At 53.6% G+C, this 57,671-nt stretch carries 42 protein-coding genes, 1 tRNA gene and 1 pseudogene (1 of these 44 running past the window's edge); 23 read left to right on the forward strand and 21 right to left on the reverse strand.

Features of this window, described 5'->3' with window-relative positions; all coding sequences use genetic code 11:
- Positions 1–11,164: Ig-like domain-containing protein (locus ACS603_RS21090; RefSeq protein WP_474944889.1), on the forward strand; the 11,164-nt coding region annotated here is incomplete at its 5' end.
- Between the two features lie 49 nt (positions 11,165–11,213).
- Positions 11,214–13,340 (forward strand): peptidase domain-containing ABC transporter, encoded by a 2,127-nt coding sequence (locus tag ACS603_RS21095; RefSeq protein WP_474944890.1) that lies wholly within the window; start codon positions 11,214–11,216, stop codon positions 13,338–13,340.
- Between the two features lie 40 nt (positions 13,341–13,380).
- Here the strand turns inward: ACS603_RS21095 and yjgA are convergent, their stop codons facing one another.
- Positions 13,381–13,932: a ribosome biogenesis factor YjgA gene (yjgA, locus tag ACS603_RS21100; protein WP_023334300.1), complete on the reverse strand. Its 552-nt coding sequence runs from the start codon at positions 13,930–13,932 to the stop codon at positions 13,381–13,383.
- Between the two features lie 95 nt (positions 13,933–14,027).
- On the opposite strand from yjgA, the gene pmbA reads away from it, so the two are divergent.
- From pmbA to ACS603_RS21160, 12 genes are all read left to right on the forward strand, one after another.
- Positions 14,028–15,380, forward strand: coding sequence for a metalloprotease PmbA (gene pmbA / locus ACS603_RS21105; RefSeq protein ID WP_182059376.1), 1,353 nt, complete (start codon positions 14,028–14,030; stop codon positions 15,378–15,380).
- Between the two features lie 41 nt (positions 15,381–15,421).
- The gene (cybC, locus tag ACS603_RS21110) at positions 15,422–15,808 is read left to right on the forward strand and encodes a cytochrome b562 (RefSeq protein ID WP_182059377.1); all 387 of its coding nucleotides are present in this window, start codon (positions 15,422–15,424) and stop codon (positions 15,806–15,808) included.
- A gap of 320 nt (positions 15,809–16,128) precedes the next feature.
- Positions 16,129–16,467: a glycine dehydrogenase gene (locus ACS603_RS21115; protein ID WP_182059378.1), complete on the forward strand. Its 339-nt coding sequence runs from the start codon at positions 16,129–16,131 to the stop codon at positions 16,465–16,467.
- Between the two features lie 10 nt (positions 16,468–16,477).
- Entirely contained in the window at positions 16,478–16,840 is a 363-nt protein-coding gene (locus tag ACS603_RS21120) for an SFCGS family glycine-rich protein (RefSeq protein WP_014068671.1), read from the forward strand.
- A gap of 2 nt (positions 16,841–16,842) precedes the next feature.
- A complete protein-coding gene (locus ACS603_RS21125; protein ID WP_006810338.1) occupies positions 16,843–17,142 on the forward strand; it encodes a DUF4312 family protein in 300 nt (99 codons plus the stop codon).
- 22 nt (positions 17,143–17,164) lie between these two features.
- Positions 17,165–17,941 (forward strand): DUF4311 domain-containing protein, encoded by a 777-nt coding sequence (locus ACS603_RS21130; protein ID WP_182059379.1) that lies wholly within the window; start codon positions 17,165–17,167, stop codon positions 17,939–17,941.
- 13 nt (positions 17,942–17,954) lie between these two features.
- Positions 17,955–18,596 carry a DUF4310 family protein gene (locus ACS603_RS21135; RefSeq protein ID WP_182273539.1) on the forward strand — a complete coding sequence of 214 codons (642 nt, stop codon included), beginning with the start codon at positions 17,955–17,957 and terminating at the stop codon, positions 18,594–18,596.
- Positions 18,597–18,638: 42 nt separating this feature from the next.
- On the forward strand, positions 18,639–19,772 hold the full coding sequence (locus ACS603_RS21140; protein ID WP_315687698.1) for an amidohydrolase/deacetylase family metallohydrolase: 1,134 nt from the start codon (positions 18,639–18,641) through the stop codon (positions 19,770–19,772).
- On the forward strand, positions 19,756–20,874 hold the full coding sequence (locus tag ACS603_RS21145) for a DgaE family pyridoxal phosphate-dependent ammonia lyase (protein ID WP_446492018.1): 1,119 nt from the start codon (positions 19,756–19,758) through the stop codon (positions 20,872–20,874). Before ACS603_RS21140 ends, ACS603_RS21145 begins: the two co-directional genes overlap by 17 nt.
- Positions 20,871–21,611, forward strand: coding sequence for a 2-dehydro-3-deoxy-phosphogluconate aldolase (gene dagF, locus ACS603_RS21150; protein ID WP_166717730.1), 741 nt, complete (start codon positions 20,871–20,873; stop codon positions 21,609–21,611). The genes ACS603_RS21145 and dagF overlap by 4 nt, the downstream gene beginning before the upstream one ends.
- Before the next feature lie 92 nt (positions 21,612–21,703).
- The gene (locus ACS603_RS21155; RefSeq protein ID WP_474944891.1) at positions 21,704–22,846 is read left to right on the forward strand and encodes a lactonase family protein; all 1,143 of its coding nucleotides are present in this window, start codon (positions 21,704–21,706) and stop codon (positions 22,844–22,846) included.
- 19 nt (positions 22,847–22,865) lie between these two features.
- Positions 22,866–24,776, forward strand: a complete 1,911-nt coding sequence (locus ACS603_RS21160; protein ID WP_182059383.1) for a BglG family transcription antiterminator — start codon at positions 22,866–22,868, stop codon at positions 24,774–24,776.
- Between the two features lie 32 nt (positions 24,777–24,808).
- Here ACS603_RS21160 and nrdG read toward each other — a convergent pair whose 3' ends face one another.
- The 5 genes from nrdG to treR all read right to left on the reverse strand — a co-directional run bounded on the left by nrdG (position 24,809) and on the right by treR (position 32,124).
- Positions 24,809–25,273, reverse strand: a complete 465-nt coding sequence (nrdG, locus tag ACS603_RS21165; protein ID WP_014068679.1) for an anaerobic ribonucleoside-triphosphate reductase-activating protein — start codon at positions 25,271–25,273, stop codon at positions 24,809–24,811.
- 134 nt (positions 25,274–25,407) lie between these two features.
- Complete coding sequence (gene nrdD / locus ACS603_RS21170; protein WP_474944892.1) at positions 25,408–27,546, reverse strand: anaerobic ribonucleoside-triphosphate reductase; 2,139 nt, start codon at positions 27,544–27,546, stop codon at positions 25,408–25,410.
- Positions 27,547–27,920: 374 nt separating this feature from the next.
- On the reverse strand, positions 27,921–29,579 hold the full coding sequence (treC, locus tag ACS603_RS21175; protein WP_315687704.1) for an alpha,alpha-phosphotrehalase: 1,659 nt from the start codon (positions 29,577–29,579) through the stop codon (positions 27,921–27,923).
- Positions 29,580–29,630: 51 nt separating this feature from the next.
- Complete coding sequence (gene treB / locus ACS603_RS21180) at positions 29,631–31,049, reverse strand: PTS trehalose transporter subunit IIBC (protein ID WP_182063517.1); 1,419 nt, start codon at positions 31,047–31,049, stop codon at positions 29,631–29,633.
- 127 nt (positions 31,050–31,176) lie between these two features.
- Entirely contained in the window at positions 31,177–32,124 is a 948-nt protein-coding gene (gene treR, locus ACS603_RS21185) for a trehalose operon repressor TreR (protein ID WP_474944893.1), read from the reverse strand.
- A gap of 390 nt (positions 32,125–32,514) precedes the next feature.
- Between treR and mgtA the strand changes: the two genes are divergently transcribed.
- Both mgtA and ACS603_RS21195 read left to right on the forward strand, forming a co-directional pair.
- Positions 32,515–35,223 (forward strand): magnesium-translocating P-type ATPase, encoded by a 2,709-nt coding sequence (gene mgtA / locus ACS603_RS21190; protein ID WP_315687705.1) that lies wholly within the window; start codon positions 32,515–32,517, stop codon positions 35,221–35,223.
- Between the two features lie 199 nt (positions 35,224–35,422).
- Positions 35,423–37,807 (forward strand): beta-N-acetylhexosaminidase, encoded by a 2,385-nt coding sequence (locus ACS603_RS21195; RefSeq protein WP_474944894.1) that lies wholly within the window; start codon positions 35,423–35,425, stop codon positions 37,805–37,807.
- Between the two features lie 94 nt (positions 37,808–37,901).
- Here ACS603_RS21195 and gbpA read toward each other — a convergent pair whose 3' ends face one another.
- From gbpA to ACS603_RS21220, 5 genes are all read right to left on the reverse strand, one after another.
- Entirely contained in the window at positions 37,902–39,353 is a 1,452-nt protein-coding gene (gene gbpA, locus ACS603_RS21200) for an N-acetylglucosamine-binding protein GbpA (RefSeq protein WP_182059391.1), read from the reverse strand.
- A gap of 130 nt (positions 39,354–39,483) precedes the next feature.
- Positions 39,484–39,870 carry a 2-iminobutanoate/2-iminopropanoate deaminase gene (gene ridA, locus ACS603_RS21205; protein WP_014068687.1) on the reverse strand — a complete coding sequence of 129 codons (387 nt, stop codon included), beginning with the start codon at positions 39,868–39,870 and terminating at the stop codon, positions 39,484–39,486.
- 73 nt (positions 39,871–39,943) lie between these two features.
- Positions 39,944–40,405: an aspartate carbamoyltransferase regulatory subunit gene (gene pyrI / locus ACS603_RS21210; protein ID WP_221551556.1), complete on the reverse strand. Its 462-nt coding sequence runs from the start codon at positions 40,403–40,405 to the stop codon at positions 39,944–39,946.
- 12 nt (positions 40,406–40,417) lie between these two features.
- Positions 40,418–41,350 (reverse strand): aspartate carbamoyltransferase, encoded by a 933-nt coding sequence (pyrB, locus tag ACS603_RS21215; protein ID WP_315687709.1) that lies wholly within the window; start codon positions 41,348–41,350, stop codon positions 40,418–40,420.
- Between the two features lie 34 nt (positions 41,351–41,384).
- A complete protein-coding gene (locus ACS603_RS21220) occupies positions 41,385–41,489 on the reverse strand; it encodes a pyrBI operon leader peptide (protein ID WP_022646880.1) in 105 nt (34 codons plus the stop codon).
- On the opposite strand from ACS603_RS21220, the pseudogene ACS603_RS21225 reads away from it, so the two are divergent.
- Positions 41,469–41,586: pseudogene (locus ACS603_RS21225) on the forward strand (hypothetical protein). The gene ACS603_RS21220 and the pseudogene ACS603_RS21225 sit on opposite strands and share 21 nt — an antisense overlap.
- A 3-nt stretch (positions 41,587–41,589) precedes the next feature.
- Here the strand turns inward: ACS603_RS21225 and ACS603_RS21230 are convergent.
- The 5 genes from ACS603_RS21230 to arcA form a co-directional block, all read right to left on the reverse strand.
- On the reverse strand, positions 41,590–42,069 hold the full coding sequence (locus ACS603_RS21230) for an arginine repressor (protein ID WP_474944895.1): 480 nt from the start codon (positions 42,067–42,069) through the stop codon (positions 41,590–41,592).
- A 75-nt stretch (positions 42,070–42,144) separates the two neighbouring features.
- Entirely contained in the window at positions 42,145–43,548 is a 1,404-nt protein-coding gene (locus ACS603_RS21235) for a YfcC family protein (protein WP_474944896.1), read from the reverse strand.
- A gap of 47 nt (positions 43,549–43,595) precedes the next feature.
- The gene (argF, locus tag ACS603_RS21240) at positions 43,596–44,600 is read right to left on the reverse strand and encodes an ornithine carbamoyltransferase (protein ID WP_474944897.1); all 1,005 of its coding nucleotides are present in this window, start codon (positions 44,598–44,600) and stop codon (positions 43,596–43,598) included.
- 123 nt (positions 44,601–44,723) lie between these two features.
- A complete protein-coding gene (locus ACS603_RS21245; protein ID WP_474944898.1) occupies positions 44,724–45,635 on the reverse strand; it encodes a carbamate kinase in 912 nt (303 codons plus the stop codon).
- A gap of 10 nt (positions 45,636–45,645) precedes the next feature.
- Positions 45,646–46,866 carry an arginine deiminase gene (gene arcA, locus ACS603_RS21250; protein WP_315687711.1) on the reverse strand — a complete coding sequence of 407 codons (1,221 nt, stop codon included), beginning with the start codon at positions 46,864–46,866 and terminating at the stop codon, positions 45,646–45,648.
- Positions 46,867–47,535: 669 nt separating this feature from the next.
- On the opposite strand from arcA, the gene ACS603_RS21255 reads away from it, so the two are divergent.
- Positions 47,536–47,988, forward strand: a complete 453-nt coding sequence (locus ACS603_RS21255) for a YhcH/YjgK/YiaL family protein (RefSeq protein WP_474944899.1) — start codon at positions 47,536–47,538, stop codon at positions 47,986–47,988.
- Positions 47,989–48,176: 188 nt separating this feature from the next.
- Here the strand turns inward: ACS603_RS21255 and argF (ACS603_RS21260) are convergent, their stop codons facing one another.
- Together argF (ACS603_RS21260) and argL are read right to left on the reverse strand one after the other, a co-directional pair.
- Positions 48,177–49,181 (reverse strand): ornithine carbamoyltransferase, encoded by a 1,005-nt coding sequence (gene argF, locus ACS603_RS21260; RefSeq protein ID WP_315687716.1) that lies wholly within the window; start codon positions 49,179–49,181, stop codon positions 48,177–48,179.
- Positions 49,151–49,246, reverse strand: a complete 96-nt coding sequence (gene argL / locus ACS603_RS21265; RefSeq protein ID WP_217188093.1) for a putative translational regulatory protein ArgL — start codon at positions 49,244–49,246, stop codon at positions 49,151–49,153. The genes argF (ACS603_RS21260) and argL overlap by 31 nt, the downstream gene beginning before the upstream one ends.
- A gap of 99 nt (positions 49,247–49,345) precedes the next feature.
- Here argL and rraB point away from each other — a divergent pair, with 99 nt between their 5' ends.
- The 5 genes from rraB to ACS603_RS21290 all read left to right on the forward strand — a co-directional run bounded on the left by rraB (position 49,346) and on the right by ACS603_RS21290 (position 53,006).
- Complete coding sequence (rraB, locus tag ACS603_RS21270; protein ID WP_182059399.1) at positions 49,346–49,768, forward strand: ribonuclease E inhibitor RraB; 423 nt, start codon at positions 49,346–49,348, stop codon at positions 49,766–49,768.
- Positions 49,769–49,810: 42 nt separating this feature from the next.
- Positions 49,811–50,569 (forward strand): tRNA isopentenyl-2-thiomethyl-A-37 hydroxylase MiaE, encoded by a 759-nt coding sequence (gene miaE, locus ACS603_RS21275; RefSeq protein WP_182059400.1) that lies wholly within the window; start codon positions 49,811–49,813, stop codon positions 50,567–50,569.
- A gap of 30 nt (positions 50,570–50,599) precedes the next feature.
- Positions 50,600–51,331, forward strand: coding sequence for a topoisomerase II (locus tag ACS603_RS21280; RefSeq protein ID WP_474944900.1), 732 nt, complete (start codon positions 50,600–50,602; stop codon positions 51,329–51,331).
- Positions 51,332–51,436: 105 nt separating this feature from the next.
- Positions 51,437–51,521: transfer RNA gene (locus tag ACS603_RS21285), tRNA-Leu, on the forward strand.
- A 198-nt stretch (positions 51,522–51,719) separates the two neighbouring features.
- Positions 51,720–53,006 (forward strand): tyrosine-type recombinase/integrase, encoded by a 1,287-nt coding sequence (locus ACS603_RS21290; RefSeq protein ID WP_474944901.1) that lies wholly within the window; start codon positions 51,720–51,722, stop codon positions 53,004–53,006.
- A 389-nt stretch (positions 53,007–53,395) separates the two neighbouring features.
- Here ACS603_RS21290 and ACS603_RS21295 read toward each other — a convergent pair whose 3' ends face one another.
- From ACS603_RS21295 to ACS603_RS21305, 3 genes are all read right to left on the reverse strand, one after another.
- On the reverse strand, positions 53,396–55,414 hold the full coding sequence (locus tag ACS603_RS21295; protein WP_474944902.1) for an ATP-binding protein: 2,019 nt from the start codon (positions 55,412–55,414) through the stop codon (positions 53,396–53,398).
- A 16-nt stretch (positions 55,415–55,430) separates the two neighbouring features.
- Positions 55,431–56,576 (reverse strand): restriction endonuclease subunit S, encoded by a 1,146-nt coding sequence (locus tag ACS603_RS21300; RefSeq protein ID WP_474944903.1) that lies wholly within the window; start codon positions 56,574–56,576, stop codon positions 55,431–55,433.
- A 2-nt stretch (positions 56,577–56,578) separates the two neighbouring features.
- Positions 56,579–57,671: part of a class I SAM-dependent DNA methyltransferase coding region (locus ACS603_RS21305; RefSeq protein ID WP_474944904.1), annotated on the reverse strand (this coding region is incomplete at its 5' end). Its footprint extends 337 nt past the window's final position; the window shows 1,093 of its 1,430 annotated nt.

The following is a 57,671-nucleotide window of genomic DNA, read 5'->3' on the forward strand; positions in this document are numbered from 1 at the left end:
CAGCAGCAGTACGGATAACATCACCAACGACAGTACGCCGACCTTTACGCTGGGCAATATCGACGCCGACGTGACCGACGTGCAGGTGCTGATCAACGGTACCGCTTGTACCGTTCAGCAGGTTGGCGGGGTTTGGCAATTCACTGCCCCGGTGCTGACGGACGGTGACTATAGCGTGATTGTTAAAGTGACTGATGACGCGGGTAATACCCGGCAGTCGCCACCGTTATCCATTACGGTGGATACGGTCGTTGTCGCCCCGGTGATCACGCTCAGTGATGATACTGGCGTTTTAGGTGATAACCAGACTAACGTCGATACCCCGACCTTTGCGATCCGTACCGATGTGGACGTCGTGAGCGTTATGGTCAGTATTGACGGTGGCGCAGCGGTGCCTGCAACCTTGGACAGCGCCGGTCAATGGCGTATTACCTCGAGTAAACTGGTTGAAGGTAATCACAGTATCAGCGTGATGGTGACCGACAATGCGGGCAATACCTCATCCTCTTCGTTGACGTTTAATATCGATACCACCCTGTCGACGCCGACGGTTGATCTGGCTGACACGTCGGACAGCGGGATCAGCAACACTGACAACATTACCAATGACAATACGCCGGCCTTTAAGCTGGGGAATATCGATCCTGATGTCACTGACGTTCAGGTTATCCTCAACGGCACAGTCTACGATGCTCAACTGATGGACGGGGTGTGGATCTTTAATGCCCCAGTGCTGGCAGATGGTGATTACACGGTAGTGGTGAAAGCGATTGATGATGCCGGGAATGAGAGAAGTTCTTCTCCTATGACCGTCACTATCGATACCGACGTACAACCTGTCACGATTGCGCTTGATAAAAACTCTGATACGGGCTCCAGCGCAACGGACAATTACACGTCTGATACCACACCAACCTTTAATTTCAGCAACATCCCCGCAGATGTGGCGGGCATTACGCTGACGATTAACGGTAAACAGTACGCTATCGATCTAAGCAACGGCACCTCATTTACCCTTCCGGATGCCCTGCCGGATGGCAAATGGACGGCGACGGTCACCGTCGTGGATATTGCTGGTAACCAGGCGAGCAGCCAGCTCAACTTTACGATTGATACGGAGGTGGCTAAACCCACCATCGATCTGGTGGCCGGATCTGATTCTGGAGACAGCCAGACGGACGATTTGACCAATACCGCTAAACCTCAGTTCCGGTTAGGTGGTGTGGATGTTGATGACTGTGATTTCGTGACGATAGTTATCAGCAGCACCGACGGTAAATATCGGGAGAGCTGGACTGTTTCGGCGAAAGACTATGGAGAAGGGCTCTGGAACTGTCCGGTAAGCCTGAGTGATAGTAGCTATCAAATCACGGTGACCACCTCGGACCTTGCAGGTAATAAGCAGAGCTCCGATGCGCTGAATTTTGAGATCGACACCGTAACGTCAATTAACAGCGTTGTGCTGCTGGATGATACTGGCTCAAGCACAACGGATAACCTGACCAACGTTAACACGCCAGAATTCGCCATTTCCGCGCCGGATGATGTCACTCATGTGTCCATTCTGATTGACGGTAAAGTGGCAGGTTCTGCCATTAAACAGGCCGACGGTAAATGGCACTTTACGGCGGGCGAGCTGGCCGATGGGGCACACACGCTCTCGGTGACGGTCACCGACAAGGCGGGTAACATCAGCCAGCAGGAACTTGCGTTTACGGTTGATACAACGCTTTCTACTCCAACGTTGACGCTCACCGGGGAGAGTGATTCCGGCTACAGTAATTCCGATCACATCACTAACGATGTGCGTCCGACGTTCATTATTGGCAATGTTGACAGCGACGTAGTGAGTGTCACTCTGAATATCAACGGTCAGTCCTGGCCCGTCACGATTAAGGATGGCATTGGCGAATTTACCGTACCGGTGGATTTAGCCGATGGCGTCTGGCAGGCGGAGCTGATCGTCGTTGATAACGCGGGTAACACTCGTTCGAGCACCATGTCGATCACCATCGACACCGTCACCAGCGTGGATGCGATTGTTCTGCAGAGCGATACCGGCGTGCAGAATGACTGGATGACAAATGAGACGAAGCCGACCTTTGCGATAACGGCGCCTTCAGATGCCCAGACCGTTGTAGTGACCGTTGGAACCATGACGCAAAATGCGGTCTATCAGGATGGAAAATGGGTCATAACCTTACCTTCTGCGCTAAGCGATGGTGAGTATACTCTGCATGTAACGGTGACTGACAAAGCAGGCAACACCGCCGATCGCACGCAGAACTTCACCATTGATACGACGCTTGAACCGCTGACTGTGCAACTGACGGATGAAGACGATAGCGGAATTGTTGACGACAATATTACTAACGTCACAACGCCATCTTTCATCATGGGGAATATCCCAGAGGATGTGTATAGCATTGAGGTGATCCTGAATGGCGTCAAAACCACGTTAACGCCTCAGTCCGATGGTCGCTGGCTTTATACGCCGGATAGCGCGCTGGCGGAAGGGAATTACACCCTGCAGGCGGTGGTGATGGATAATGCCGGTAACCAAAGAACCACCTCATATGCCTTTACTGTTGATACCACCGTTGAGATCAGCAGTATCACCCTGACGACAGATACGGGGGATTCCTCGACAGACGATGTGACCAATGCCAGCCAGCCGGTATTCCGCGTCACGACCTCAGACGATGTGATAAGCGTCGTGGCGACCCTCAATGGCGTGCCGTGCACTGTTGTGAAAAATAGCGACGGTGAATGGACGGTGACCTCGTCGGTGCTGAGAACATCCGGTGAGTACACGCTAAATGTCACCGTACAGGACGTTGCCGGAAACGAAACCAGCAGCACCAAAACCATTACCTTTGATAATTCGCTCTCAATGCCCGTTGTGGCGTTTGCCGCAGGGGACGATACCGGATATGACGATGGCGATCATCTGACGGCAGACAATAAGCCCTCGTTTGTCATCACCAATGTCGATAGCGATGTCACGTATATCAGCGTTACGCTGAACGGCCGCACCACGCCATTAACCCAGGATGCAAAAGGTAACTGGATCTTTACGCCATCATCGACGCTGAGCGATGGGGACTACACCCTGACGGTTGATGTGCAGGATCTGGCGGGCAACACCCGACAGCAGAACTTTAGCTTTACGATCGATACCACGTTATCGACGCCGACCATTGATATGAATACGGCGTCTGATACCGGGGATCTGACGGATGATAATCTGACCTCCAATACCCGTCCGCAGTTTACGATTGGCAACGTGGATAGCGATATCTATTCGGTCGTGGTCACGCTGAATAATGTGGATTACACATTAACCAAAAACACGCAGGGGCAGTGGGCATTCCAGGCACCGACGCTCACTGATGGTATCTATACCCTGGAGGTGACGGTAACGGACAAAGCCGGAAACGTACGCTCGTCCAGCCTGGATTTTGAGGTTGATACGATCACCGCGATTGACAGCATCATTATGTCTGAAGATACCGGTTATTCCAGCGTCGACCATCTGACGAAAGATACGCAGCCATCTTTCGAAATCAATGTACCGGACGATGTTTCTCACGTTACGGTCACGCTGGATAACGGTACGGCGGTTGAGCTTGTTAAGAGCAACGGTAAATGGGTTTATTTCGTTGAGGGTGTCTTAGAGGATGGTTCGCACCAGCTGGTCGTTGAGGTGGTGGATAAAGCCGGTAACAAGGCGTCCGATACCTTTACCTTCGAGGTGGATACCACGCTTCATCCGGTGACGATCGATTTAGCCACAGCGGATGACTCCGGCTCCAGCCCGATGGACAACTACACCAATGTGACTCAGCCAACTTTTACCTTTGGCTCCATTGATAGCGACGCTTACAGCCTGGTTGTGACCCTTAACGGTAAGACTTACAACGTTGATTTGAGCAGCAAGCCAGTCAGCTTCACGCCGCCTGATGTGCTGGCTGACGGCACCTACACGATGTCAGCCGTCATTACAGATAAAGCGGGTAACGCGCAAGAGACGACGCTGTCGTTTACGATTGATACCCATACCTCAGTGGATGTGGACTTTGTGGTGGGTGACGATACGGGTTACTCCGATAGCGACAACATCACCAACAACAATGCGCCGAATTTTGAGGTGATCGTGCCTTCAGACGTTGAGTCGGTGACGGTTGTGCTGAATGGCGTCACGACTATCCTGACCCAGAATGAAACCGGGCGCTGGTTATACCAAACACCGTCACTGGTGGATGGTCACTATGACTTGCAAATCAACGTGGTGGATAAGGCCGGGAATACGGCATCAAAAACGCTCTCCTTTGAGGTCGATACCACGCTTAACACGCCGACTATCGATCTGGCGGACGTGAGCGATACTGGTACGTCGTCAAACGATAGCCTCACCAAAGACAACACACCGTATTTTGTCATTGGCAATATCGACAGCGACGCGCATAGCGTCACCGTCAGTATCAACAATAAAACCTATAACGCGAGCCTTAAAGACGGCGTCTGGGGGCTCCAGATCCCTGAGGCGGATGCCCTCGTTGACGGTGTATACACCGCGACTGTCCGGGTCGAGGACAACGCGGGTAACGTTAAAACCGCCTCCACAACCATCACCGTTGATACCTTCTGTCCGGCTCCGATCGTCGAGCTGGATGATGCGACCAACAGCGGCAGCACCGACGATAACATCACCAATATTACCCAGCCGGTGATCAACATCAGCGGTGAGCCGGCCGATATTGCCAGCGTTACGGTATCGATTGGTTCTCAGAGCTGGACCCTGGCGCCGGGAACCACGCAATGGATGGTCCCGGACGCGCTGCCAGATGGCTCTTACAATATCGTGGTTGCCTTTACGGATAATGCCGGTAACAAAGGAACAACGACCTATAACGTGGTTGTTGATACCGTTATTACGTCGCCGACCGTCGTGTTGCTTGATGACACGGGTAGCGATGCCCACGACAATCTGACCAATGTTGCAGCGCCGCGCTTCCAGATTTACGCGGCGGAAGATCTGGCGGCGGTCAGCGTCACCCTGAATGGACGCACAACGTCACTGGTGCAAAACGATAAAGGCCAATGGATTTATACGGCGGATACGCTGGCTGACGGCACCTGGACGTTAACCGTTGATATGTACGATCTGGCGGGGAACTACCACTCCGATACGCTGACGTTTACGATTGATACGCAGATCCCACAGCCGACGATAGATCTGGACAGCGCCAGCGATTCAGGCTCCAGCGATAGCGACAACCTGACGAACATCACCCAGCCGAAATTCATCATTTCTGGCATACCGGACGATGTGGATAGCGTGTCTGTCCAGATTGGCGGAGTGAAATATGCCGCAATCCAGGATGGAAACGGTGAATGGTCCGTGACCCCAGCGAAGCTGGCGGACGGGGATTATACGGCGACGGTAACGGTGACCGATAAAGCGGGGAATGCATCCTCAAATGCGATTGATTTCACTATCGATACCAAAATTGCGCTGTCGGTTGATATGCGAGCCACCTCCGATACCGGTGATTCGCAAACCGACAGGCTGACACACGATACCTCTCCGACCTTTGGCGGCGTGACCGATAAAGATGCGAAGCTCACTATTTCTGTGACCAATGACAAAGGCGAGGTGATTCAGACGCTGGACGTCATGCCAGTGGCAGATGGCACCTGGTCCGTGACGCTGGGCGATCTGGTGGACGGCAGCTATACCATTACGGTAACAGCAGTGGATCGCGCCGGAAACCAGGCGACCGCCAGCCAGAACTTTGAAATTGATACTATCGTCAGTGCGCCGGTTGTCGCACTCAGCGCCTCAGATCCGGAAAACTATCATGAGGCATTGAGCCTAACGCCAGAGTTCAGCGGTACTGCAGAGCCGGGATCGACGTTGAAAATTATGATTGATGGCGTAAGCGTAGGTAGCGTAACGACTGACAGCAATGGCTCTTGGGCATGGACCCCGCCGAGCGCGATGACCGCTGGCGATCATATTATTGGCGTCATTGCTACCGATAAAGCGGGCAACATCTCTGACAGAACCGATTTCACCTTTATCATTCCGTTGATTGACGTTGATCCACCGACGTTACAACTGCAGACCGACTCAGATAGCGGCGCAATTGGCGACTTCATCACGAACGATACCACGCCAACGCTGACCGGGATCTCACTGCCGGGGAATACGGTCACTATCTATATTGACGGTAAAGTCGCAGGCACTGCGCCGACGGATTCCACGGGGCGCTATAACTTCAACCTCCCGGAGATGGCTGAGGGAACCTATAGCATCGTGGTCAGTATTGTTAACCCGAACAATGGCGAAGAGGTGAAATCAAGTCCTGCCAGCCTGGTGGTTGATACGCATGTCGAACCGCTGACGTGGGATATCGCCGGGATGAACGAGGCGGGATATATTAATACCAGCTCCCCGACTGTTCACGGCACGTCTGAAGCTGGTGCGCGTATAGTGGTGATGGTTGATGGCAACGTTGTGGTGGAAACCGTGGCAGCCAGCGACGGGACCTGGCTTGCCTCAATGCCGAACGTTGGAAGTGACGGTGAACATGAACTCAGCTTTACCGTTACCGACGTCGCCGGTAACGCCACAGATTTTGGTCCTCAAACCTTTATCGTGGATACCTATATCACCCCGATAACGGTCGATCTGCGTGATGCGGATGATACGGGGTCAAGTGCGACGGACAACATTACCCGAAACACCCTCGTTCATCTCGACGGTAGCGCCGAGGCCAATGCGATCATCACCATCGCTAACGCGAAAGGCGAGATTCTGGCCACGGTAACCGCCGATGATAATGGCAACTGGAGCAGTGAAATCGCCCTGCAGGAAGGAAACCAAACCTTCATCGTGACGGAAACGGATATCGCGGGCAATACGGCGTCAAAGAGTATCGATATCACCTGCGATACGCAGAACAGTATTTCAGCCGTTGTGCTGAGCCGGGATTCCAACAGTGCGGATACCAATGATTCCATCACCAATGTGAATACACCAACGCTGACGGCGGCCACCGACCCGATGTCCAGCGTGGATATTTATGTCAATGGCGTTCTGATGGCGACGGTCACGGCGGATGCCGCTGGCTCAGTATCATGGACAATGCCGGAGAGTGCTGATGGCACCTATGCCGTTAAAATGGTGTCGACGGATACCGCCGGTAATATTGCCACCAGTGATACCGCAGTTGTGGTGATTGATACCGTTATCGACAGCTTTAGCGTTGATGCGCTGCCGGAACTGACCAATAAAACCGGTTTGAATGTCTCGGGAACCGGGGAGGTCGGCGCAACGGTCATGCTGTATCTGGATGGCGTTGCGGTAGGGCAAGGCACCGTCAACGCGGACGGAATCTGGGATATTCAGGTGATTCTCAGCAAAGATGGGGACTACACACTGACCACAACCATTACGGATGCGGCAGGCAATACCCTTAGCAGCGATCCGTTCCTCTTTACGCTGGACAGTAAAACGGACTACCCGACGATCAAGCTGGATGACGCCTCTAACTCAGGAAGCCTGAGCGATACCATCACCAATGATAATACCCCGTCTTTCCACGGCACGGCGGAAGCGGGTGCGACAGTGTCTATCCTGGTGAATGAGGTCGTTGTCGCCACGGTGACTGCGGATGCGCAGGGCCAGTGGACATGGCAATATCCTGCCACCTTTGCTGACGGTGAGTACTCTATCCGCGTGATCGCGGAAGATGCCGCAGGCAACACGGCGGACTCCGCGCGTATGCTGCTGACAGTGGATACCAGTACCTGGATTGAGGTGGATAAAATGACCACCGACTCAGGTTTTTATAATAACGACTATTATACGTCCAAAGTGATTCCAACGTTCCAGATTAACGGAGAAACGGGTCAACCCGTCGACGTGTACATTGACGGCAAATATGTTGAAACCATTACCATTACCGGGCGAAATTATCTATACACCGTCCCTGAAGCGCCTGGTGATGGTAAGCATACCATCCGCTTTGATATCAGCGACGCAGCGGGTAACACAGCTTCGACCGGGGAGCGGACATTCACGATCGATACGGTCAACAATACCGCTGTAACGCTGGATACAATCAACGGAGAAAGCATTGCGGACCATACTGTAAACGATACGATCTATATCAACGATCTCTCTGCGGGCGTTAAATTTAGCGGGACCGCTGAGGAAAATAGCTATGTCACTGTAACGATCAACGGAATGACAGTGAGTCAGGTCTGGGTAAACGACCAGGGGGGCTGGAGCGTGAACATTAACTCGCTGCTTCTCTCTGACGGTAACTGGAACGTCAAGGTGACATCACAGGATAAGGCCGGGAACTCCACTTCCTCAACGTTCTCGATTGTGGTCGATACGTCAATCAGCCAGTTCACCGCGAATGTGCAGGATGATAAAGATAGCTCTATTGATAAATGGACCGTCAATAGCCGAACGCCAACTTTCAACGGCGTGGGTGAAGCGGGCGCTACCGTTACCTTACTGGTAGCCGGAATGGTCGTGGCGACAACCACGGTGGCCGCCGACGGCACCTGGAGCATCACCACAGATCAACTGTCCGAAGGCAATAATGCGTTAACGTTCAAAATTGAGGATCCGGCAGGCAACACCCAGGAGATCCAGCACGACCTGCTGGTGGATAGCGTTGTGCCAACCGTGCCAACGATAGAGATTTCAACATGGAACAGTGAAGGTAGCCTGTGGATCCTTTCAGGTCATGCTGAAGCCGGTACCACGGTGGTGATCAAGGACGAAGCGGGCAATATCCTCAACACGGTGACCGTAAGCAGCTCTGGTTCCTGGAGTACGGCAATAAGCTACCCGGATGGTGGTAAGATCACCGTTCAGGCGCAGGATAGCGCGACCAATATCAGCGATCCGGTGGCGCTGGACGTGATGTTCACTACCCCTGTCATTGCCCTTGATACCGCTTCGGATAGTGGTCTGGTGGGTGACAGTCTGACGAATGACTCGACGCCGACCTTTGTTCTGAGCAACGTTGAGAAAGATGTGGTTTCTCTCAGCGTGACCATCAATGGCAAGACGGTGCAGGCGACTCAGGTTTCGACAGGCGTCTGGTCTGTCACCTGGACAGAACCTCTGGTTGACGGTCTGACAAACGTGCAGATTAAGGCAACGGATGGCGCCGGAAACACCGCGAGCCAGTCCTGGAGCTTTACCGTAGATACTTTCATCAGTGCGGCAACGATCGTGCTCAATGCTGACAGCGATACCGGTGTGGTGGGTGACAATATTACTCAAAACCCTACGCCGGGCTTTACCCTGGGAAATATCGACGCTGACGTAACGAAGGTCGAAGTCACGCTTAATGGCGTAACGTCTGTTGTGGTCAAAGATGAGGAGGGCAACTGGATTTATACCCCAGATTCCGCGCTGACAGACGGCAAGTGGACGTTGGATGTGAAGGTTACCGATGCGGCGGGCAACACCGCCCACTCTTCCCTGGACTTCACGATCGATACGGGCATCAACACCCCTGTGGTGACGCTGGATGCGCAGAGCGATACTGGTGTGACAGGGGATAACCTCTCTTCTAACCCGCAGCCGGGATTTGTCTTCACCAATATCGACGCCGATGTGGTGAGCGTGCAGGTCACGTTGAACGGTAAAACCTATAACGCGGTGAAAGGAGACACCGGCAGCTGGACGTTCACGCCAGATACGGCGCTGCCGGACGGTAAGTGGACGCTGGATGTGAACGTCACCGATACGGCGGGCAATACCGCCAGTTCATCGCTGGACTTTACCATCGACACCACCATCAGTACGCCAGTGGTGTCGATGGATGCGGGAAGCGACACCGGTGTGGCAGGGGATAACATCACCTCCAACGCGCAGCCAGCGTTTATTCTCAGCAACATTGATGCCGATGCTACCCAGGTACAGGTCACCGTGAACGGCAAAACCTACGATGCGGAGAAAGGCGAGTCGGGCGACTGGACGTTCACCCCGGAAACGGCACTGCCTGACGGCCAGTGGACGCTGGATGTGAGAGTCACCGATGCGGCGGGCAACACCGCCCATTCTTCACTGGACTTCACCATCGACACCACCATCAGTACGCCGGTAGTGACGATGGATGCGGGAAGCGACACCGGTGTGGCGGGGGATAACATCACCTCCAACACGCAGCCAGCGTTTATTCTCAGCGACATTGATGCCGACGTCACCCGGGTGCAGGTTACCCTGGATGGTAATACGTACGATGCGGTGAAAGATGAGTCGGGCAACTGGACGTTTACCCCGGATTCGCCGCTGGCGGAAGGTCACTGGACGCTGGAGGTGAACGTCACCGATACGGCAGGTAATACGGCCAGCCAGTCGGTTGATTTTACCGTCGATAATCACATCGAAACCTTCGATGTCACTTTCGCCAGTAATAGTGGTCAGGAAGAGAGCTGGATCAGCGATGATTCCACACTATCGTTTACCGGTCATGGCGAAGCAGGAGCGGATATTACCGTCAAGCTGGATAACGGTGATGAAGTCACGACCCGGGTGAACCAGGAGGGGAACTGGAACATTGACATTGAGAATGTCGACAAGGGAACCCATGAGCTGGTCTTTACCATTACCGACCAGGCAGGCAATACCAGTTCGTATGCCCATAGTGTTGATGTGGAGACGGATACGCCAGCCCTGTTGCAGAGCGTTCGCTATACCGAAGCGCAGGATCCGGCACCGATCGAGGTGGAATCATCCCATCCGGTGTTCGAATTCAGCCTTGATGCGGATGTCACACATGCCAGCGTCGAGCTGGACGGTACGGTCTATTCGCTGACGCCGGCAGATTCCGGTCCAACGGTGTTTGAGGTACCGGTCGCGCTGGAGGAGGGCCCACACACCCTGGTGCTGCAAACCAAAGACAACGCGGGGAATAGTGAGCGTCAGGAGGTGCCGTTTACGGTGGATACCAGTTCTGGCAGCGTTATCGCCAGTATGGATGAGCAGAGCCAGAACCACGATGACTCGCCACAATCCGCTGCTGACGCCGAAACCTCGCATCAGGCTGCCAGCTTCGCTGCAGAGGTGATGAGCATCACGCCTTCGGTTGAAGAGCAGCACGACGATCAGTCTCAGCATCAATAATCAACGTCCCCCCGGTCGGCAACGATCGGGGGGTTGAGTAAAGATATCCATGAATGATTTCACGTTATATGATTTAGGTCTTGCGGGCGTGATGCGCTATATTGCAAAAAATCATGATTCCCGCATTGAGATAGACGAAAAGAAGATCCCAGTAAACCTCTCTCGTTATGATAAAAACGAGCCTGCGCACGAAGTGCAGATCAAAAACTATTTTCTGTCGTTAGGTCTGGTGATCCACGAGGTGAAATTCTCCCGACCCGAGGATCTGCTTAACGAGAATATGCCGTTGATCATGCTGACATCAGCTATGCAATGGATGGTGTGTGTCGGCTGCCAGGAAGGCGGATTGCAGCTGGTTTCGCGCAACAATGAGTTTGGCGTCATTGAGTGCGAATCCGATCATTTGAATGAAATTTCCGTTTTTCTTATTCAGCCGCTGAGCGGTATGAGTGAGTCTATTCGTATTGGCGAAATACTGAAAACAGGGCTGCGAAATAATAAAATTTTTTACAGTAAATATTTTTTCACTTCGCTGTTTATGGCACTTTTTGCGCTGACGATCCCAGTATTCAGTAACCTGTATTACGATAAGCTGGTGCCTGGTTCGTCTGCAGCCTCATTGTTCGGTGTCACTGCAATTGTCGTGGTCTTTATTATCTTTGAATTTTTACTCCGTTCATCAAAAGATATTTACCAGTCAATTGTTTCAAGGCAGGAGGATGTTAACGTTGATGTTTCCTTTGTCGAGTCGTTGATTTATAACACCACCAAAACAAGTTCAATGTCCTCAGTCTTCATTCTCTGGACCGAGTTTCAAAAGATTAAGCCGGTACTGTTGAACTCCGTTTTCCAGCGTCTGTCTGATATTCCTGTTTTTATTATTTTCAGCATTATTATTTATGTGAACCTCGGTATGCTGGTGTTGATCCCGGTGACGCTAATGGCGCTATCGCTGGTACTCGCCTGGGCGAACTATAAATATACTGAAATCCTTATGGATAAAATGAAGGAGAGCCAGTCTAACCGTAACGTGTTCATTACGGAACTGCTGTACTCATTGAGAACAATCCACACGCTGAATAACAGAAACTTAATGCTGGACTGGGTCAATAGCAGTAACAACCAGTCATGGCTCAGTCTGAAAATTCGTAAAGCGAGCGTCTATTACCAGTCAGCGCTTGGTGCAATGTCGAATTTGAACCAAATTCTGCTGATGGTGTTTGCTTTCTTCCTGGTGATTAAAGGCGAAATCACCACCGGGGCAATCATCTCCTCAGTCATCGTATCCGGACGTATGTCCGGGATTATTTCCGGGCTGGCTTCAACCCTTTCAACGATTTTCACCACCAATAAAAGCATCTCCGATTTAATGAAGATGTTTGTGTCAGAGCAGCAGGAACAAAAACTTCTGCAGTCCGTCGTAAATCTGCAGGGAGATATAGCCTTGCGGGCGGTGAATTATCAGTACGATCCGCAGTTGCCAAAAGCGCTCGACAATATCAGCCTGGATATTCCTAAAGGGCAGAGGGTGGCGATCGTTGGCGAATGCGGTTCGGGCAAAAGTTCTCTGGTTTCGCTGCTTTCTGGCTACTGCCCCCCGACGGAGGGTAGCATAATGTATGACGGTTATAACTCTCGCCACCTGGCGCAGAATTTTTTTTGCCGTTTCATTAGTATGGTGACCAACCAGGACACGCTTTTTACGGGCAGTATTGAAAGCAATTTTTCCTTAAAAGAGTGCAATAACCGCAAGCGGGTGATTGAGTCGCTTCAGGTGACCAACTGTGGATTCGTTTTGCAGCATCCGATGGGGCTGCGTTATCCGGTGAGTTTTATGGCGCGAAACCTCTCTTCCGGACAAAACCAGCAGCTACTGCTTGCCAGAAGCCTGAGCAGCGAGGCGGAAATTTACCTCTGGGATGAACCCACCTCCAGTATGGACGAAGTGACGGAGCAACGTATTTTTGAACATCTCGATCATTTCATCCAGAACAAAACATTGATTATGGTGACGCATCGTCGCTATCTGCTGAAATATTTCGACCGGGTGCTGGTGATGAAAGGGGGGAAAATCATCCGTGATTGCGCGCCAGATAAATTACCGGGAATGGCAAAACCTGAACAGCCCGCGAAGGCTGTTCGGGTGACCGTCGGTGGTACTGCGGCGGCGAGTTAAACCGCCCCAGGGGAACGCGCAAAGGTCATTTGCGCGTGCCTTACTCTTCGTTCTCAGACAGCTCGCGCAGATACTGGAAAATCAGGCGCGCAGACTTCGGCGGCTTATTCCCTTCTTTCTCTTTCTTCGCATTGCGGATCAAAGAACGCAGTTGCTGGCGATCGGCGTCTGGCCACAGATTTAAGACTTCCGGTACCGCGTCATCGCCCTGTTCAATCAGGCGGTCGCGGATCTGCTCAAGCTTATGGAAAAACGCAACCTGCTGGTTATGGCGGTTCTTGAGCTTGTCCAGAGCCTGGCGAATCGGATCAACGTCGCGCTGACGCAACATTTTACCGATAAGCTGAAGCTGGCGGCGACGGCCTTCTTTTTTGATTTTCTGTGCCAGTTCAATGGCATCGCGCAGATCCTGGTCGAGCGGGATCTTATCCAGCGCGTTTTTACCCAGTTCTACCATTTCCGCGCCAAGCTGTTTTAACTCTTCGGCGTCGCGTTTAATTTCACTTTTACTGACCCAGATGATCTCATCATCTTCGTCTTCGATGTCATCACCGGGAACGTCGTCGAGCCAGTCTTCGGGCTGCTTAGTCATGTCAGGCTCCTTAAAAAAAGAGGCTAATGTTACCAGTTAAGACGCGCACTGAAAAACGGTTCTCTGATAGACTTCACTTAACTCTCTCTTACAGTATGGCATTTGCGATGAAAGTAACCTCACAAGTTGAAGCGCAGCGTAAGATTCTGGAAGAAGCAGTCTCCACAGCGCTGGCGCTGGCTTCAGGTAAATCAGATGGCGCCGAAGTGGCGGTAAGCAAAACCACCGGCATTAGCGTAAGTACTCGCTATGGCGAAGTGGAAAATGTTGAATTTAACAGCGATGGCGCACTGGGGATCACGGTTTATCACCAGAATCGCAAAGGTAGCGCGTCATCGACCGACCTCAGCCCGGATGCCATTGCCCGTACGGTGCAGGCCGCGCTGGACATTGCGCGTTATACCTCGCCCGATCCTTACGCAGGCGTTGCTGATAAAGAGCTGCTGGCGTTCGACGCACCGGATCTGGACCTGTTCCACCCGGCGGAAGTCACCCCGGATGAGGCCATCGAACTGGCTGCACGTGCAGAACAGGCGTCTCTGCAAGCAGATAAACGCATCACTAATACCGAAGGCGGCAGCTTTAACAGCCACTACGGCATCAAAGTTTTCGGCAACAGCCACGGCATGTTGCAGGGCTATTGCTCAACCCGCCATTCGCTCTCAAGCTGCGTCATTGCCGAAGAGAACGGCGATATGGAGCGTGATTACGCCTACACCATTGGCCGCGCGCTCGGTGATTTACAGTCTCCTGAGTGGGTCGGTGCCGAGTGTGCGCAGCGTACTTTGTCGCGTCTGTCTCCGCGTAAACTCTCCACCATGAAAGCGCCGGTTATTTTTGCCAACGAAGTGGCTACCGGTCTGTTTGGTCACCTGGTGGGGGCAATTGCTGGCGGTTCGGTTTACCGTAAGTCCACGTTCCTGCTGGATTCACTCGGCAAACAGATCCTGCCGGAATGGCTGACCATTGAAGAGCATCCGCATCTGCTGAAAGGACTGGCCTCCACGCCGTTCGACAGCGAAGGTGTGCGCACTGAACGCCGCGATATCATCAAAGACGGCGTTCTGACCCAGTGGCTGCTGACCAACTACTCTGCGCGCAAGCTGGGGCTGAAAAGCACCGGTCACGCGGGCGGCATCCACAACTGGCGCATTGCCGGACAGGGCCTGAACTTTGAGCAGATGTTGAAAGAGATGGGTACAGGTCTGGTGGTCACCGAGCTGATGGGGCAGGGCGTGAGCGGCATCACCGGGGATTACTCTCGCGGTGCGGCAGGCTTCTGGGTTGAAAACGGTGAAATTCAGTATCCGGTGAGCGAAATTACCATCGCCGGCAACCTGAAGGATATGTGGCGCAATATTGTTACTGTCGGTAACGATATTGAAACACGTAGCAATATACAGTGTGGTTCAGTGCTACTGCCGGAAATGAAAATCGCCGGTCAGTAATACCCGTAAAGGCGTTTTAATAATAAAAAAGGAAGTGAGCAATGCGTAAACATCTGTTGGCGATCGTCGCGGCTTCAACGTTGGTTCTTGGCTCAACTGCGTTTGCTGCCGATCTTGAAGAAGATATGGGCATCCTCGGTACCAATCTGAAAGTGGTGCAGAAAACCGATAATGCGTCCGAAATGAAAGATGCATTAACCAAAATGCGTGAAGCGGCTCTGGATGCGCAGAAAGCGACGCCAGCGAAGCTGGAAAGCAAAGCGGCAGACAGCGCAGAAATGAAAGATTACCGCCACGGTTTTGATATCCTGGTCGGCCAGATTGACGGTGCGCTGAAACTGGCGAACGAAGGTAAAGTGAAAGAGGCGAAGGCGGCGGCTGAGCAGTTCGTGACGACCCGCAACACTTATCACAAAAAATACCGCTAACAGACTCAGCATCTGACGCAACAGCAAGGCGAGGGCGTACTGCTCTCGCTTTTTTTATGCATCGTAATAAGTAAACCCTATCTCTGTCACATTTCTGCGACTCCCCCACCCGTTGTTTTCGTGTTCTGCCCTGCCGTTTTGTTGATTGGTTATGTGATGTTCCTCACGTAAAACCAGCGAATTGTCATCATTCAGCGCATTTATGTGGCACAGATCACTGCCGCCGCCCGCCTTTCCACTTCGAAGTGGAAAACAACTCGCTACAAACAATTAACGGCCAACGTTAGTTTTATCTCAGAGACATTAACGGGGTAAGACGAGTGATTAACGGAGCGGTAATGAACGACGTTGGAGACCAGGCGGTACAAACAGAGCAGCTCGCGACCACCATGCTTGAGCAGGTTTATGCCCTGTTGGCCCGGCACAACATCATCCCCAATGCAGTACAGGAACAGATGCTGACTTCACACGTTCGCGCCATGGCGCACCGGTCTGTGACCGGCGAGCCGCTGCCGGAAGTCGAAGCGGAATTGTTCGACGAAATTTCACCCGATTCAATGCGACTTGCCCGCGAAGTGGTGGCGCAGTTTGGCAACCTTCCTGATGAAGAAGCCTGGCTGCTCTCCGTTCACTTTGAAGTCGCAAAAGACAACCTTTAAGGAGCAACACATGGAACAAATTACAGTCGTGATTGGCGATCGCCTGGGTAAAGGTCAGAAAGTAGCTGCCGGTATCGAAAAAGCAGGTGGACGCGCGGTGGTTGTGCCGGGTATGGCAGCGGATATGAAGCTGGGTGACGTGATGAAAGCGGAAAACGCCACCTTCGGCATCTCCTTCTGCGGCAGCGGTGGCGCGGGCGCAATTACCGCCCAAACCAAATATGGCTACAAAGCAAAATACGGTATGCGTTCAGTGGAAGAGGGCGTAACCGCCATCAATGAAGGCTGCAATGTACTCGGCTTTGGCTTTATGGATAAAGAAGAGCTGGGCGAGCGTCTGGTACAGGCGTGGCAGAAGAAGCACGGCGCGTAAGCATGAAAGAACAATTCACAACCACGGTGAGAGTGAAGGGAAAAGGCGATGCCAAAGCGCGCGCCTTTGCCGATGCACTTAACCACGTTCAGGCCGCGGTGATGAAAGCCTCACCGCATATCTTACTGCGTATTGAGCCACAGGATGTGCAAGTCGTTCAGGCGCAAGAAGCGGTGCGAAAAGAGGCATTTCTGTTCTTCTTTTTGCGCCGGGAAAGACGCACCTACAGCGTGGAGCTGGATGTGACTGTCAACGTGACCGCCATCAATCTCGACCAGGTGGATTTCGTCACGCAACGCTGATTATTCATAAAAGGGCAGACTGATGTTCTTAATTATATTAATAAAATCGCTCATCATTGGCGGCCTGGTTGGCGTCGGTGTGGGGGCCGGGGCTGCACGCATGTTTCATGCGCCTACCACTCAGGGTATGGGCGCGTTTCGTACGTTGGGGGAACTGAACTCCTGTGAAGGGGATCCGGCTTCTCACTTCTCCTTTGGGTTAGGCTTCTTCTTTAACGCCTGGGCCTCTTCCGTGGCCGCAGGTGCATTCACTCAGGACGTTGACCACCGCATTATCCCGAACTGGGGCGCGGCGGCGCTGATGATCAAAAACCGTAATGTCGGTGAAACACTCCACGACCCACGCAAAATGGCGATTGCCTGCGGCGTGATCGGCATGATCGTCGTGACCTTCCTTAACCTTACCGCCTCTTCCGTTCCGGCTGCGCTCCAGGTGACCGCCGTTAAGGTGCTGGTACCGGCAGCCAACCTGCTGGTGAACACCGTGATGCCGGTGATTTTCTGGCTGGCGGCTATCGACGCGGGCAAAAAATCTGGCTTCTGGGCTACCGTGTTTGGCGGCGCAGCGCAGCTGATTATGGGGAACGCCGTGCCGGGTCTGGTGCTGGGTATCCTGATTGGTAAAGGCGTTGAAGAGAGCGGCTGGAACCACGTCACCAAAGTGATGATGGTCGCCATCGTGGCGCTGTTTGTCCTGAGCGGCTTCTTCCGCGGCTTCGACATGAAGATGATCGAATCCTTCCATCTGACCGTGCCGAACTGGCTCGACATGATCCACAACTCGCTCAGCGGTAAATAACAGGAGCCTCTACATGGAACAGAATAAAGGTTTTTGGTATGCCGACTGGTCGTTCCCGATTTTCGTTGGCCTGCTCTCTTCCGGCGTGTTCGCCGGGACGCACATGTACTACCTGTATGGCATTGGCGCGTTTAACGAAGTGGCCTTCGTGGCGATGCTGAAAGCGGGTATCGATACCGGCGTGTACGGCGCGGTGGCGGCGTTTGGCGCAAGCTTCCTGTTCGCGCGCATCATCGAAGGGTCTCTGGTCGGTATTCTCGATATCGGCGGTGCCATCCAGACCGGCGTGGGCCTTGGTGTGCCCGCGTTGCTGCTGGGTGCGGGCATTATGTTCCCGGTGACCAACTTCATTGCCGCGCTGATTACCGGCCTGGTGATTGGTCTGGCGATTGGTTACGTCATCATCCTGGCGCGTAAATTCACCATCAATCAGAGCAACTCCACCTACGGGGCTGACGTGATGATGGGCGCGGGTAACGCTTCCGGCCGCTTCCTCGGCCCGTTGATTATCCTCAGCGCCATGACCGCTTCGATCCCTATCGGTATCGGTTCACTGGCCGGTGCGCTGCTGTTCTACCTCTGGCAGAAGCCGATTACCGGTGGCGCTATCCTCGGTGCGATGATCTTAGGCTGGCTGTTCCCGGTCGCCCTTTAATACCTGCGGGCGCTCCGGCGCCCGTCTTATCAGGAGAACCCCATGTTTGATTTACTCCTGCGCCGTGCGCGCCTTACCGACGATACCCTGACCGATATCGCCATTCAGGACGGGAAAATCGCGGCGCTTGGCGAGATTGACGCCCCCGCCCGTAAAACGGTTGAGCTTAATGGCGAAGTGTTCGTCAGCGCAGGCTGGATTGACTCCCACGTTCACTGCTACCCGAATTCCCCGATTTACCACGACGAACCGGACAGCGTCGGCATCGCTACCGGCGTGACCTCCGTGGTGGATGCAGGCAGCACCGGCGCGGATGACGTGGACGATTTTTACGCCATCACCCGCAAAGCCTCAACTGAAGTCTTTGCCCTGCTGAATATCTCCCGCGTGGGGCTGATTGCCCAGAACGAACTGGCCAATATGGCCAATATTGACGCGGATGCCGTGAAGCAGGCTGTTAAACGCCACCCTGACTTTATCGTCGGCCTGAAAGCGCGGATGAGCAGCAGCGTGGTCGGCGAGAACGGCATTACGCCACTGGAGCGCGCGAAAACCATTCAGAAAGAGAACGGCGACCTGCCGTTGATGGTGCACATTGGCAACAACCCGCCAAATCTCGACGAAATCGCTGAACTGCTGAGTTCCGGCGACATCATTACCCACTGCTACAACGGCAAACCGAACCGCATTCTGACCCCATCCGGCGAGCTGCGCGCGTCCATCACCAGCGCCCTGAAACGCGGCGTGCGTCTGGACGTGGGCCACGGCACGGCGAGCTTTAGCTTTGAGGTGGCGAAACGCGCCATCGCGATGGGCATTCTGCCGCACACCATCAGCTCGGATATTTACTGCCGCAACCGCATTAATGGCCCGGTCGGGTCGCTGGCGAGCGTGATGTCGAAATTCCTCGCCATCGGTATGTCGTTGCCGCAGGTGATTGAGTGCGTGACCGCAAATGCCGCTGACGGCCTGCGTCTGACGCGCAAAGGGCGCATCCAGCCAGGGCTCGACGCTGACCTGACGCTGTTCACCATTAAGCGCCAGCCAACGGTATTAACCGATGCCGAAAACGACAGCCTTCAGGCTGAACACATTCTGGTGCCGCTTGCCGCGATCCGCGCGGGCAAGGGCTACATGACCGAACAAGGGAGCACGGAACATGCCTTCGATTTATGAGAAGTACAATTTAAAACAGGTCATCAACACCTCTGGCCGCATGACGGCGCTGGGTGTTTCAACGCCACGCCCGGAAGTGGTGCAGGCGGCGATGGACGGGATGAACCAGTACTTCGAAATGAAAGATCTGGTGAACAAAACCGGTGAATACATTGCGGATCTGCTGGATGTGGAAGGGGCGACCGTTGTCTCTTGCGCCTCAGCGGGCATTGCCCAGTCCGTGGCGGCGGTGCTGGTGAAAGACAGCGACTGGCTGCTGGAAAACCTGCACGTCACCCCGATTGAGAACAACGAAATCGTGCTGCCGAAAGGCCACAACGTTAACTTTGGCGCGCCGGTCGGCACCATGGTGGCGCTGGGCGGCGGCAAGCTGGTGGAAGCGGGTTATGCCAACGAATGTTCTGCCGATCAGCTGGCGGCAGCCATCACTCCGCGCACGGCGGCGATCCTGTACATCAAGTCTCACCACTGCGTGCAGAAAAGTATGCTCAGCGTAGAGCAGGCGGCAGTGGTGGCGCGTAAACACGGCCTGCCGCTGATTGTGGATGCGGCAGCGGAAGAAGATCTGCACGTTTACTACCGTTCCGGCGCGGATCTGGTTATTTACAGCGGTGCGAAGGCGATCGAAGGGCCAACGAGCGGTCTGGTGATCGGCAAAACACAGTATGTTGAGTGGGTGAAACGACAGACGGCGGGTATTGGCCGTGCGATGAAGGTGGGTAAAGAGGGTATTCTTGGCCTGACCTGCGCCATCGAACACTACCTGACCGCGACCAAAGAGAGCGGTGCCGAGATGGTGGCCAAGATGACGCCGTTTATCGACGCGCTGAACACCCTTAACGGCGTCACCGCTCGCGTGGTCTGGGACAGCGCCGGTCGCGATATCGCGCGCGCTGAAATCAAGTTTGACGAAGCCACCACCGGCATGGGCACCGGCGAGCTGGTTAACCGCCTGAAGCAGGGCGAATATGCGATTTATTTCCGTGGCTACAAAGCCAACGAAGGGATTATCGAAGCGGACGTGCGCAGCGTGAACGCAGAGCAGCTAAACATTGTGTACCGCCGCATTGGCGAAGTATTAGGACAGGAGAAACACGCATGAAACTGACCCCCAACTTTTACCGTGACCGTGTCTGCCTGAACGTGCTGGCGGGTTCAAAAGCTAATGCCAGCGCCATTTACGAAGCGGCAGAAGGCCATGTGCTGGTGGGCGTGCTCTCCAAAAATTACCCGGACGTGGCAAGCGCGGTGGCCGATATGCGTGAATACGCGCAACTGATTGATAACGCGCTCTCTGTTGGCCTGGGCGCGGGCGATCCGAACCAGTCGGCGATGGTGAGTGAAATCTCCCGTCAGGTACAACCGCAGCACGTGAACCAGGTCTTTACCGGCGTGGCGACCAGCCGCGCGCTGCTGGGGCAAAATGAATCTGTGGTCAACGGTCTTGTATCGCCAACCGGCACTGTCGGCATGGTCAAAATCTCCACCGGCCCGCTGAGCAGCGCGGCACCGGACGGTATCGTGCCGGTAGAAACGGCGATTGCCCTGCTGAAAGATTTTGGCGGCAGCTCCATTAAGTATTTCCCGATGGGCGGCCTGAAGTGCCGTGATGAGTACAAAGCGGTAGCGGAAGCCTGCGCCCGCCACGACTTCTGGCTGGAGCCAACCGGCGGTATCGATCTGGAAAATTATGAGGAGATTTTGCAGATTGCGCTGGACGCCGGCGTGAGCAAAATCATCCCGCATATCTACAGCTCTATTATCGACAAAGCCAGCGGCGACACGCGCCCGGAAGATGTGCGTACTCTGCTTGAGATGACGAAAAAACTGGTTAAGTAATCCCAGCCCCTCCCCCAACGTTTTACTCCCTCTCCCTTTGGGAGAGGGCTGGGGTGAGGGGAAACACACCATACAAACCCGAAGGAGCCACCATGCACACCCGTAGCCTGCTTGTCGCTTCACTCTCAGTGCTCGCCACCGCCGCCATCGCCCAGCCGCAATACGCCTGGGTGGGAACCTACAACCCCAACGGCGAAGGGCTATACCGCTTTACCGTTGACCCGCAAACCGGGGCGCTCGCCAACAAAACGCTGGTCAGCAAACTGCCCAATGCAGCGCAGCTCACCGTCTCGCACGATGGCAAAACGCTGTACGTGGCAAGCGAAGTGGAGCAGGGCGTGGTGCAGGCATTACGCGTGGGGGATAACGGTGCGGTAAGCGAATTAAATCAGGTGGCTTCCGGTGGGGCTGGCCCGGTTTATCTCTCTTTAACGCCCAATGGCCGTCATCTGCTGGTGGCAAACTATGTGAGTGGCTCCATCGCCGTGTTGCCCGTGAAAGCGGATGGCAGCCTGGGCGACGCATCGGACACCCATCAGGATCAGGGTGAGCCAGGGGCGGCAAAACCGGAAGCCGCTGCGGAGGGGAGTTTTGCGGTAAGCGATCATAATGGCCCACATGCGCACATGATCGCCGCCGATCCTCGCGGGAAGTATGTCTTTTCCACCGATCTGGGGCTGGATCGTATCTACCAGTACCGTTTTGACGATCAAAGCGGAAAGCTGACGCCGAACGATCCACCGTTTATCAGCGCCTCCTCAAAAGGTGCCGGGCCGCGCCACTTCGTCTTTACGCCAAAAGGTGATGCCCTGTGGCTGATTAACGAAGAGGCGTCTACGCTGACCCATTATGTCGTGAATGCAAATGGCACCCTGAAAGAGGGCAAAACGCTTTCGGCGTTGCCCGCAGGCTATAAAGGCACCAGTTTTGCTGCCGGGCTGGTGTTAAGCGCAGACGGTAAACAGCTGTATGTGGCTAACCGTTTGCATAACAGCATCGGGCACTTTACCGTAACAGCTGATGGCACGCTGACGCATCAGGACGATGTCTGGACGCGTGGTGATTACCCGCGCTCGCTGACGCTGGATAAACAAGGGCGCTGGCTATACGTCATGAACCAGCGCAGCGACAACATCACCCGATACCGCGTAGCGGAAGACGGCAAACTCAGCTTCGAACCGGACTATACGCCGGTTGGCAGCCCATCCCAGATGGTTATTTCACCTTCTCCCTGAGCCGTAAGAGGACAACGACGTGCGATTCCCGAACCAACGTTTAGCGCAACTTTTCGAACTGTTGCAAAACGAAACGCTGCCACAGGACGAGCTGGCGCAGCGGCTGTCGGTGTCCACGCGTACCGTCCGTGCTGATATCACAGCCCTGAATGCGCTGCTGGCGAGCCACGGCGCACAGTTTATTCTGAGCCGGGGTAATGGTTACCAGCTCAAAATAGACGATGCGGCGCGCTATCAGCAGCTACAGGATTCTCATCCGCGTGCGCTGCGTATTCCCCGTACGGGGCCGGAGCGGGTGCACTATCTGGTGGTGCGTTTTCTGACGTCGGCCTTTTCGCTCAAGCTTGAAGATCTGGCAGACGAGTGGTTTGTCAGCCGCGCCACACTGCAAAGCGACATGGTGGAAGTGCGCGAGTGGTTCCACCGCTACAACCTGACCCTGGAAACCCGCCCGCGCCATGGCATGAAGCTGTTTGGCAGCGAGATGGCGACCCGCGCCTGTCTGACCGACCTGCTCTGGGAGCTGGCACAGCAGGACAGTCTGAACCCGCTGGTCACCGAAGTGGCGCTGAATGCGGGCGTTCCTGAACAGATGGTCACGGTGCTGCATGATGTGCTAACCCGCCACCACATCCGCCTGACGGACGAAGGCGAACTGTTCCTGCGCCTGTACTGCGCGGTGTCGGTTCGCCGTATCAGTGAAGGCTATCCACTGCCTGAATTCCACGCGGAAGATGTGGAAGAGAACGTGCGGGAAGCAGCGAAAGACATCGCGGTGACCATTCAACAGCTGGCGGGTAAGGCGCTTGCCCCCTCGGAAGAGAGCTGGCTTTGCGTGCACATTGCCGCGCGCCAGATCCAGGAGATCGCCCCAAGTGCCATCAACGCCGACGATGATGAAGCGCTGGTCAATTACATCCTGCGCTACATCAACACCCACTATAACTACAACCTGCTCAGTGATGAGCAGCTGCACGCAGACTTACTCACGCACATTAAAACCATGATCACCCGCGTGCGGTATCAAATTATGATCCCCAATCCGCTGCTGGATAACATCAAACAGCACTACCCGATGGCCTGGGACATGACCCTGGCGGCGGTATCAAGCTGGGGCAAATACACGCCGTATGTGATCAGCGAAAACGAGATTGGCTTCCTGGTGCTGCATATCGGCGTGGGGCTTGAGCGCCACTACAACATTGGCTACCAGCGCCAGCCCCGTGTGCTGCTGGTTTGCGATGCGGGCAACGCGATGGTGAGAATGATTGAAGCGGTGCTCCAGCGTAAATATCCGCAGATTGAGGTGACGCGCACCCTCACACTGCGTGAGTACGAGCAGGCAGAAAGCCTCAGCGAAGATTTTGTTATCTCCACCGCCCGTATCAGCGAAAAGGCGAAACCGGTGGTGATGATCGCCCCGTTCCCGACCGACTACCAGCTGGAGCAAATCGGCAAGCTGGTGCTGGTGGACCGCACTCGCCCGTGGATGCTGGATAAATACTTCGACGCCGCTCATTTCCGCATTATCGATAAACCCATCGACCAGCAGACGCTGTTCCGTGAACTGTGTGGGCAGCTTGAAAGCGAAGGCTTTGTTGGCGCGGAGTTTCTCGATTCCGTTGTCGAGCGTGAGGCTATTGTCAGCACCATGCTCGGCGAAGGAATTGCGTTGCCGCACTCCCTGGGCCTGCTGGCGCAGAAAACCGTGGTCTATACGGTGCTGGCGCCGCACGGCATCCCGTGGGGCGATGAAACCGCGCATGTGATTTTCCTGCTCGCTATAAGCAAAAGCGAGTATGAAGAGGCAATGGCGATCTACGATATTTTTGTCACCTTCCTGCGCGAACGGGCAATGACACGGCTTTGCGGCTGTAAGGATTTCGCCGGGTTTAAGGCAGTGGCGATGGAGAGTTTGAGCCGGTTTTGAGATGAAGGCGGATAGAGGATATCCGCCTTCAGTCACCGCAAGTGATGCACAACCTGGTTACTGCTGCCGCGCCAGATAAGCGCCGGGTCTTTTAAATCCTGCACGAATTTGCCATCGACCAGCACGTTAATCAGATCCACCACCTCCATTTGGGCGGTGTTCAGTTCATCCAGCTTATAGCCCGTCCATACCCAGATATCTTTTCCCGCGCATTCGCGGCGAATGCGTTTAACCAGCTTCAGGATCTCCGGTACATTTTGCGGATGCAGCGGATCGCCTCCCGACAGCGAAATGCCCTGGCGGTGAATGCGCGTGTCGTTCAGGTCGTTGATGATCCGGTCTTCCATCTCCTGGGTGAATGGCATCCCGGAATTTACACGCCAGGTGCTTTTGTTGTAGCAGCCCGGGCATTCGTGAACGCAACCTGAAACGAACAGGGTGCAGCGGGTACCGGGGCCGTTGACGATGTCGACGGGGTAGTACTGGTGATAGTTCATAACGTTAACCTGATGTCCTCACCCCGGCCCTCTCCCACAGGGAGAAAACGGAGTCAGGCTCAACATTGTACTCGATCGGTTCCCTCTCCCTTGAGGGAGAGGGTTAGGGTGAGGGGGAAAATCCGGCGAAAAACTTAACCTAACTGCCCATTCCCTAAATGTTTCACGCGGCGTTTCACCTCTTCCTGCTTACCGGCGTTAAACGGACGTGCATCCGGGCTGCCAAGATAACCGCATACGCGGCGGGTGACGGAAACACGGGCCGCATCGTGGTTACCGCATTTCGGACAGGTGAAGCCTTTGCTGGTGCACTCAAACTCACCGGTGAAGCCGCACTCGTAGCACTCGTCGATTGGCGTGTTCGTGCCGTAATATGGCACGTGCTGATAGCTGTAATCCCACACGTCTTCCAGCGCTTTCAGGTTGTGCTGGATGTTCGGGTACTCGCCATAACAGATGAAACCACCGCTGGCGATTGGTGGGTAAGCCGCTTCGAAGTCGATCTTGTCGTACGGGTTTACCTTTTTCTCAACGTCCAGGTGGAAGCTGTTGGTGTAGTAACCTTTGTCGGTTACCCCTTCCACAATGCCGAACTCCGCGGTGTCGAGGCGGCAGAAACGGTCGCACAGGTTTTCACTTGGTGTGCTGTACAGACTGAAACCGTAGCCCGTCTCATCTTTCCACTGGTCAACCGCATCGCGCAGACGCTGGACGATAGCGACGCCTTTCTCACGCAGGGCGTTGCTATCGTACATATGCGTGTCGCCACACAGCGCGTTAATGGTTTCGTGAATGCCGATGTAACCCAGCGAAATTGACGCACGGCCGTTTTTGAAGATTTCTGATACGTCATCGTCCGCTTTCAGACGCACGCCGCAGGCCCCTTCCATATAGAGGATGGGCGCGACGCGGGCTTTCACCCCTTCCAGGCGCGCAATACGGGTCATCAGTGCTTTACGGGCCAGTTGCAGACGCTCATCCAGCAGTGTCCAGAAAGCGGCTTCATTGCCTTTGGCTTCCAGCGCGATACGCGGCAGGTTAAGGCTGATCACGCCCAGGTTGTTACGCCCGTCGTGGATCTGCTCGCCGTTTTCATCTTCATACACGCCGAGGAAGCTGCGGCAGCCCATTGGCGTTTTGAACGAACCCGTGACTTTCACCACCTGGTCATAGTTCAGGATGTCCGGGTACATACGCTTGCTCGCGCATTCCAGCGCCAGCTGTTTGATGTCGTAGTTCGGATCGCCAAACTTATGATTCAGACCGTCGCGGATAGCGAACACCAGTTTCGGGAACACGGCGGTTTTGCGGTTTTTGCCGAGGCCAGAAATACGGTTGCGCAGAATGGACTGCTGGATCAGGCGCGATTCCCAGCTGGTACCCAGGCCAAAGCCAAAGGTCACAAACGGGGTCTGGCCGTTTGCGGTATGCAGCGTATTCACTTCATATTCGAGCGACTGGAATGCGTCGTAGCACTCTTTTTCAGTGCGTGAATGCGCATAGCCGTCTGCGTCCGGGATCTGCCACTCTTCGGCGGTTTTACGGTGTTTTTTGAAGCTCGCCGTGACAAACGGAGCCAGCACTTCATCAATACGGTTAATGGTGGTTCCGCCGTAAATGTGGCTGGCAACCTGCGCGATAATCTGGGCGGTCACCGCTGTGGCAGTGGAGATCGATTTTGGCGGTTCAATCTCGGCGTTACCCATTTTAAAGCCGTGGGTCAGCATGCCTTTCAGATCGATCAACATACAGTTGAACATCGGGAAGAACGGCGAATAGTCGAGATCGTGGTAGTGGATCTCACCGCGTTCGTGCGCGGAAACCACATCGCGCGGCAGCAGGTGCTGGCGCGCATAGTGTTTGGCAACAATACCGGCCAGCAGATCGCGCTGGGTAGGAATGACTTTACTGTCTTTGTTGGCGTTTTCGTTGAGCAGCGCAGAGTTGGTTTGCTCCACCAGGCCGCGAATATCCTGGTTCAGTCGGCCACGTTTTTCGCGCTGGACGTCACGGTCGTGACGGTATTCGATGTAAGCGCGGGCCAGCTGCTTGTATGGGCCCGCCATCAGCTGGTTCTCAACAGCAGTCTGGATCTCGCTGATATCCACCTGGCTACGTTCGTTCATCTGGCTGCTAACGACTTCTGCGACGGTGGCGCAGTAATCTGCGTCATCGACTCCCGCTGCTTTAGCTGCACGCAGAATGGCTTCTTTGATGCGCTCTGATTTAAACGGCACTTTACAGCCATCACGTTTCATCACATGCGGTGTCATGATCACTCCATTTTAAAAACAGGTTATCCACAGAGGTGGAGAAGACTACACCGGGCTGATGTATTGATAGCCCAGTCACTTCCCTCGTTCCCGACAGTTGTTATCCACAATTCCGGAGAGCTGAGTCGCCGTCTTGTTGTTGGAATAGTAGACGATAAATACAAGATGTTGGGTCGGCGTGCATTTTAAGTGCTACATATAGTGATTTGCATCAAACATGTTTGCGATTTATTTGATTCAGAACAAAGTAAAAAGACGAGAGTACAAATGACGGGCGCTACAGCGTTTGTAAATTGTGGCAGGAAAAATCTGATTAATAATTCAACAAAAACAGTAAGGTAAACCGGGCATATTGCTATGCCCGGTGATGAGAATTATGGCTGAAGCCACCAGACGGCTTCAAACGGACGCAGGGTCATGGCCTGCGGTGCGTTTGCTGCTTCTGCATAGTTGCTCATGACCACCTGCCATTCGCCGCTCTGTGCGTCTGGCTGCCATTGCTGGCATGCATTGCTGAGGTTTGCCGCCACGATCAGGGTTTGTCCCTGCCACTGACGACGGTAGCACCACAGGGCTGGGTGCTCAGGCAGCAGATCCTGATAATCCCCCCACGTCAGTACCGGCAGTGTTTTACGCAGCGCAATCAATGACTGATAGGTATAGAACACCGAATCCGGGTCGCTCAGTGCCGCGCTGGCGTTAATGCTCTGGTAGTTATCGCAGACCGCAATCCACGGTTCACCCGCTGTAAAACCGGCGTTTGGTGAGGCATCCCATTGCATTGGCGTCCGGCCATTATCACGGGATTTACTGGCGAGGATCTCCAGCAGCTCATCCGCTTCACGGCCCGCGGCGCGCAGCTCGGTGAACATATTCAGGCTTTCCACATCGCGATAATCCGTGATCTGGCGGAAGTGCGGGTTGGTCATGCCCAGCTCTTCACCCTGGTAGATATACGGCGTGCCCTGCATTCCATGCAGCACCATCGCCAGCATTTTCGCGGCAGGGACGCGATGCTCGCCCTCATCGCCAAAACGCGACGCGATGCGTGGCTGATCGTGGTTACACCAGAAGAGGGCGTTCCAGGCCACGTTGTGCATTCCCTGCTGCCAGTGGCTGAACAAGGTTTTCAGCGCCACGTAATCGGGCTGCGCTTTCGTCCATTTTTCACCGTCAGGGTAGTCCACTTTCAGGTGATGGAAGTTAAAGGTCATCGACAGTTCGCGCCCGTCCAGGGAGGCGTACTGCTGGCAGTTTTCTAACGAGGTGGAAGACATCTCGCCCACCGTCATCAGGTTGCGCGGGGCGAAGACGTCGCGGCTCATCTCCTGCAAATATTCATGAACGCGCGGCCCGTCGGTGTAAAAGCGGCGGCCATCGCCGTGCTCGTCATTCGGGAATGCCTGATCTTTGGAGATAAGGTTAATGACGTCGAGACGTAAACCGTCCACGCCGCGATCGGCCCAGAATTCGCACACTTTTTTCAGCTCGGTACGCACTGCCGGGTTTTCCCAGTTCAGGTCCGCCTGTTCCGGGGCAAACAGGTGCAGATAGTACTGCTCGCTGCCCGCGTGCCAGCGCCAGGCATTACCGCCAAATTTAGAGCGCCAGTTATTCGGCAGCAGGCCATCCGGCGTGCCGTCGCGCCAGATATAGAACTGGCGATACGGGCTCTCTTTGTTCAATGATTCGCGAAACCACGCGTGCTGGGTCGAGGTGTGATTAAGCACCATATCAAGCACAATGCGGATGCCGCGGGAATGGGCCTGCGCGACCAGCTCGTCAAAGTCATCCAGCGTGCCGTATGCCGGGTCGATAGCGGTGTAATTCGCCACGTCATAGCCGTTATCAATCTGCGGAGAGATATAGAACGGGGTCAGCCAGATGGCATCAATACCGAGATTTTTCAGGTAGTCGAGGCGCTGCGTTACGCCGCGTAAATCCCCGGTACCGCATCCGGTTGTGTCCTGAAAACTCTTTGGGTAAATCTGATAGATGACACCGTTTTGCCACCACTGAGGAAGGGTATTCATAGTTCGTTCCTGCAAATGCGAAGGGGCGCAATTGCGCCCCGAAAGATGAAGTTAAACAATCTGCAACGTGCCCTGGCGGTACTTACGTTGATAAACAAAGGTGGTCAGTGCCAGCGGGACAATAATCGCGATAGCCATGGCCAGCGCAAACACTTGCCAGAAGGCTGGCTGAATGGAGAGGATGCCCGGCAGGCCACCCACGCCAATCCCGTTTGCCATCACGCCGTTCAGGCCACACACCAGGCCCGCCAGGCCAGAGCCAATCATGGCGCACAGCATCGGGAAGCGGTATTTCAGGTTGATCCCGTACATCGCCGGTTCGGTCACGCCGAGGTAGGCAGAGATAGCCGCCGGAACGGAAATCTCACGCTCGTTATGCTTACGGCTGACGATAATGATGCCGGTTACCGCAGACGCCTGAGCAATGTTAGACAGCGCAATGATTGGCCAGACTGGCGTGCCGCCCATGCTCTGAATCATCTGCATATCAATGGCAAGCGTGGTCTGGTGCACACCGGTAATAACCAGCGGCGCATACAGGAAGCCAAACAGCGCAGCACCAATCGGCGCGAAGCTACCGGTCATCAGATGACGTACGGCAAAGGCCACGCCGTCGCCGATCATGCGGCCAAACGGGCCGATAAAGGCGTGGGCAAGGAACACGGCGATAATCAGTGAACAGACCGGAACCACCACCAGATAAAGGTAATCCGGGACGATGCGTTTTAAGCGAGTCTCAATAAAGCCCAGCGCCAGACCTGCCAGTAACGCCGGGATAACCTGCGCCTGATAGCCCACTTTCGCGATAGTGAACAGACCGAAGTTCCAGACTTCCGGCACCTGCTGACCCAGTAAGTAAGCGTTCATTAACTGCGGAGACACCAGCGTGACGCCAAGGACAATCCCCAGGATTGGCGTGCCTCCCATCTTACGCACCGCCGACCAGCAAATCCCGACAGGCAGATAGAAGAAGATGGCTTCGCCAATCAGCCACAGGAAATCATAAACGGTCTTCAGTGACGGGTAGATTTGCGCCAGGGTTTTGCCGTCGCTCATCGGCACATCGCCGATCACGTTACGGAAACCTAAGATCAAGCCCCCGCTGATCAGCGCCGGCAGCAGCGGGAAGAAGATCTCCGCAAAGTGCGAGATCAGCTGCTCGTGCCATTTCATATTTTGACGCGCGGCCTGCTTCGCCTGCTCTTTATCAGCAGATGAGTGGCCAGTGGTGGCCAGCAGAGCCTGATAGTAATCGCCCACTTCTGTGCCGATAACCACCTGGAACTGCCCGGCGTTGGTAAAGCAGCCTTTCACCATCGAAAGCTCTTCAATGGCTTTCGGATTGGCTTTGGCCGGATCGTTCAGCACAAAGCGCAGGCGGGTAATGCAATGGCTGACGGTTGCGATGTTATCGCGACCGCCAACCAGGACGATCAACTGGTCGATATCAGCTTGTTTGACTTTGCTCATCATGAAACCTCATGACAGATGGATAAGGGTGTAATGACCTGAACGCAAGCCTACTCGTTAAGCGTTTCGGGGAAAATGGGAACGTTCCCGAAATCAGGCGAAGATCACAATAATCCGTTAATGTGGCTTAAGAGATATGCGCGGGGATCACTATCTGACGCGGTTCAGCACGGCCGTTGATCTGCTCGATCAACTGGCTCGCCGCCTGGCGTCCTGCTTCGGCGTAGCCGGGGTCGACGGTGACTATTTCGGGGTGCAAAAACTTCATCAGCGGCGTGCTGCCAACACTTGCGAGTTGCAGATTATCGATCCGTTGTTCTTGCAGATATTTGCTGGCACCCAGCGCCAGGGTATCGGTGGCGCACACCAGCGCAGTGGTTTGCGGCGTCAGGACGTCTGCCACTTTTTCGTAGCCTTGCTTCATGGCCAGACCCGGCAGGGCAGCCGCGGCAGGGAGTGCGTATTTTTTGCAAAATGCCAGATAGGCTTCATGACGGCGTTTGCCGGTGGTGACGTCCGCATGGGGCACGCCGAGGAAGCTGATATGGCGATGGCCTTGATCGTATAAGCGCTGCATCAACGTGTAGATAGCGCCTTCATCGTCATAACAGACAGAGGCAAAACCACTGGCATCGCGCGCCAGCAGCACCAGCGATGGCTGCCAGGGTTTAAGCATCTCTTCTTTAATGCCGGTAAAGCCAAACAGCACCACGCCATCGATGTTGCGGCGTTGCAGCATTCCCAGGTGCTCTTCCACCAGCTGTGGCGAAAACTGGCTTTCCATCATAATCGGGTCGTAACCCTGTTCGTAGAAGGCAGGCAGCATGGTCTGAACGGCCAGGTTTTCAGACAGGGAATCGAGGCGCGACACAATAATGGCGACCACTTTGTCACTTTGCCCGCGCATGGCGCGCGCGGAGCGGGAAGGGGAAAAACCGTGCTGATTCATAACCGCCTCGACGCGCTCGCGCGTGCGCTCGCTGACACCACTTTCGTTGTTCAGCACCCGCGACACGGTGGATTTCCCCACGCCGCTTAAACGTGCGATGTCTTTAATGGTAAGGCGATTTTGCATCCTCTATTCCCTGTAACAGCGACGGCGGTCGTCAATTGAGCGTAATGGTATAGCGTGATTTTGCTATGGGCAAAGTCTGGTTTACGTACGGTTTACTTGCGCGGGGTTATAATACCGCCCGAATCGTCACAAGCGGTACGGTTAATTCCCTGTATTGCGCGGCGAAATTCCGATTTTACTTACCGGAGGTTACATGGATCCCGATCCCACGCCTCTCCTGAACGGGAGTGCGTTTTCTTTTCGGTAAGCCAGCCTTTTGCTGTCTCACCGGTGATGTGAGGCAGCAACGTTCCCAACGTTTCTGCTAATAATTAAAGTGCCGCCAGGTACGGATTTACCGTGTCTGCCAGCAAATCTGCGTTCGCCGCTGCGCGCGCAGGAGAGCTTATTATGCTGAAAAATATCACCCGGCAGCTGCTTGATCAGCTGAGCCGCCACCTGCCACGCCGTCTTATCCAGCGTGACCCAATGCCAAACGCCAAAAATCTGGCGGGTGCGGCTATTCCTTCTTCCCTGACCGAGCGCTGCCTGAACGTGGCGGCGATGGACGAAAATGAAGTCTGGCGCGCCTTTGGTGGTCACCCGGAAGGGCTGAATGCAGCCGAAGTCGATAAAACCCGCGCCGAGCATGGCGACAATCAAATCCCGGCGCAAAAACCATCGCCCTGGTGGGTGCACCTGTGGGTTTGCTACCGCAACCCGTTCAATCTGCTGCTGACGGTACTTGGCATTATCTCGTATGCCACCGAAGACCTGTTTGCCGCAGGCGTTATTGCCCTGATGGTGGGGATTTCCACGCTGCTGAACTTCATTCAGGAAGCCCGCTCCACCAAAGCGGCCGATGCCCTGAAAGCGATGGTCAGCAACACCGCCACCGTTTCGCGCGTGATTAACGAACTGGGCGAAAACGCCTGGCTTGAACTGCCTATCGATCAGCTGGTTCCGGGCGATCTGGTGAAACTTGCCGCCGGCGATATGATCCCGGCAGATTTGCGCATCATTCAGGCGCGCGATCTGTTTGTCGCTCAGGCCTCGTTAACCGGCGAATCACTGCCTGTGGAGAAAGTGGCACGTACCCGCGATCCGCAGCAGATGAACCCGCTGGAATGCGACACGCTGTGCTTTATGGGCACCACGGTGGTCAGCGGAACTGCGCAGGCCATTGTGACCGCAACGGGCGGTAACACCTGGTTTGGCCAACTTGCCGGGCGTGTAACAGAGCAGGAAAGCGAACCTAACGCCTTCCAGAAGGGGATTGGCCGCGTCAGTATGCTGCTGATCCGCTTTATGATGGTGATGACGCCGATTGTGTTGCTGATTAACGGCTACACCAAAGGCGACTGGTGGGAAGCGGCGCTGTTTGCGCTCTCTGTTGCAGTGGGCTTAACGCCAGAAATGCTGCCGATGATTGTCACCTCCACGCTGGCGCGCGGGGCGGTAAAACTCTCTAAGCAAAAAGTCATTGTTAAACACCTCGACGCTATCCAGAACTTTGGCGCGATGGACATCCTCTGCACCGATAAAACCGGGACGCTGACCCAGGATAAAATCGTGCTGGAGAACCATACCGATATCTCAGGCAAGACCAGCGAACGCGTGCTGCACAGCGCCTGGCTTAACAGCCACTACCAGACCGGGCTGAAAAACCTGCTCGACGTTGCGGTGCTGGAAGGCGTGGGTGAAGAGTCTGCCCGCGCGCTGTCTGGCCGCTGGCAGAAAGTGGATGAGATCCCGTTTGATTTTGAGCGCCGCCGTATGTCGGTGGTGGTGAGTGAACAGCAGGATGTGCATCAGCTGATCTGCAAAGGGGCGTTGCAGGAGATCCTTAATGTGTGCACCCAGGTACGGCACAACGGTGATATCGTCCCATTGGACGACATCATGCTGCGCCGTATCAAACGCGTGACCGACAACCTGAACCGTCAGGGGTTGCGCGTGGTGGCGGTGGCCAGCAAATTCCTGCCAGCGCGCGTTGGGGATTATCAGCGCATTGATGAATCAGACCTGATCCTTGAAGGCTACATCGCGTTTCTCGATCCGCCAAAAGAGACGACGGCTCCGGCGCTGAAAGCCCTGAAAGCGAGCGGTATCACCGTGAAAATCCTCACCGGCGACAGCGAGCTGGTGGCGGCAAAAGTGTGTCACGAAGTGGGGCTGGATGCCGGCGACGTGGTGGTGGGAAGCGAGATAGAACATCTTTCTGACGATGAGCTGGCCCGGCTTGCCCAGCGCACCACGCTGTTTGCCCGACTGACGCCGATGCACAAAGAGCGCATTGTTACGCTGCTGCGCCGCGAAGGGCATGTGGTGGGCTTTATGGGCGATGGCATCAACGATGCTCCGGCGCTGCGTGCGGCAGATATTGGTATTTCTGTTGACGGTGCCGTGGATATTGCCCGTGAAGCGGCGGATATCATTTTGCTGGAAAAAAGCCTGATGGTACTGGAAGAGGGGGTTATCGAAGGCCGCCGTACCTTTGCCAACATGCTGAAGTACATCAAAATGACCGCCAGCTCGAACTTCGGTAACGTCTTCAGCGTGCTGGTGGCGAGTGCGTTTTTGCCGTTCCTGCCAATGCTGCCGCTGCACCTGCTGATCCAGAACCTGATGTACGATGTCTCTCAGGTGGCGATCCCGTTTGATAACGTGGACGATGAGCAGATCCAGAAGCCACAGCGCTGGAACCCGTCCGATCTTGGCCGCTTTATGCTGTTCTTTGGGCCGATCAGCTCCATTTTTGACATTCTGACCTTCTGCCTGATGTGGTTTGTGTTCCATGCCAACACGCCTGAACATCAGACCCTGTTCCAGTCTGGCTGGTTCGTGGTGGGGCTGCTGTCGCAAACGCTGATTGTGCATATGATCCGTACCCGTCGTATTCCGTTTATTCAGAGCCGTGCCGCATGGCCGCTGATTGTGATGACGGGGATTGTGATGGTGCTGGGTATCGCGCTGCCGTTCTCTCCGCTGGCGAGTTATCTGCAATTGCAGGCGCTACCGCTGAGCTACTTCCCATGGCTGGTGGCGATCCTCGCGGGCTATATGGTGCTGACCCAGATGGTGAAAGGGTTCTATGCGCGCCGGTATGGGTGGCAGTAAAAAAATGCCCGGTGGCGCTGCGCTTACTGGGCCTACGATCCGAATGTAGGCCGGGTAAGGCGAAGCCGCCACCCGGCAACTGGCTTTCCTCCCAAATTCGACAACCTGTGATCTCTGTTGCGTCATTCGCTTGACGACAAATTGAGCGCATGTTAACAGAATGTTTTGCCTTTTTTGGCCCGTCAAATAAGGAACATTCATGTTACGGTACAGTCTCTTAACCGCCGGGCTTATGCTCGGCGCTTCTGCGTTTGCCGCTCCGGCAGGTGACCTTCCTCTGATGCCCTGGCCTGCAAAGGTTGAACGTCCGACAACTCAGGGCGCGCTGGTGCTTAGCGATAATATCTCTGTAATCGTCAGCGGTGATGACCTGGGTGACGCGGTCAACCGCCTGCGCCAGCGCATTGCGCTGCAAACCGGCTGGACGCTGCGACCGCAGGCCGATAAGCCAGACAAACCCACCATCCGCATCGACATCGCTAAAAAAGTGAAGCCGCAACCGCTGCCCGACAGTGATGAGAGCTACACGCTTAAGGTTGACGCAAACGGCGTGAATATCTCGGCCAACACCCGCTTTGGCGCACTGCGCGGGATGGAAACGCTGCTCCAGCTTATCCAGAACGGACCAGAAAATACCGCGATACCCTGGGTCACCATTGAGGATGCGCCGCGTTTCCCGTGGCGTGGGTTGCTGCTTGATTCCGCCCGCCACTTTATCCCGCTGAACGACATCAAACGTCAGATTGACGGGATGGCGGCGGCAAAACTGAACGTGCTGCACTGGCATCTGACCGACGATCAGGGCTGGCGCTTTACCTCGAAGCGCTATCCAAAGCTTACGCAGCTTGCCAGCGACGGGCAGTTTTACACCCCTGACCAGATGCGTGAGATCGTGCGTTACGCCACCGACCGTGGCATTCGCGTGGTCCCGGAAATCGACATGCCGGGCCATGCGTCGGCAATTGCTGTTGCCTACCCCGAGCTGATGAGTGCGCCAGGGCCTTATGAGATGGAACGCCACTGGGGGGGGCTGAAGCCGGTGCTGGATCCGACCAAAGAGGCAACTTACAGCTTTGCAGAGGCAATGGTCAGCGAACTGGCGGCGATCTTCCCCGATCCGTATCTGCATATCGGTGGCGATGAGGTGGACGACACGCAGTGGAAAGAAAACGCCGCCATTCAGAAATTCATGCGTGATAACAAGCTGGCAGACAGCCACGCATTACAGGCGTATTTCAACCGCAAGCTGGAAACGCTTCTTGAAAAACATCACCGGCAGATGGTGGGCTGGGACGAGATCTTCCATCCCGACCTGCCAAAAAGCATTCTGATCCAGTCCTGGCAAGGGCAGGATGCACTGGGGCAGGTGGCCGATAAGGGCTACAAAGGCATTCTCTCGACCGGTTTTTATCTCGACCAGCCACAGTCGACGGCCTATCACTACCGTAATGAGATCGTGCCGCAGGGCTTAAACAATGTGGATGTGATCGGCGATAACGACAGCCCACAGAGCTGGGCCTTCACCCTGCCGCGCCTGAAAGGCAAACCAGTAGAAGGGAGCTTTACCCTGGTGAAAGGCGATTCCGGCTGGCGAGGATTTATCGATTTTGCCGGCAAGTCGCGCCGCGCGGTTCAGAATATCGAATGGCGTAGCGATGACCAGGTGACGTTTACCGTTGATACCTGGATGGGCGAAACGCGCCCGGTGGTGACGGTGGGTACGGATACGCTGAGTGGCTATTTCCTGCTGGGCAACGCCCGTTACCCGGTCAGCGGCAAGCTGCTGGATGAGGTGCCAAAAGGTATCGCTCCGGTCGTGCCAGATGCCGCCCAACAGGCCAATCTGCTGGGTGGCGAAGCCGCGCTGTGGGCCGAAAACGTGGTTGCACCTGTGCTGGATATTAAACTCTGGCCGCGCACCTTTGCCGTGGCGGAACGCTTGTGGTCGGCGCAGGATGTGAACGATACCGACAACATGTACACCCGTTTGCAGGCGATGGATAGCTGGTCGACGGTGTCGGTGGGGCTTCAGCAGCACAGCCAGCAGCAGGCGTACTTCACCCGCCTGGCGAACAATGGCGACAGCCTGCCGCTGCTGATCCTCGCGCAGGCAGTGGAGCCGGCCCAGTATTACACCCGCCAGCATCTGAAGTTCCAGGCCGGGAATTATCATCAGTTTGAGCCGCTCAACCGTTTTGCTGATGCACTTAGCGCTGAAAGCGCCACCGTGCGTCAGATGAATAAATGGGTCGACAGGCTGGTCAGCGATGCAGAAGACACGGAAAGTGCGGATGCGCTGCGCCACGTGTTTAACCGCTGGCAAAGCAATACCAGCGATGCGCTGGCGCTGAGCGGAAACAACTATCAGCTCAGGGCGATTAAACCGGTGATTCAGGAAGTGGACAAGCTGGCCTCGATTGGCCTGCGCTTAACCGATCTGGTGGCGCGTCAGGGGACGCTGGATGACAAAGAAATTGCGTCGATTCAGGCTGAGCTGGATAACGCGGCGAAAATTCAGGATGAGGTGGTGATTGCGGCGGTTTACCCGCTGGAGACGCTGCTCAGAGCCACGCGGAATCAGTAGTAAAGAACCCTCACCCTAACCCTCTCCCACAGGGAGAGGGAATTTATACACCCTCTCCCTGTGGGAGAGGGCCGGGGTGAGGGGATCAGACGACTCAGTGCTTAAGAACCCACGCCTCTTTCCAGTGTGAACCTACGCCAGGCTCATACTGATTCGCATACTGACTCCACTGCACGCAGTAGCCGCTGTACGGGAATGGCTTACACTCATAGGTCTTACCGTCTTTTGGCTGCAACACTACCGTGCCCGCTTTATAGGCGGCGATGTTCGCCGGGAAACTAAAGTCGTAATGGCCCGTATTTCCGGTTGCTGCATCCTCTTCCAGCATCAGGTTCAGGACATCCTGCGCAAACAGGGTGCCGTCCTGATTAGTTGCGTAGTATTTCAGCATGTGGTGGCCCGGCTCAACGTTGGTCAGGGTCATGGTAACGTCCTGATTCACGTTGTTCATCTCCTGCTTCAGATAGCCTTTCTCCGCGCCGTTATGATTCATCACATGGGCTTCAAAATCCACGTTACCGTGGGTGTTCAGATGGAAGGAGACCGTGGCATTACCCTGCTCGATTTTGCTGTACTGAAGGCCAGATACCGCAATGGTTTCATTAACCTGCGCTTTCTGTTCTTCGTAGGAAATCGCTACCGATTTTAACGTGCTCCCCTCTTTGACGAAGATGCTGTTGGCTCCATGGATCGGGCTGATTTCACCGGAGGCATCTTTTACCCCTACGCGAATCGCGCTCTGCGCGGTGTTAAGCTTCTGCGCCAGATCGTAAGACCACTGGTTCGCGTCACCCTGTTCGGCAGAGGCGATGGTCATCTCTGTGCGCATGGCGGTCACTTCACCGTGAGCGTCAAAGAAGCGAGCAATCACTTTGTCGCCAGCATTCAGGTTATTCCCCGTGATCTGGCCGCTCAGCGTGGTGCTCCATTCGGAAACTACTGCTGGTGTTTCGTCGGGTTTGACCGTACCGTCATTACCGAAATCAACGTCAATAGCCTGATAGAAACTGTTTGTTGTATCAGCAATTTCCCATACGCCATAAATAACCTGGTAACCGGTACGTTCAGGTACATTACAATTCATACTCTGACGTGCAGCCGGTGCCTGGTTATTACCGTTGATAGTACAGAATGGGGTTGATTCAAATTGATCGCGAGTCAGCGGCTTATTTGGATCCCAATTCTGTTTGGTCATATAATAACGCCAGTTGGTGGTTTTGTGCGGCGCGGTGTGATACCAGACAAACTCATGCGGGCCTGCGGTCATCGGCGTTTTAGTCCAGGCATTCAGGCTCTGTTTATCAAGCTGTGAGTAGTTGGCAATGCCGGCGCTGGCGAGCTGTCCGTCTGGCGGCAATGCGCCCGCAGGGAAGCCGGAGGTTTTTTCCACGCTCTGCGGTTCATATTGCACGGAACCACAATCAATATTTTGACCGAGCTTACACATATAGGCGCGGCTGGCCGGGGATTCAATATAACCGTGAGCGAAAGCGGATGAGGCAATGGTCAGTGTCGCCACCGCCAACGCAATTTTTGAAGGTTTCATTTTTAGTCCATTAATAATAGATAAGCATCTGATGTTATTAATGGGAGGAGGGGGATGTCATGCTGCGGCGAGAGGAAAAATATCCAAAAAAAATGGACAGCCGGAGCCGCCCATTATTAATTGAAATAAATTAACGACGTACTGCAATCGCTTCGATTTCAATTTTCACGTCTTTCGGCAGACGCGCCACTTCAACGCAAGAGCGCGCCGGGAAGGTGGCATTGTGTTCGGTGAAGAATGCTTCGTAGGTCGCGTTTACGGTCGCGAAATCGTTCAGGTCTTTCACGAATACCGTGGTTTTCACGATATCGCCCACTTTCAGACCTGCGGATTCAACGATAGCCTGCACGTTTTCCAGTGACTGACGTGCCTGCGCGGCCACGTCTTCCGGCACGGCGCCGGTTTTCGGGTTAACCGGGATCTGGCCTGAGGTAATAATCATGCTACCCAGATCAACGCCCTGAACGTATGGGCCGATAGCCGCTGGTGCATTTTCCGTCGCGAGTACTTTGGTCATGATTTCTCCAGAATAACAGCTGATTTAAGAGTCCCGGCCATTATAACAGCCGGGATTTCATTACCAACCTCAATTAGTTGGCCAGCACCACATAATGAGAAAACTCTTTTTCGCAGTATTTGCATTTGAGTGCGATGTCATCAGCGCGTTTTTTCACTGCAAAACTGGAAGAAACAGGCTCAGCATGGCTGATGCAGTTGCTGTTCGGGCAGACCAGCACGCTTTCGATACGATCCGGCAGGCTTGGGCGTGATTTACCCACTACGTCATAATCGTCGATACGGTTTACGGTGGCGTCCGGTGCGTACAGCGACAGCTGGTTTACCTGCTCGTCGGTCAGGAACGTATTCTCAATTTTGATCAGATCTTTGCGGCCCATTTCGCCAGACGGCAGGTTCAGACCGATGGTGATGCGCTGGTCGGTTTCGGTCAGTTTGAACAGGGTCAGCAGCTTAAAGCCCACCTGCGCAGGGATGTGGTCAATCACGGTGCCACGTTTGATGGCTTCAACCTGAAGTTTGTTATCGTGTGTCATTGTCATTTCCCCTTACAGAGCTAATTCGCGATTCAGAACCAGTGCCAGTAACGCCTGGCGAGCGAAGATGCCGTTCCCGGCCTGCTGGAAGTACCAGGCGTGTGGCGTCTTATCAACGTCTGTTGTGATCTCATCGATACGCGGCAGCGGATGCAGCACCTTCATGTTGTCGCGCGCGCCCTCGAGGTCGCTGGCGCGCAGCACAAACTGCGCCTTCACGTTGGCGTATTCGGAGGGATCCAGGCGCTCTTTCTGCACGCGGGTCATATACAGAATATCCACGCTGCTCATCACCTCTTCGATGCTGGCGTGTAGGCTCCACTGAATGCCTTTTTCGTCCAGCATATCGAGGATGTACTGCGGCATCGCCAGCGCGTCCGGGGCGATAAAGTAGAAGCGGTTACCGTTAAATTTCGCCAGCGCCTGGGTCAGGGAGTGGACGGTACGGCCATATTTCAGGTCACCGACCATGGCGATGTTCAGGTTTTCCAGGCTGCCCTGGGTTTCCTGAATGGTGAACAGATCCAGCAGCGTTTGCGTCGGGTGCTGATTCGCGCCGTCCCCGGCATTCAGTACCGGAATGCCACCGGAAAACTCGGTCGCCAGACGGGCGGCGCCTTCCTGCGGATGACGCATCACGATGGCGTCAACGTAGGTGCTGATAACTGAAATCGTGTCCGCCAGCGTTTCGCCTTTTTTACCCAGCGACGTGTTGCTGCTGTCTGAGAAGCCCACCACGCTTGCGCCCAGGCGGTGCATGGAGGTTTCAAAGGAGAGGCGCGTACGGGTAGAGGCTTCGAAGAAGCAGCTCGCAATGACTTTGTGTTTAAGCAGCTCCGGTTGCGGATTCGCCTTCAGTTTTGCCGCGGTTTCCAGAACCAGTTCCAGCTCTTCGCGGCTGAGGTCGTTTATGGAAATGATGTGTTTTTGATAAAGCGGATTCATGTTTATCTCCTGACGCCGGGCAAAAAAAAGCCCCTCAAATGAGGGGCTCTGGGAATAGGTTTAGCAACGGGAAGAAAAACGGCAGGCCAGCGTCTGATTTCAGACGCGGTAAGACGTTATGTCGTACACGCTTGACCATGCTTCCTCCCGGCAAATTGTCGGGCATTATACGCACCCCGATTTTCGGATCAAGCGATTTAATGCACATTTTACTCAATGCAAACGGTTCTTTGTGAATATTAATTCGTTCTGAGTAAATAATTAACTTGTTTGTGTACCAGGGCAGTGCGCTTCACCACGCGTGGCGCAACCCAGACAATACTGCTTCCGGCAACCACGCCTAAAATTTCCGGTAACTGGTGATAATCCAGAATACGCGCCACCGCGCGGCCATATCCGGCAACGGTGTGGATAAGGATAAATTCGCTATTATGCTCCACGCTGACCACCATTTCGGAAACCGTACGAGCGGCATCGGGCGCCGGGCGTAACTGGTGATTCAACGAATAAATCTTTAGCCCTTTGGCATTTCGAATTTTTATGACACCGAGCAACTTGAGCAGACGTGAAACGGTGGACTGACTGATGCTGTCAAACCCCCGCTCCTGTAAGTCGCGGCGAATTTCTTCCTGGGAGAGATAACTCTTTTCGGTAATCAGACGCTGACACACTGTCAGCTGTAGCTGTTCCTTTGGAGAGTAATCACCATATTCCGTCATAACTTAATCCCATGTAATTGGCTGAAACAAAACGCCCGGTGGCGTTACGCTTACCGGGCCTACAACGTCAAAAGATCACAACAACGCCCCGAGGCTCAACGCCACCATAATCACCACCGTCAGGACCGCCAGCAAAGGGGCAACCCACTTCAGGTAACGCACGTAGGGGACGCGGGCGATCGCCAGCCCGCCCATCACGACGGCAGAGGTCGGCGTGACCAGGTTAACGATGCCGGAAGCCGACTGATAAGCCGTCACCACCAGGTCGCGGTTGACGTTAGCGAAATCGGCAAGCGGTGCCATGATCGGCATCGTCAGAACGGCCAGGCCGGATGAAGAAGGCACAAGAAACGACAACACCACCTCCAGCCAGTACATCACGTTGATAAATGCGACGGTCGGCAAACCGCTCACCAGCCCTTCAGCGCTGTGCAAAATGGTGTGGGTAATCATGCCCTTATCCATTATCACTACGATACCGCGCGCAATACCGATAATCAGCGCGACACCCAGCAAATCCCGCGCGCCGTTGATAAAGGTTGAGGTAAGTTCTTCTTCGCTCATGCGGGCGATAAGCCCGACGATGATCGCGCTGGCGAGGAACACCGCGGAGATCTCCGCCATCCACCAGCCAAGCACCGCCACGCCGTAAATCATCACCGCGAAGGCGAGGGCGAAAATCACGAGGATGATTTTGCGCACCGGGGTAAATTCCAGCGACTGTTCGCCTTTGTTGCCGAGGAAATGGGCGAGGTTTTCTTCCTGCTTGTCTGCAACGATAGAGAGAGACGGATCCTTGCGCACTTTACGGGCGTAACGCATTACCCACGCCACGCAGATGACCCAGCCAATCACCAGTAGCGCCACGCGCAGGGCGATACCGTTGGTAAAGGGGATCCCGGCGGCGTTGGCGGCGATCACCGTGGCAAACGGGTTGATGGTGGAGCCGAGCGTGCCGATCCCGGCGCCAAGCAGCACGGTAGACGCCGCCACCACCGGATCAAAACGGGCAGCCAGCATCACCGGCACCAGCAGCGTGTAGAACGGTAGAGACTCCTCGGCCATACCGTAAATCGTGCCACCTGCGGCAAACAGCGCCATCAGGATCGGGATCATCCACTCTTCGCGACCCCGCAGGCGGGTGGTGACACGCTCGATCCCGGCATCAATGGCCCCGGTTTTGGTGACGATCCCCAGAAACCCCCCGATGATCAGAATGAACAATGCCACGTCGATCGCACCCGCCTGACCAGACTCGGGATCGTACAGCCCGGCGATAGGAGCCATCAGCACCGAAATAATGCCCTGCGGATGTGCGGCAACGTGGGCGTAAGTTCCGGCAATGGGCACTTCTTTGCCGAGGGTCGCGTTCATTGCCATCTGGTACTGACCGGCCGGAACAACCCAGCTCAGCGCGGCCACAACGGCAATCAGAAAGAAGAGAATGGTGTAAGCAGAGGGAAACCTGAATTTGCCCATGATGTTCTCCTGAAACCCGGCGCACCCCGTGGCACGCCGGGCGGTGATTAGTCGCCGAGTGTTGCCACCATGACCGCTTTAATGGTGTGCATCCGGTTTTCGGCTTCGTCGAAGACGATAGAGTTCGGTGATTCAAAGACCTCTTCCGTCACTTCCAGCCCTTTCAGGCCGTAGGCCATTTCGATTTCGCGACCCACTTTGGTGTGCTCGTTATGGAACGCAGGCAGGCAGTGCATGAACTTGACGTCCGGGTTGCCGGTGGCTTTCATCACCCTTGCGTTGATCTGGTACGGCGTCATCAGGCTGACGCGCTCGGCCCAGGCTTCCTTCGGCTCGCCCATCGATACCCACACGTCGGTGTAGAGGAAATCGGTGCCGTGAACGCCTTCTTCTACGTCGTCTGTCAGGGTGATGCGTGCGCCCGTTTCTTTGGCGATGGCGCGGCACTGCTCAACCAGCCCGGCTTCTGGCCAGAAGGATTTCGGCGCCACAAGGCGGATATCCATGCCCATTTTGGCGGCGCCAACCATCAGTGAATTGCCCATGTTGTTGCGTGCATCACCCAGGTAGGCAAAGCTCAGCTCTGGCAGGGTTTTGCCCGGCGCGTGCTCGAGCATGGTCATCAGGTCGGCAAGAATTTGGGTCGGGTGGAATTCATCGGTCAGGCCGTTCCAGACCGGCACGCCCGCATACTCGCCAAGCTCCTCAACAATCGCCTGGCCGTAGCCGCGATACTCGATGCCGTCGTACATACGGCCCAGCACGCGGGCGGTGTCTTTCATCGACTCTTTATGGCCAATCTGCGAACCGCTTGGGCCGAGATAGGTCACCTGCGCGCCCTGGTCGAACGCGCCCACTTCAAAGGCGCAGCGCGTGCGGGTGGAGGTTTTTTCAAAAATCAGCGCGATGTTTTTGCCGACCAGGGTTTGCTTTTCGCGTCCGGCTTTTTTGGCGGCTTTCAGGTCAATGGCGAGGTCGATCAGGTACTGGATCTCTGCCGGGGTGTAGTCCAGCAGTTTGAGGAAATTGCGGTTTTTCAGGTTGATGGTCATGGGTAAATCCTTTTTAAATCGTTAGCTGTCTGATGCCCTCACCCCGGCCCTCTCCCACGGAGAGAGGGGGGCTTACATTCCCTCTCCCTCCGGGAGAGGGTTAGGGTGAGGGGAAACGGGTGCTCAATTACGAATCAACGTGCCTTTCTCGCCCGCCAGGATCTCCGCGCCGTCGGCCAGCGCGCCGATCCCGGCAATGCCGTTGCAGGCCTCAACAAACTCGCGGCAGGCGGCCACTTTCGGCCCCATCGAGCCGGCGTCGAACTGCATCTCTCTGAGCAGTTCCGGCGTGACCTGTGCCAGCGGTCGCTGGGTGGGTTTGCCCCAGTCGAGATACACCGCATCGGCATCGGTCAGGATCAGCAGGGCATCTGCCTCTATCTGGCGTGCCAGCAGCGCAGCGGACAGATCTTTGTCGATAACCGCTTCAATGCCGTGGTAGCCGTTGGCGTTTTCCACCACCGGAACCCCGCCGCCACCGTTACAAATCACCAGGTGATCGCGCTGGATAAGCGCGGTAATGGCATCGCTTTCCACAATGCGTTTCGGCTGCGGGGAAGGCACTACGCGGCGGAAGTAGCGGCCATCGGCCTTAAATACCCAGCCTTTTTCCGCTGCCAGCGCGCTGGCTTGTTCTTCGCTGTAGACCGGGCCGATGTACTTGGTCGGGTGAGTAAATGCAGGGTCGGCAGCATCCACTTCCACCTGGGTGAGCAGCACGCTTACTTCACGCTGAGGCAGATTGTTTTTCAGCGCTTGCTGGAGCATGTAGCCGATCATCCCCTGGCTTTCGGCTCCGAGGATGTCGAGCGGGTAGGGGGTGACTTTGTCATACGCGCTGTTTTGCAACGCCAGCAGCCCGACCTGCGGCCCGTTGCCGTGCACCAGCACCACGCGCCACTGCTCGGTAAGCCCGGCGATGGTGCGGGCCGCCAGCTCGATGTTCTGGCGCTGGATCTCCGCTTCCAGCGGTTCACCGCGTTTGAGCAACGCGTTACCGCCAAGCGCGACGACCAGAGTGGGTCTTCTTTCCATGATGGCTCCTTTAAATTCCGTCGCGTTCCAGCGGGCAGCTCATGCAACGCGCGCCGCCACGGCCACGCCCCAGTTCGTCGCCAGGGATCGGTAACACGGTGATCCCGGCCTTGTCGTACTTCTCGTTGGTCCAGATGTTGCGCTCGTAGCCAATCACCACGCCCGGGCGGATGGTCAGCACGTTGTTGGCGTCGTTCCACTGTTCGCGTTCGGCTTCAAAGGCATCGCCACCGGTGGTGATCAGGCGCACGTGGTTGATGCCGAGCGCTTTTTCGATGGCGTGGAGCAGGTCGGTTTCCTGAGTGCGCAGCAGGCCGCCGCGTCCATCCGGCGTGAGCGTCCAGCACTGGGCGTCTTTGCGCACCACTTCCGGGTAGACGGAGAAGGTGTCGACATCGATGTGGGTCATCACCGTGTCAAGGTGCATACAGGAGCGGTGTTTTGGCAGCTCAACGGCGATCACGCGTTCGGCCTGGCGGTGTTTGAACAGACTGTTGGCAAGGAACTCCACGCCCTGCGGGGTGGTGCGTTCAGACATACCGATTAATACCGCGCCACGGCCAATCACTAATACATCGCCGCCCTCTAATGTTGCGTGGTCGTAATTAATATTGTCGTCACCGAAGTACTTAATAAAATCACCATCGGCAAAAGCAGGATGCCAGCGATATATAGCACGAAGGTTATTGGTTTCACGCTGGCGGGCGGGTTTGGCCATTGGGTTAATGGACACACCGTTATATATCCAGCAGGAGGTATCGCGGGTAAATAAATGGTTTGGCAGCGGCTTCATAATAAAATCATTTGCCGTGTGGGTATCGACAACCATATTTTTAATTGCCGCCGGAATTTCACCGTAGGTTAATCCACCGCTTAACCGGCGTGCCAGCTCGCGATGCGGCATATCGGCCAGCCAGCCGCGGACATCACCCGCAAAGGTTGGCCCCAGGCGATAGTCAGAGATTTGGGTTTCCAGCAGCCAGGCTTTGGCGTCTGCAATATCAAGGGTTTGTGTCAGAAGGTCGGTTAACAGCAGGACTTCCACACCCTGCTCGCGCAGCGTGTTTGCGAATATGTCATGTTCTTCACCCGCACGTTCAACGGATAACACATCATCGAATAATAATTCCTGGCAATTCGAAGGGGTTAAGCGTTTTAAACTTAAATTAGGGCGATGCAGCATAACACTGCGCAATTGACCAATTTCAGAACCGACGTAATGCTTTTCCATAATTATTCCTTTAACTGTTTTTCAGAATAAAAAGGGCTGGGCCATGCAGTTATTTACATGGCGGATAAGCTCAATTGATTTCACGGCTCATACTAGGCGACTTGTTATTTCATATTGTGATGTTGCTCACGCTGAATGGGGTATTTATGCGTTTGTTTTTATTTGCATGATGCGTATCAGATAATGACTAAATAGACATTATCCAGAGATGAATAACTACGCGATATTCTTCGGTCTTATTTGTATTTGTTATTAACTTGTAGAATTTAACGCTTTGAAATATCTGGTTATCACGTTGATTTAAAAGCATTAAATTTTCATGATGGAATGGCTATGCAAAAACACGCATTAATTATTTTTGACTTAAGGAAAATCAATAAATATTTATTTGTTGATTCTGCAAATTATCAAAATGGTGAAATGTGAGGCAGGAGTGGTTTTTGTGATTAGGTTTTCGTAATCAACAGGTTGGGTTTATGCACGTAAAGCCCTTGTTCTGAGGTTATGCATAACGACTGCATTTTTTCCTGTGGCCGGTTAACAGGCAATTAACAGATTTCCCGATAAACATGCGTTCTCGCAAATCTCTTCTAAAAAGTGGTGGTATGGCAGTGGGAATTCTCGTATAAAAGATAAAATGAAACGATGTTTTATATTAAGGGTTAGATCATGATTGTTGGCAACATCCACCATTTACAGTCCTGGCTGCCGCAAGAACTGCGTCAGGCCATTGAACACATCAAAGCGCATGTCACCGATGCCACCCCGCTCGGCAAGCACGATATTAACGGTAACAACCTGTTTTACCTGGTATCTGAAGACATGACTCAGCCGTTTGCTGAGCGCCGCGCGGAGTATCACGCGCGCTATCTGGATATCCAGATAATCATGAAAGGCCAGGAAGGGATGACCTTCAGCGCCCTGCCGCACGGCACGCCGGATACCGACTGGCTGGCGGATAAAGACATCGCGTTCCTGCCAGAAGGCGAGCAGGAGAAAACCGTGGTGTTAAGCGAAGGGGATTTTGTGGTGTTTTACCCGGGAGAAGTGCACAAGCCGCTGTGCGCAGTGGGCAAGCCTGCGCAGGTGCGCAAGGTCGTGGTGAAGATGCTGATTAACTGAAACGGGTTTGCTCCCTCTCCCCGTGCAAGGTAAAAGCAAAAACGACAACGCTGTTGTCGTTTTTTAATGTTTGCTCCCTCTCCCCGTGCAAGGTAAAAACAAAAACGACAACGTTGTTGTCGTTTTTTAATGTTTGCTCCCTCTCCCCGTGGGAGAGGGCTGGGGTGAGGGCACCAGCCCGCAGAGGATCACACCCCAAGCGTCGCCACCATCACCGCCTTAATGGTATGCATCCGGTTTTCTGCCTGGTCGAACACAATACTCGCCGCCGACTCAAACACCTCGTCCGTCACTTCCATCCCACCGTGCAGGTCGAACTCTTTCGCCATCTGCTTGCCGAGCGTGGTCTGGTCGTCATGGAATGCAGGCAGACAGTGCAGGAACTTCACGTCCGGGTTGCCGGTCAGCGCCATCATCTGGCTGTTCACCTGATAGCTGCGCAGCAGCGCAATACGCTCCGCCCACTTCTCTTTTGCCTCGCCCATCGACACCCACACGTCGGTATAGATGAAGTCAGCGCCTTTCACACCTGCCGCCACATCTTCCGTCAGGGTGATTTTCCCGCCATTCTTCGCGGCCAGCGCGCTGCACTCTGCCACCAGGCTCTCTTCCGGCCAGCAGGCTTTTGGCGCCACCAGGCGCAGATCCAGCCCGGTCAACGCGGCGGCTTCAAGCATGGAATTGCCCATGTTGTTACGCGCATCGCCCGCATACACCAGCGTCATCTCGTTAAACGCTTTGCCTGGCAGATGCTCCTGCATGGTCAGCAGGTCGGCTAACAGCTGAGTTGGGTGGAACTCGTTGGTCAGCCCGTTCCACACTGGCACGCCAGCATACTGCGCCAGGGTTTCAACCACTTCCTGACCGTGGCCACGGTACTGAATGCCATCGTACATGCGGCCCAGCACGCGCGCGGTATCTTTAATTGATTCTTTATGCCCAATCTGGCTGCCGCTCGGCCCTAAATACGTGACGCGCGCGCCCTGGTCAAATGCGGCAACTTCGAAAGAGCATCGTGTACGGGTTGAGTCTTTTTCGAAGATGAGCGCGATGTTTTTACCGGTAAGCTTCTGTACTTCCTTGCCATTTTTTTTATCAGCTTTGAGCTGTGCGGCAAGTGTCAGCAGAGAGGTGAATTGTGCAGGGGTAAAGTCGAGCAATTTCAGAAAGTGTTTCTTATACAGATCAGACATTTTATCCTCACATGGCGAACGCCACTTATTGAATTAAAATTCACTTTATATGTATGAATATTCATTTGCAACCCCGTTTCACAAATCTTTCTTACAAAGGTGGAGGCAAACACGTCCGTGTGTGAAAATAGAAGTATCTGCCGCACTTTAAAGAGGAATGAGCCATGGCAAACCCGGAACTACTAGAAGAGCAACGCGAAGAGACGCGTCTGATTATTGAGGAACTGCTGGAAGACGGCAGCGATCCGGACGCGCTGTACACCATCGAGCACCATTTCTCTGCCGACGATTTTGAAGCGCTGGAAAAGCTGGCGGTTGAAGCCTTCAAACTGGGTTACGAAGTGACCGAGCCAGAAGAGCTGGAAGTGGAAGAGGGCGACACCGTAATCTGCTGCGATATCCTGAGCGAAGGTGCGCTGAAAGCAGAGCTTATTGATGCGCAGGTAGAACAGCTGATGAACCTGGCCGAGAAGTTTGAAGTGGAATACGACGGCTGGGGAACCTACTTCGAAGATCCGAACGGTGAAGACGGCGACGAAGATGACGAAGATTTCATCGACGAAGACGACGATGGCGTGCGCCACTGATTGTATTTTGCGGCAGCTTCGGCTGCCGCTTCAGGAACCCTAATGGATTACCCGCAGATACTCGCCCCCGTACTCAACTTCCTCCAGTGCCCGACCCCGCAAGCATGGATTGATAAAGCCCGCGACCCGGCCAACCTGCCGCTGCTGCTGACCGACCATATGGTGTGTGAACTCAAAGCCGCACAGACTGCGCTCCTGCTGGTGCGTAAATATGTCGCCGATGAAAGCGGTGCCGACGCGCTGCTCGACTGGCTTAAACCCTACGAAGTCTTTACCTTCCGCGACGGCCCGGAGCCAGACTTCATCGCCCTGCACAAGCAGATTGGCAAAAGCGTGATGCCCAAAACCGACGACCCGTGGGGCCAGTTGCTTATCGACAGCATGGTGCTGCTGATAAAGGAAGAGCTGCACCACTTCTGGCAGGTGCGCGAGGCGATGCTGGCGCGTGATATTCCGTACGTCAAAATCACCGCCAGCCGCTACGCCAAAGGGATGCTGAAAGAAGTGCGCACTCACGAACCGCTGACGCTTATCGACAAGCTGATTTGCGGGGCCTATATCGAAGCCCGCTCCTGCGAGCGCTTTGCCGCACTGGCACCGTTCCTCGACGACGATTTGCAGAAGTTCTACCTGTCGCTGCTGCGCTCGGAAGCACGCCATTATCAGGACTATCTGACCCTTGCCCAGCAGGTGAGCGACAACGATATCTCACCCCGGGTACAGCTTTTTGGTGAAATTGAAGCCACACTTATCTCGACACCGGACAACGAGTTCCGCTTCCATAGTGGCGTGCCGGTGTAAACCGACACTGCAAAAGGATGCGAGATCGAGATGAAAAAAACGTGGATGCGTATTGTCGTGGTGGCCGTAGTGGCGGCCGCTGTGGCGTTCTGGGTCTATTATGATAAGCAGCGCTTGCAGCAAGATCCTGAACAACAGCTTGATACCACCCTGAACGCCATGCCCGCCTGGCAGGTGCTGAAAGAACAAGAGCCAGCGCTGCAAAAGCGCATCCGCGACCAGATCCTCACCATGCAGAAGGCGGGTGAATCTGAACAGCACATCATCGATGTGATCCAACCTCAAATCCTTAACCTGCAAATGTCGCGCCTGCAATACGCCCCGGATGCCAACGTGGTGGAGTATATGAAGGCCAATATGGAGCAGACCGCCGCCATCCAGAAGGTGAGTGACGATGCCTGCTTCCGGTTCTTGTACCCAGGCGTGAAGGGCGGCGTGAACCCGATGCGGGTGCTCGATAAACCGATGATGGAGCGTCGAATGCAGGCCGATGCCGACATGATGCGCGCCGCCTATGGGAAAAACCGCCACACTGTGACACCCGAGGAGCGCGCCGCCGCCGTAGCCGATGTGCGACCCATAATGAAGGAACTTGCCGACAAATACGGCGAGGCCATCCAGCTGCTGCAAACCCCTGAGCAAGCGGTGGGCAAGGAGAAGCTTTCGTGCGATATGGTGCAGGATATGTGGGCGAAGGTGCTGAAGCTGCCAGAGCCGAAGGCAGCAGGCGTGATTCGACTGGCGGTTTCCGAGCTGGATTGACGAGTGTGCTGATTTTTTGGGCACTTAGCGTGGGTTTAGCGCGTCGCTGCTTGCATGGCGGCGCGCGACAGGTATAATCCACAACGTTTCCGCATCCCCTTCAGTGCCGAAGTGGCGAAATCGGTAGACGCAGTTGATTCAAAATCAACCGTAGAAATACGTGCCGGTTCGAGTCCGGCCTTCGGCACCATCGGAACATCAATAGACGTCAACGGACGTCTTTTTTTGTGCCTGAAATCCAGTATCTGCAAGGCTTTCCTCGCTTTTTCACTCAACCTAAGTCAACCTGATTCAATCTACATCAACTTACTGATGCGGGTACATCTGCGGGTATATTCCGGTTCGATAATGTTTGTACCCACACAGAACCCTTGAAAGGATACTCATCATGGCTCTGAGTGATGTGAAGGTTCGTTCGGCTAAACCTGAGGCAAAAGCGTATAAGCTGACTGACGGCGAAGGCATGGTATTGTTGGTTCACCCTAATGGCTCGAAATACTGGCGGCTTCGTTATCGCTTTGGCGGTAAAGAGAAGATGCTGGCGTTGGGGAAATATCCTGAAGTCTCGCTGGCGGATGCCAGGGCACGCAGGGATGAAGCCCGTAAGCTAATAGCTAATGGCATCGATCCCAGTGAGAACAAGAAAGCCGGTAAGGTAGAGAAGGAGCAAGAGGCGATAACGTTTGAAGTGGTAGCTAGAGAGTGGCACGCCAGCAATCAGAAGTGGTCTGCATCGCATAGCGCTCGTGTATTGAAAAGCCTTGAAGATAATCTCTTTGCTGCCATTGGTAAGCGGAACATTGCAGAACTGAAAACGCGAGACCTACTTGTACCCATCAAAGCAGTCGAGTCATCCGGACGCCTTGAAGTCGCCGCCCGTTTGCAACAGCGAACTACCGCAATTATGCGCTTTGCTGTACAGAGCGGTTTAATCGACTACAACCCCGCGCAAGAAATTGCCGGTGCAGTTGCTACGGCGAAAAGACAGCACCGTGCTGCTCTGGAACTTAATCGCATTCCTGAATTACTTCACCGCATCGATCACTATTCTGGCAGGCCGTTAACCCGACTGGCGGTTGAACTCACTTTGTTGGTTTTCATCCGTTCAAGCGAGCTGCGTTTTGCCCGCTGGACAGAAGTGGATTTTGAAACGGCTATGTGGACGATCCCCGGTGAGCGTGAACCGCTGGACGGTGTTAAACATTCACAGCGTGGTTCAAAGATGCGGACGCCCCATCTTGTTCCTTTGTCGCGCCAAGCCTTAGCTATTCTGGAAAAGATCAAAAGCATTAATGGGAACCGTGACCTGATCTTCGTTGGCGACCACGATCCGCGTAAACCCATGAGTGAGAACACGGTGAACAAGGCGCTGAGAGTGATGGGTTATGACACGAAAACGGAAGTCTGTGGGCATGGATTCAGGACGATGGCGTGTAGTTCATTAATTGAATCGGGATTATGGTCGAGGGACGCGGTAGAGCGGCAGATGAGTCACCAGGAACGAAACTCTGTGCGGGCGGCTTACATTCATAAGGCGGAACATCTTGGAGAGCGCAGGTTGATGCTGCAGTGGTGGGCAGATTATCTGGATGCGAATCGGGAGAAGGGGGTTAGCCCGTTTGATTTTTCGAAGATTGATAGAGTGAATCGACAGAGCGATAGTTCCGCTCTGTAAAATTTACTTCGTAAAGTTGGGAAGCTAAATAAAAGTACGCTTGGCCGTAAAGATGGCTAAGCGTCTTTTTGATTTTGTGGTTGATAAAGATCGATATTGTGCGACATCGATCTCCACCTAACATTTTATTTTCTTATTACAATAAGTTGCAGTCATAGGCGGTGTGGCTCAGGCATGAAGTCATTTTTTGGAAAAATTGATAATTCAGGCCTAAATCTAACTATGGGAAATGCAATAATTCAATTTTTCATAGTTTTTGCTTCAAAATATCGATTGCTGAAGGCTAATATATATCAATAAAGCTGGATGCAAGAGTTTGTAATCCTGTACCAACAGTGCGGTTTGACATTAGCAATTCAGCAAATTCTATTGCTCACCCCCTACCAATCCTAAGAGGAAGGCAATCCAAGTTTGTCGAAGAATGCCCGGTTACGCTCTCTGGCCGCTTTTACTAATTGGTCAAAACTAATCACTTCGATATAAGCATGGGAAGGTTCGTTATAACCGAAATAGCCCATCCCATCAGATGTGATCCGTAGATTTGCTCGACGGCAGCGCCGGTGCATGGATTCAGTAAGGTCACAAAGCACATAACAATAGCCCGGTATATCATTATTTCCCGGAATTGGGCGACCGGATTTTGTAGTTACCTTACCCTCGCGTATCCGCTCTAAATAACTGAGCGCCTGATCAATAGGGTCTTTATCTTCACCTTCTCGCATATCATTACGCATGGGGCGTTTGATTTCGATTACTGTAATGGCTGCAAGTGGAAAGCTGATCTGATCGTTAACAAGAAGTGGATTATCAAATACTCTTAGGCTGAGCAAGTCTGGCTCTTTGGTTGATTCATTGCCGGTGATTGGCATCGAATTGAGCGTTTTATCAGAAGCCAAATAGTTATGAAATGCCAAGCGCTCATCGATTAGCCACAGGTTACAAGAGTCTAGGAAAACCTCGACGGAATCCTTGCGCATAGGCATGATTAGTTCGTGAATCATATCTTCACGGGCGTACTTTCCGTCCTCTAGCCGCTCAATAGATTTTTGTAACAGGTCGATAATAACCTTGCGGTGTGAAACGTAATTGGCAAGATCTGATTTCTTAAGGTCCCCTGCTTTACGTAGATAGTCGCCTAACCGTTCTTTATATTCTTCAACGTGCTCCTTATTTTGAGGCAGCATGATGTCATGGCCTTCGCTCACCAACTGACGCTCCACCTCATACCACTGAGCATGCAGGTGTAACTCCAGTTCTTTATCTGATTTTTCTGGGTCAACGATCAAAAATTCTTCTGCAACATAATTGGCAATGGGGCGATAGCGTGGAGCATGATTGTCGATAAAATCATCCACTCGTCTGCGGCCAGCCGACACGTTTTCTGCCAGAACATCTTGCAGGTACTCTTTGGTACGAATCAACACGGCTTCTCTAATATCTTTGAAGCTTACTTCGTTGAGCATGTCCTCAACATCTTCAGCAATATCAAACGAGGTTCGCTCACTGCGCACGTGCTGGTTAAGATAGTCGGATGATACATAGCAGGTATAAGTAAATTCACCGGAAATGTCAGAAATTTTTCCGTATAGGCCTGGAATTTTTCCCTGAATGGACTCTTCTTTAACGAGTCTATTTGCTGCACATAGTGCTAACTGGTGTTTTTTGTTAATGGATGCACGAAATTTGATATGAGTTAATTCAAATTGGTGGTCACGAATTGTAATTGTTTCGAGAAATGCGCTGGCATGCATATGTTCTTCGAGCAGATGATCAAGGTCAAACACCTCGTTCGCATCTTCTAAAAGTATTTTTGGGGCGCTTCCCTGCCGCACAAAATACCAGAGCACATGTTCAAGCAGCTGATTGGCTATGGAGTGACCTTTTACAGGAACTTGTTTTCGAAAAGTTTCATCAAAACCAACCAGCTTGATAAGGGTGCCGGGTTTATTAGATGTGGTTTCTACAACTTTTTCACTATGAACTCCCGATTTATCGTTGAAGCGGAATATGCGCTTTTTAAGCTCACCATCAATATCGAAAAAATGGCTTTCCACCTCGACCAGATCAAAAACTTTCAGCCACATCAGGCGGCCAACACCCCGACACCCTTTGTTAATTTTATGGTCAGAATCGAGGGTTTCAAATGACTTAAAATTAGTTTCGTCAAAACCACATCCATTATCGGTTATAGTAAATCCTATAATTGGTGGTTGCAATTTTGCATCTAAATCCAGACTGTCTTGAGTGGCACGATTAATGCGTAGAACAATTTTTCCGTCGACAGCATCATCCATTTCCTCAATAGAGTGAATGGAGTTTACTACCGCCTCAAATACTGGCATAAGGCCGTGACTCTTGGGTAAAGAGGTGTTGCGTAAGCGACCTTGCAAGTTGGTTTGTAAACTCATCTTTCACTCCATTTATTTATAACTTGCCTTTAAATGCAGAATCAAGAATCGAACTCTTCAAAGAAAACAAATCCTTTAATTGGCTCTGAATCTTAATATTTAATCGCTCAGTTTTCTTTACGAGTGAATTTACTCGTTCAACTGTCGTGGCTTGTTCCAGCAAGCATGCCAATGGAATTTGCATTTGGTCAATATGTTTGTTATTTACCTGTGGAATTGTACTTGCATCGACGAAATTAGCTAAATCGATAGTGCGCATAAACGCGAAAAGGTAATCATCCCTGATTTTGGATTCATCTGCTTTTAGGCCCATGATGTTACTGTCATAAGAGGCGTCCTCTAACAACATCCTTTTTTTGTTGGTCAAAATGGCACCTCCCCTTTTAGGTATGAGTGTACTACCTTTAGGGAAGATTTTTATTTTATGTTCTTTAGAAATCTGTTGATTAAATGTGATCTCCGGCCCAATCATGTTCTCATGATGGTTGTTCATTTGAGCAACTTTAAAGAATGGAATTTCACCATTACTAAAACCATTCTTGAAAACAGTTGGTAGCGCAATTCCACTATTTATCATCACAACAGAGGATAGAGGTACGACCTGATGATTTAATTTTAGCGTTTTAAATATTTCTGAAAGACCGTTCTTCAATAGAGCATCAGCCTGTACAATACTTTCCTCTAAAAGCTTAATGGCTGTGTCGATGCGGGTGAGTAGTGCATCGAGTTTTTCGACGATGCGTTTTTGTTCATCGATGCTGTCTGGTGTACATACCAACTCTGAACTAAAAGAGTTTCGATTTAGAGTAGGTACTGCTGCCCCAGATGAAAAACGAGTTAAATCAAAGAATTCAAGGAAATATTTTATAAAGCGTGGATAATTTCCATTGAACTTCTGCACATACAGTGCTGTATTGAGTGGCCAGTAATCACTCTCAACAAAATGCACTTTACCGATCGTACCGCTTCGCCCAGTAATAACTCCAGGTCCCTCAACTTTAAACTGATCAATGTAATCAGTGACACCGTTTGCGCTATATAAAGGAATATTACCTACCGACCTTGCATGTGTTGGAAGGTCATAGCCTCTCTTAAGGACACAAACATCCTCAAATTTTTTCCAACTCCAGCCGTTTGGAACATTAACTTCAATCTGTTCCATGGTTATTTCTCCGCCAGCAGCATTTCAATTTCATCCAGCAGACCAGATACCAGTTTTTCTTTGGTGCGAATTTTCTTAAGGATATCTTTTGGCGCTAAGTGTTCGGCATCTTTCTGTTTGGTTGGGTTTTTGGCAGATAGATCATACTCTTCTGTCAACTTGCTGGCTGAAACCGTCCACGAATTCTCTGTGGTTTCCCGTCTGCTATAAAGCGCAACAAACTCTTTCAGGTGATCATCGGTGATCGGTTTGTTTTTGGTGAGTTTTTGCTCTGGTTCGCACTCGTAATACCAAACATCGCTGGTGCAGCCGCTGCGTTCAAAAAACAGCACGTTGGTTTTTACGCCGGAATACGGCAAAAAAACCCCAGCAGGCAAACTTAAAATGGTATGTAGGTTAAAGTTTTCAAGCAGCTCTTGTTTTACCTGTTTAAATGCACTGTTGGCTTGGAATAAGACACCTTCTGGCACTACAACCGCCGCCTTGCCGCCGCTTTTCAGGGTCTTCATAAAATGCTGTAAAAACAGCAGCTCGGTGGCGTTGCTTTGGATGGGGAAGTTTTGCTGAATCTGCGACTTTTCTTTGCCGCCAAACGGCGGGTTGGCCAGAATAATGTTGTAACGGTCTTTTTCCTGAATATCGCGAATATTCTGGGTCAAGGTGTTACCACGGAACAGATTGGGTGATTCGATGCCATGAAGGATCATATTCATCATACCCATGACATAGGCCAGCGAGGTTTTTTCATAGCCGAAGAAAGTATTGCGCTGAATGAAATCCCATTGCTCGGTGGAGAGTTCATTCTTTTTGCTCTTCAGGTGCTCAAAGGCTTCAACCAAAAAACCGCATGAACCTGCCGCCGCGTCGTAAATGCTCTCACCGGGCTTGGGGTCTATCACTTGCACCATAGCTCGCACTACAGGGCGAGGAGTGTAAAACTCACCCGCATAGCCACCAGCATCGCCCATGTTTTGCAATAAGCCTTCGTAGACCAATGAGAGCTCGAATAAATCGGACTCAGACTGGAAGTTCAGACTATCCACAATATCCAGCACTTCGCGCAGGGTATGACCAGAGGCCACTTTGTTATCCAGA

Source organism: Enterobacter sp. Li2LvB3, from assembly GCF_056156645.1.

What these genes read in the sequence shown, in the direction of transcription:
- ACS603_RS21095 (WP_474944890.1), top strand. Translation starts at nt 11,214, where the DNA reads ATGAATGATTTCACGTTATATGATTTAGGTCTTGCGGGCGTGATGCGC.
- yjgA (WP_023334300.1), bottom strand. Translation starts at nt 13,932, where the DNA reads ATGACTAAGCAGCCCGAAGACTGGCTCGACGACGTTCCCGGTGATGAC.
- pmbA (WP_182059376.1), top strand. Translation starts at nt 14,028, where the DNA reads ATGGCATTTGCGATGAAAGTAACCTCACAAGTTGAAGCGCAGCGTAAG.
- cybC (WP_182059377.1), top strand. Translation starts at nt 15,422, where the DNA reads ATGCGTAAACATCTGTTGGCGATCGTCGCGGCTTCAACGTTGGTTCTT.
- ACS603_RS21120 (WP_014068671.1), top strand. Translation starts at nt 16,478, where the DNA reads ATGGAACAAATTACAGTCGTGATTGGCGATCGCCTGGGTAAAGGTCAG.
- ACS603_RS21125 (WP_006810338.1), top strand. Translation starts at nt 16,843, where the DNA reads ATGAAAGAACAATTCACAACCACGGTGAGAGTGAAGGGAAAAGGCGAT.
- ACS603_RS21130 (WP_182059379.1), top strand. Translation starts at nt 17,165, where the DNA reads ATGTTCTTAATTATATTAATAAAATCGCTCATCATTGGCGGCCTGGTT.
- ACS603_RS21135 (WP_182273539.1), top strand. Translation starts at nt 17,955, where the DNA reads ATGGAACAGAATAAAGGTTTTTGGTATGCCGACTGGTCGTTCCCGATT.
- ACS603_RS21140 (WP_315687698.1), top strand. Translation starts at nt 18,639, where the DNA reads ATGTTTGATTTACTCCTGCGCCGTGCGCGCCTTACCGACGATACCCTG.
- ACS603_RS21145 (WP_446492018.1), top strand. Translation starts at nt 19,756, where the DNA reads ATGCCTTCGATTTATGAGAAGTACAATTTAAAACAGGTCATCAACACC.
- dagF (WP_166717730.1), top strand. Translation starts at nt 20,871, where the DNA reads ATGAAACTGACCCCCAACTTTTACCGTGACCGTGTCTGCCTGAACGTG.
- ACS603_RS21155 (WP_474944891.1), top strand. Translation starts at nt 21,704, where the DNA reads ATGCACACCCGTAGCCTGCTTGTCGCTTCACTCTCAGTGCTCGCCACC.
- nrdG (WP_014068679.1), bottom strand. Translation starts at nt 25,273, where the DNA reads ATGAACTATCACCAGTACTACCCCGTCGACATCGTCAACGGCCCCGGT.
- nrdD (WP_474944892.1), bottom strand. Translation starts at nt 27,546, where the DNA reads ATGACACCGCATGTGATGAAACGTGATGGCTGTAAAGTGCCGTTTAAA.
- treC (WP_315687704.1), bottom strand. Translation starts at nt 29,579, where the DNA reads ATGAATACCCTTCCTCAGTGGTGGCAAAACGGTGTCATCTATCAGATT.
- treB (WP_182063517.1), bottom strand. Translation starts at nt 31,049, where the DNA reads ATGAGCAAAGTCAAACAAGCTGATATCGACCAGTTGATCGTCCTGGTT.
- treR (WP_474944893.1), bottom strand. Translation starts at nt 32,124, where the DNA reads ATGCAAAATCGCCTTACCATTAAAGACATCGCACGTTTAAGCGGCGTG.
- mgtA (WP_315687705.1), top strand. Translation starts at nt 32,515, where the DNA reads ATGCTGAAAAATATCACCCGGCAGCTGCTTGATCAGCTGAGCCGCCAC.
- ACS603_RS21195 (WP_474944894.1), top strand. Translation starts at nt 35,423, where the DNA reads ATGTTACGGTACAGTCTCTTAACCGCCGGGCTTATGCTCGGCGCTTCT.
- gbpA (WP_182059391.1), bottom strand. Translation starts at nt 39,353, where the DNA reads ATGAAACCTTCAAAAATTGCGTTGGCGGTGGCGACACTGACCATTGCC.
- ridA (WP_014068687.1), bottom strand. Translation starts at nt 39,870, where the DNA reads ATGACCAAAGTACTCGCGACGGAAAATGCACCAGCGGCTATCGGCCCA.
- pyrI (WP_221551556.1), bottom strand. Translation starts at nt 40,405, where the DNA reads ATGACACACGATAACAAACTTCAGGTTGAAGCCATCAAACGTGGCACC.
- pyrB (WP_315687709.1), bottom strand. Translation starts at nt 41,350, where the DNA reads ATGAATCCGCTTTATCAAAAACACATCATTTCCATAAACGACCTCAGC.
- ACS603_RS21220 (WP_022646880.1), bottom strand. Translation starts at nt 41,489, where the DNA reads ATGGTCAAGCGTGTACGACATAACGTCTTACCGCGTCTGAAATCAGAC.
- ACS603_RS21230 (WP_474944895.1), bottom strand. Translation starts at nt 42,069, where the DNA reads ATGACGGAATATGGTGATTACTCTCCAAAGGAACAGCTACAGCTGACA.
- ACS603_RS21235 (WP_474944896.1), bottom strand. Translation starts at nt 43,548, where the DNA reads ATGGGCAAATTCAGGTTTCCCTCTGCTTACACCATTCTCTTCTTTCTG.
- argF (WP_474944897.1), bottom strand. Translation starts at nt 44,600, where the DNA reads ATGACCATCAACCTGAAAAACCGCAATTTCCTCAAACTGCTGGACTAC.
- ACS603_RS21245 (WP_474944898.1), bottom strand. Translation starts at nt 45,635, where the DNA reads ATGGAAAGAAGACCCACTCTGGTCGTCGCGCTTGGCGGTAACGCGTTG.
- arcA (WP_315687711.1), bottom strand. Translation starts at nt 46,866, where the DNA reads ATGGAAAAGCATTACGTCGGTTCTGAAATTGGTCAATTGCGCAGTGTT.
- ACS603_RS21255 (WP_474944899.1), top strand. Translation starts at nt 47,536, where the DNA reads ATGATTGTTGGCAACATCCACCATTTACAGTCCTGGCTGCCGCAAGAA.
- argF (WP_315687716.1), bottom strand. Translation starts at nt 49,181, where the DNA reads ATGTCTGATCTGTATAAGAAACACTTTCTGAAATTGCTCGACTTTACC.
- argL (WP_217188093.1), bottom strand. Translation starts at nt 49,246, where the DNA reads ATGAATATTCATACATATAAAGTGAATTTTAATTCAATAAGTGGCGTT.
- rraB (WP_182059399.1), top strand. Translation starts at nt 49,346, where the DNA reads ATGGCAAACCCGGAACTACTAGAAGAGCAACGCGAAGAGACGCGTCTG.
- miaE (WP_182059400.1), top strand. Translation starts at nt 49,811, where the DNA reads ATGGATTACCCGCAGATACTCGCCCCCGTACTCAACTTCCTCCAGTGC.
- ACS603_RS21280 (WP_474944900.1), top strand. Translation starts at nt 50,600, where the DNA reads ATGAAAAAAACGTGGATGCGTATTGTCGTGGTGGCCGTAGTGGCGGCC.
- ACS603_RS21290 (WP_474944901.1), top strand. Translation starts at nt 51,720, where the DNA reads ATGGCTCTGAGTGATGTGAAGGTTCGTTCGGCTAAACCTGAGGCAAAA.
- ACS603_RS21295 (WP_474944902.1), bottom strand. Translation starts at nt 55,414, where the DNA reads ATGAGTTTACAAACCAACTTGCAAGGTCGCTTACGCAACACCTCTTTA.
- ACS603_RS21300 (WP_474944903.1), bottom strand. Translation starts at nt 56,576, where the DNA reads ATGGAACAGATTGAAGTTAATGTTCCAAACGGCTGGAGTTGGAAAAAA.